The organism is Pseudomonas sp. GW821-FHT03A09 (assembly GCF_059421065.1).
On the sequence record NZ_JBWKUX010000011.1, the window covers coordinates 1 to 56,287 of the forward strand.

Consider the following 56,287-nt stretch of genomic DNA (forward strand, 5'->3'; position numbering starts at 1 on the left):
CGACGGCAGCCGCAGCGCCGGCACCGTCGAGGCGGTCCATGTTGGCTTCGGTGGCGTGGCCGGCGTTGGCGCCTTTGATCACCGCTGCACCGGTGTCTTCGTTATCGACTTCATCCCAACTCAGCATTGAAATACTCCTTCCTGGTACTCGAAAAATAGGTGTCTTGCAGGCTTCAAGGCATTGAAATACTGCGCAGAGTGTGGTCGGTAAATACCGATGCTGCACACTATGTAGTGGTCATTCGTGTTTGTGGGCACACTATATGGTGTGTAACAAAGTAGGTCAACGCACAACATGTGCGGTCTTGAGTCGCTGGCGCAGCACTATTGAGCTATAAAGCCTGGGTTCATTGACTACCAGTGGAATTTCAAGGGAATGAAAAAACTACTGATCCGAGCCGCCCTGCTGGAAGACGCGCAAAGCATCTTCGAGGTGCATAAAAACTCCGTCGAAAGCCTCTGCGGTGGCGATTATGCCCCCGATCAGATTGCCATGTGGCTCGACGGTCGCTCGCCCTCGACCTATCGCGAGGCCATTGCCGCTGGCAACCTGTGGTTGGCGTACACCGACACCTTGCAGGGTTTCGTCGAGATCGACGGCCATGAAGTCAGCAAATTGTTTATCCGCGGTGATGCGGCCGGGCAGGGCATTGGTGCGCGCCTGTTGAATGAAGCCTTGCAGCGGATAAAAATCGCCGGCCATCCCAGTGCGTACCTGGAAGCCACCCTCACAGCTGAAAAGTTCTATGCCGCCTTCGGCTTTCGCAAGGTCGGCGTGGGTACGTTCAGCCGTGGCAACAGCCCGGTTTCCATCGAAATTATCAAGATGGAACTCGATCTGTAGGGGCCATGAGGAAAACTCACACCCCTATGACTTTTAATGGTTACAGCCGCCTCAAAGGCTAGTGCTAAAAATTCGCCAACCAGCTCTCCATAACAACAACGAGCGTTTGCGAAAATGAAAGCACTTGATCTGTATATCGGCGAAGGCTTCGAAGGCCCGGGCGTCAATGCTGCCCACATCAACATCCTCATCGGCCCACGCAACGGGCCGGCCGGACAAGCCTTTGCCAATAGCCTGGCGTCCCCAAGCCAAGGCCATTGCCCGTTCATGGTGATTGCCCAGCCGAACATTCCGGTCAAACCCATGACCCTCTACGTCAACAAGGCTGCCATCGGCAGCGACCTGCATGGCAATGCCACCTGGGGCGCGTCCCAGGCCGGGATCGCCAAGGCCGTCCTGGAAGCCCTGCTCGACGGCACCTTGCCGCCTGAAGCTGAAGACGAGTGGGCCATCGTCACCGCCAACTGGGTCAACCCGGGCTGCGATGATCTGGACGCCGTCTACCTCAACAACTACAACGCCTGCCGCACTGCGATCCGCGCCGCCCTGAACGGCACGCCGTACACCGCGCAACTGGCCGATGTGGTCAACCACATCAGCAACCCTTTCTACACGCCAAAAGCCTGAGGAGCCTGCCATGCAATACACACGATTGGGCAACTCCGGCCTGCAAGTCTCGCGCCTGTGCCTGGGCACCATGAACATGGGAACCCCGGACTGGAAGCCGTGGATCTTCGACGAAAAACAAAGCGAGCCCATCGTCGCCCATGCCCTGGCCAATGGCGTCAACTTCATCGACCTGGCCGACTTCTATTCAGCCGGTGTCGGCGAAGAAGTGGTGGGGCGCATCCTCAAGCGCGTCGCCCGGCGTGACGACATCGTGGTCACCACCAAGGTCGGCTACGGCACCCGCAGCGGCATCAACGCCAGCGGCCACTCGCGCAAGCACATCATGGACAGCATCGACGCGTCCCTGAGTCGCTTGGGGATGGATTACGTCGACGTGTTCATGCTGCATTACTTCGACGTGAACACCCCGGTCGAAGAAACGATGTGCGCCCTTAACGACATCGTGCGCTCCGGCAAGGCCCGCTACATTGGCGTATCGACCATGCTCACGGGGCAGCTTGCAAAAATACTGATGGCCTGCGAGCGCAATGGCTGGGTCAAACCGATCAACATGCAACTGCAACTGAACTGCGCCTACCGCGAAGAAGAGCGCGAGATGATCCCGTTCTGCCGCGACCAGGGCCTGGGCGTCTCGGTGTTCAGCCCGCTGGCCCGTGGTTTGCTCACCGGTGAAGTGCAGTCGACACGTAACCAGACCGACTTCTTCACCCAGCAGATGTACAGCGACCAGGCGTCGTTCGACATTGCCCACTCGGTACAACGTGTGGCCCGTGCCCGTGGTGTGTCCAACGCACAGATCGCCCAGGCGTGGGTCGCCAACCATCCGGGCGTCGACGTGATGCTGGTCGGCGCGGACACCACCGCGCAATTCGACAGTGCGCTGGCCGCCCTCGACACCCAACTGGATGCCGAAGAACTGCACGAACTGGAACGCAACTACACCCCGTGCGACGTGATCAACGACTACACCGCCGGCAAGCGCATCCTGCGTGAGGCCCGCCCGGGCCTGGACCGTTTCAACCTGACCGAGGCCGTGGCATGAACCCGCTGATCCGTACTGGCAACTACATTGATGGCCAATGGTCCAGCGGTGGCGCGACCTACCCGGTGCTCAACCCGGCCAATGGTGCGTTGATCGTCGATGTGCAGCGTGCCGCCGCCGAAGAAACCCACCTCGCCATCGACGCTGCCAACCGTGCCTTGCCGGGCTGGCGCAAGCTCACCGCCAAGGAGCGCAGCCAGCGCCTCAAGCGTTGGAGCGAGCTGATGCTGAGCAACCAGAAAGACCTCGCCCATCTGCTCAGCCTGGAACAGGGCAAGCCCCTGGCCGAAGCCATGGGCGAAGTGGTCTACGCCGCGAGCTTCCTGGAATGGTTCGCGGAAGAAGCCAAGCGCGCCTATGGTGACGTGATCCCTACGCACAAGGCCGATGCACGCATCATCGTGACCAAGGAAGCGATTGGCGTGGTGGCCGCGATCACGCCGTGGAACTTCCCCTTGGCGATGGTCACGCGCAAGGTCGGGCCAGCCCTGGCAGCCGGTTGCACGATGATCCTCAAACCGTCGGAAGAGACGCCTTTGTCGGCGTTCGCCCTGGCGGTACTGGCTGAACAGGCCGGTATTCCGTCCGGTGTATTCAACATTGTGTCCGGCGATGCCGTGGCGATTGGCGGTGCGCTGCAGGCTTCCAGCGTCGTGCGCAAACTGTCGTTCACCGGCTCCACCCGTACCGGCAAACTGTTGATGCGCCAGGCCGCCGATACCCTGAAGAAAGTCTCGTTGGAGCTGGGTGGCAACGCGCCCTTTATCGTGTTCGACGATGCTGACCTGGACGCCGCCGTCAAAGGCGCCATGGCCTCCAAGTTCCGCAACACCGGGCAGACCTGCGTGTGCGTCAACCGCTTCTTTATCCAGAACGGCGTGTACGACGCGTTCACTCGAAAACTGGCTGAAGCGGTCAGCGTCATGCGCGTCGGCAGTGCGTTGGAAGGCGAAACCGAGCAAGGCCCGCTGATCAATTCTGCGGCACTGGCCAAGGTTGAAGCGCATGTCGGCGATGCGCTGGAGAAGGGCGCCAAGCTGCTATGCGGCGGCCGTCGCCATGCACTGGGCGGCACCTTCTTCGAACCGACCATTCTTACCGAAGCCAGCGGCGACATGCTGATCGCCCAGGAAGAAACCTTCGGTCCGGTGGCCGCGTGCTTCCGCTTCAAGGATGAGGCCGAGGTGCTGGAACGCGCCAATGACACGCCATTTGGGTTGTCGGCCTATTTCTACAGCCGCGACATCGGCCGCGTGTGGCGCATGGCCGAAGGGCTGGAAGCGGGCATGGTCGGTATCAACGAAGGGATCATCTCCACCGAAGTCGCGCCGTTCGGCGGTATCAAGGAATCGGGCCTGGGCCGCGAGGGCTCCAAATACGGGCTGGAGGATTACCTGGAGATCAAATACCTGTTGATGGGCGGTTTGTAAAACGCCGCAGGACAACATGTGGGAGCTGGCTTGCCTGCGATAGCGGTCTGCCAGCTACCCAGTTTTACCTGACCCACCGCTATCGCAGGCAAGCCAGCTCCCACCCAGAGCAAATACAAAGCGCAAGCCCGCTGTTACTCCGTCAAGAACAACAATATGGAGAACACCATGACCCCTCAACCCGTCAAGATCGACGACCTGCCGATCGGCCGCTTTCATCTGAAAATCGCCGGCCTGACCTTCGGTGCGCATTTCACCGATGGTTATATCCTTGGCCTGATCGGTATCGCGTTCACGCTTCTCAGCCCTCAGATGCAGCTCGATGCCTTCTGGCAAGGCTTGATCGGTGCTTCGGCCCTGATTGGCCTGTTCCTGGGCAGCCTGTTTTTCGGTTGGATCTCCGACACCCTTGGCCGGCAGAAAATCTTCCTGGTCAGTTTTGTACTGATCACCGTCGCCTCGGTGATGCAGTTCTACGCTGAAACGGCCATGGGCCTGTTGCTGTGCCGCATCCTCATCGGCATTGGCCTGGGCGGAGATTTCAGCGTGGGACACGCCATGCTCGCCGAGTTCTCGCCGAAGAAACATCGCGGTGTGCTGCTCGGCTCGTTCAGCGTGATCTGGACCTTCGGCTACGTGGCCGCCACTTTTGTCGGCACCGCCATGCTCAGCTTGGGCGACGACGCCTGGCGCTGGATGCTGGCGTCTTCGGCGATCCCTGCCGGGCTGATCCTGATCGCCCGCATCGGCACCCCGGAATCGCCGCGCTGGCTGGTCAATCGTGGGCGCATCGCCGAGGCCCGCGCCATCGTCAAAAAGCACTTGGGTGAGCATGTCGTGCTGGATGAGGAGCCGTCGGCGCAAACCCGCTCCGGCTACGGCGTGCTGTTCAGCCGTGAATATCGCAAGCGCACGGCGTTCAACTGCCTGTTCTTTGTGTGCATCGTGATGCCGTATTTTGCGATCTACACGTTTTTGCCGTCGATCCTGCAGAAGATGGGCTTGTCCCAGGGGTTTGGCACGGAACTGCTGCTCAACCTGCTGCTGATTGTCGGTGCGTTGATGGGGATTTGGTGCACCGTGAAGTTTTCGCGTCGAGGGTTCCTGATCAATGCGTTCATCATCCTTGCGGCGGCGTTGTTCCTGCTGGCGGTGTTGCCGGGGAGCATGGCGTGGTTGATGGTGTTGACCTTTGGTGTGTTCACGCTGGTGCTGTCGGCGGTGAGTAATCTGGTTGGGGTATTTCCGGCAGAAAGCTTTCCCACTGAAGTACGCGCCAGTGGCATTGGTTTGGCGACGGCGGTGAGTCGCTTGGGTTCGGCGATCAGTACCTTCCTGTTGCCGGTCAGCGTGGCCGGGATCGGCTTGAGCCCGACCATGGGCATCCTGGCGGCGATTCTGGTGTTCGGTGCAATCATCTCGTGGGCCTGGGCGCCGGAAACCAAGGCGCTGACCTTGAGTCAGGCGTGCAAAGCCGAGGCGCTACCGGTGTCAGGGATTGCTGACCTGGCCCAACCACTGCGTAAACAACCGAACCTTGGATAACCCCTGTTTGTCCGTCGCCACATCCAGCCAATAGCCATACGGCCCGATCACCTCCACCGGGGTGATCGGCAACAGACTGCCATTGGCCAATTCGCGCTCGATCATCTGCCGGTCGATGACCGCCAGCCCGCCACCAGCCAGGGCGGTGTGGATCACTTGGTCCAGGGTGCTGAATTCCAGGCCTTGGTCTGCATCGATATCGTCTCGGCCCATGGCCGCGAGCCAGTTTTCCCATACCTTCAAGCGTTTGCCGTCGTGCAGGATATGCAGCAACGGGAAACGCCGCAGGTCGGGTGGTTGCCCGTCGACGAACAGCTCCGGGCTGGCCACGGCGATATGGCGTTCCATCACCAATAACTCACTGCTGCAATGAGTGTCGGCTTCGAGTCCGAAGCGAATCCGGCAGTCGATTTCGGTGAGGCTGTCGTGGTGGCTTTGGTGGGTGACGCTGAGGTTGATGTCCGGGTAGCGCTCACAGAAACGCCGCAAGTGCGCGGACAGCCAGCGTGTGGCCCAGGTCGGCGGGGCAACGATACGCAGGCGCTGGCGCAGGTTGGGCACGCGCACGGCTTGCAGGGCGCGTTCGATATGGTCGAAGGCATCGCTCAGGTGTGGCGACAAGGCGAAGCCGGCCTCGGTCAAGGACAGGCCCTGGGGCGTGCGGATGAACAGGGCTACGCCCAGGTAGTCTTCCAGCTGCTTGATCTGGCGGCTGACTGCGCCTTGGGTGACATTAAGGCCCACGGCGGCCTGGCTGAAGCTTCGGTGGCGAGCGACTTCTTCGAAGACGCGGAGCATGTTGAGGGCAGGGAGGTGGCGCATGGTTCGGGTTCCACACATTGTTTTTATAGTGTTTTCACTGGCCTCATCGCAGGCAAGCCAGCTCCCACATTTTTGACCGCGCCGCCGATCAAATGTGGGAGGGGGCTTGCCCCCGATGGCGTCAGTGCTGACGCCGCCTATTAGAAGTAGTAACCGATGTTCATGTACAGCTGGTTCTCCCACTGATTACTACCCCCAGCCCCCAAACTCTGGGTATAGCTGCTGCCGCCGATGTACGGGTCGTTCTTGCCGATCAACCATTCCGTGGCAATCCACAATTTGCTGAACGAGAACGACGTACCGAGGATCACCCGCTGTGAAGTCTTGAATTCATTGTCGGATTTGTCGAACGAGCTGTAGTTGGCATACAGCTTCACTCCGCTGATCTGATCGAACAGGTACTTGCCACCCACGTCGTAGCTCAAGTCCGCGACATACAAGTTGCCACGGCTGGCGACGTTGAAGGTGCCGTCGTAGCCACCCAGCGTCACCACACCATTGGTGCCTTCGTTGCGCGGCGACATCTGTTGGCGCGCCGCCTGTAGTTGCAGGCCCCATGGGCCGTTCTTGCCCAGGTAGTGGATGGCCACGGCGTTACGTCGGCCGTCATTGCCGGTGTCTTTGTTTTCCAGTGTGGAGGTCAGGCCAGACAGGCCGACTTCGGATTTCCAGGCGCCCAGGTCCATGGCCTTGGCCACGCGCACCACCACGGTGTTGCGTTCCTGGTTATTGCTGCCGTCGGCCACGTAGCTGTCGGCTTCGGAGATCACACTGGAATAGGTCACGCCCTTGCTGGTCCCTTTACCTTGCCAGGCAGGACGCAAGTAGTAACCGGCCTGGATGTTCCAGTCGCCGCTTTGCTGGATGTACTTGGTGCCGACCTGTTGCACGTCTTCCAGGCCGATCACGTTGCCCAGGGTTTCATAGAAGGTGCTGCCGAAATACGGTTGCAGGCCGAACGGCACGGTGTTCAGGCCCACTTGCACTTGTTGGTTCGGGTTGAACTTGTAGCCCACCCAGGCGAACTTGGCGAACTGGATGTCGCCGTAGTTCTTGGTGTACTGGTAAGGGTATGAACGCCCATAGAAACGGTACTGCGCCTCACCGATCCAGGTATCGGAGTTGTATTTGGCGCTGAGGAAGGCGGTGTCGAGGCCGAACTTCTGGATGTCGCGGTCCGGGTCATAGTCCCAGCGTGCACGCACGGCGCCGCCGAGGTCGAGGTTGTCGGTGACCTGATAGGCCATGGCCGGTGCCGCGAGGGCACCGAGCACGGGAGCCAGGGCGATGTAGCGTAAGGTTGGTCGCATGGTTTTACTCTCGTTATTCGTTATTTTGGGCGACAGCAGCCCGTTGCCGCAGCGGTCGCTGCGACGCCGGGAAAGGGTTGGAACTCAGTGCGCGGAGGGGCGGATCAGTCGCAGCGGCGGCCCAGCTGCCGGTAGCTGGCTAGCCCCCGGAGCCGCGGCGAGTAGAGCCTGGGTGTAGCTGTTTTGTGGTCTGAGCAGGACCTGTTCGGCCGTGCCGTATTCGACCACTTCGCCTTGGCGCATCACCGCGATGTGGTCGCTGATCTGCGCCGCCACGCGCAAGTCATGGGTGATAAACAGGATGCTCAGGTTCAACTGCTTCTGCAGGTCCGCCAGCAGTTCCAGCACCTGTTTTTGCACCGACACGTCCAGCGCCGACACGCTTTCATCGGCGATCAGCACTTCCGGGCGCATGGCCAAGGCACGGGCAATGCCGATGCGTTGGCGCTGACCACCGGAAAACTGCCGGGGCTTGCGCTTGAGGGCGTCGCGCTTGAGACCTACCTGTTCGAGCAAATCACCGGCCTCGGCCCAGGCGTCCTTGGCGGATAACCCACGCAGTTGCGCGGCACGGGCAATGATGTCGCCGACGCGGTGGCGTGGGTTGAGCGAGCCATACGGGTCTTGGAAGATCATTTGGATACGCCGCCGGTTGGCCGCCAGGGCCGAGCCGTGCAAGGCCAGGAAGTCGGTATCGCCGACCCACACATGACCGCTGTCGCTGTCGACCAAGCGAATCGCGGCCTTGACCAGGGTGCTTTTGCCCGAGCCGGACTCACCGACAATCGCCAGCGTCTTGCCCCGTGGCAGGTTCAGCGACACATTGCGTAGCGCCGCCACGGCACTGCCGCCGACGTTGTAGGTTTTGGTCAGATGCTCGATGCGCAACGCCATTTCGCCATCGGCGCAAGGCGCATGCAGTTCGGGATGCAGCGCCGGCACCGCCGCAATCAGCTTGCGTGTATAGGCATGGGCCGGAGCATTCAAGACCTGATGGCGTTCGCCGATTTCCACCAGGCAGCCGCCTTCCATCACCGCAATGCGGTCGGCAATCTGTGCCACCACGCCAAAGTCGTGGGTGATAAACAGAATGCCATGCTGGCCGCGCCCACGCAGGTCGCGCACCAGCTTCAGTACTTGGGCTTGAGTGGTCACGTCGAGGGCGGTGGTCGGTTCGTCGGCGATCAACAAATCCGGGTTCATCGCCAAAGCCATGGCGATAACCACGCGCTGGCATTGGCCGCCCGACAGTTGGTGGGGAAAACTGTTGGCGATGCGCGGCGGGTCGGGCAACTGGGTGGATTCAAGTAGCACGAGCGTGCGTTCGCGGCGTTCGTGCCGGGGCATCTGCGGCGCATGGATAGCGAAGATTTCCTCGACCTGCTTGCCGATGCGAATCGCCGGGTTCAACGCCGCCATCGGCTCCTGGAAAATCATTGCGATACGGTTGCCGCGCAGTTGGCGCAGGCGTGCCTCGTCCAGGGTACAGATGTCGTCGCCGAGGAAGTCGATGACCCCACCGGCATGGCGCAGGCCCTTGGCGTAATCGCCCATGATCGCCGCCGACAGCACCGATTTACCCGAGCCGGACTCGCCGATCACGCACAGGATTTCGCCCTTGCGCACGTCCAGGCTGATGCCGTGCACGGCGTGGCTGCGGTCGGCGCCAGGGGGCAGTTCAATCGACAGGTCTTGCACACGCAAAACGGGTTCTGGGTTCATGCTCAATTCCTTGCGCCTTGCTGGGCGTTTTCATCCAGGCCATCTGCCAGCAGGCTCAAGCCCAGCATCAGGGTAGAGATCGCGATGCACGGGAAGATCACCAGGTGCGGGAACGCGATGGCCATGGCACGGCCGTCGTTGATCATGCCGCCCCAGTCAGGCGTGGGCGGCGGCAGGCCGAGGCCGAGGAAGCCCAAGGCGCCGATCATGATCGCGGTGTAGCCGATGCGCAGGCAGAAATCGACGATCAACGGCCCACCGCAGTTGGGCAGGATCTCCACCAGCATGATGCGCAACGAACCTTCACCCTGGGTGATGGCGCTGAGCACGTAGTCGCGGGAGCGGATGTCGATGGTCAGCGCCCGCATGATGCGGAAGATCGCCGGCGCACTGGTAAAGGTCACCGCAATCAGAATGTTCAGGGCCGAGGCGCCGAGGGCAATGATGATCACGATGTACAACACCAGTACCGGGAACGACAGCACGGTGTCGGCCACATACGACAGCAGCGCGTCGACCCAGCCATTGAAGTAACCGGCGCACAGGCCCATGGCGATGCCCACGGCAAACGCGGTGAGCGTGGCGAGGATCGACCAGAACAACACCGTGCGCGTTCCCCAGATCAACCGCGAGAGAATGTCGCGGCCGATCATGTCGGTGCCCAGCAGGAAGCTCTGGCCGTTGTCTCCAGCGGTCATCGGTGTGAGCAGTGGGGTGAAGCTTTCCAACGGATCATGGGGTGCCAGCCACGGGGCCAGCAGCGCAATCACCGCCCAGCCTCCCACCAGCAGCAAGCCGAGCAAGGCCAATGGATGTTTGAAGGCGTGCAGACGGCTCATTGGGCACCTCCGCCGAGACTGCGCAGGGTGATGCGCGGGTTGAGCCAGGTATAGGCCAGGTCCGAGAAGATCTTGGTGATGCCGACGACGACCGCACTGACCATGGCGCAGGCTTCGATCAGGTACACGTCATGGTTCAGCGACGCGGTGTACAGCAGCGAGCCGAAGCCCTTGTAGGCAAAGAACACCTCGACCACGATCACGTTGGACAGCAACCACGGGATGTACAGCATGATCACCGTGATAGGGGCGATCAGCACATTGCGCAGGGCGTGGCGCACCACGATGCGCGTGGTGGAGGCGCCTTTGAGCCGTGCCGTGCGGATGTAGGGCGACTGCATCACTTCGACCATCGACGCTCGAGTGATGCGCGCCAGGTAGCCGATGCCGAACAGGCACAGCACCATCAACGGCAGCACCAATTGCACGGCGCTGAAACCGTCACTCATGCTGCTCACGCCCGGCAGCCAGTTGAGCCAGAACACGAAGATCGCCGAGACGAACACCGCGCTGGCGAAGTCGGGAATCGAGGTCGTGACGATCGACAAGCACGACACCAGTCGGTCGAGCAGCGAGCCTTGGCGGATGCCGGCGAGAATCCCCAGGGTCAACGCCACGGGAACCATCACCAGCAACGCCAGCCCGGCGAGGGTCAGGGTTTGTATCAGGTTCGGCAGCAACAACTTGAGCACCGATTCACGGAAGTACACCGAGGTACCCCAGTCGCCGCTGACAAAGTCCTTGAGCCACACCAGGTAGCGCCACACAAAGGGTTGGTTGTAGCCATGCTCCACCAGCCACGCGGCGCGCTGGTCGGCGGCCGAGTAGGGGCCAAGGACGTTGATGGCGACGTCATCGATGTTCAGTTCCAGGGCCAGGAACACGATCAATGACACCGACAACAGAGTCGCCAACAGCATCAGCAGTTTGCGCAATAGAAAATGAGCCATCAGGTGCATGCTCCGACAGAAGATGGGAAGGAGGGTTACGCCTTTGAATCAGGCGCTCAGCCACACATTGCCCATGGGGTAGAAGTCGGAAGGGTGTACCTCAAAGCCCTGCACCTTTTTGCTCACGGCAGTGAACTTGTCGCCCCAGAACGGCTGCACGATCACGCACGCGTCCTGCAGGATCTGCTCGACGCTTTGCATGGCCACGGCGCGTTGCTTGGGATCGATGATGCCCATGGCCTTGTCCAGCGCGGCGTCGAAGTCGGGGTCGCTGTAGTGGCTTTCGTTCCAGGCGCCGCCGCCGCGATAGGCCAGCTCCAGGGACATCACCCCGAGCGGGCGATGGGCCCAGTAAGTGAGGCTGAACGCGGCCTTGTCCCAGATCGGCCAGTACTGTGCGGCAGGCACCACTTTGAGGTTGATGCGAATCCCGGCTTCCAGGCAGTTCTGTTGCAGGATCTGCGCGCAGTCCTGCTCATAGCGGCCCTGGGTGTTGCCCACGATCAGGTCGATGTCCAGGCCATTGGGGAAGCCGGCCTCGGCCAGCAGTTTTTTCGCCGCCGCCACGTCGCGGTTGCGCTTGGGCAGTGGGAAATATTCAGGGTGGGAGGGAGCCACATGGTGGTCTTCACCCAGGGTGCCCATGCCGCGATAGGCGATCTTGAGCATCTGCGCATTGTCGGCACACAACACCACGGCTTTGCGGATGCGCAGGTCGGTGAACGGCTTCTGGTCGCAGGCCATGCGCATCACCACGGTCTGTGCGGATTTGCAACTGAGCAACTGCGCGCCGGGCAGGCGCTTGGCCAGGTCCAGCTCGGCCACGGTCACCCGGTACAGCACGTCGACTTGACCGGCCTGCAGGGCGGCGAGGTGGGTGGACACGTCGGTGCCCATGTCGATGTAGCGCAGTTCGTCGAGGTTGGCGGGCTTGCCCCAGTAATCGGCACGCTTGGCGAAGGTCGCCTGCTTGTTCACTGCGAATGACACCAGCTTGAATGGCCCGGTGGCCAATGGGTTTTTCGCCCAATCGTCACCGGCCTTGAAACTGCGGTGCACGATGGCGCAGGTGAAGGCGTTGAGCATCTCCGGGATCGCCAGCATCGGCCGCTTGAGTTGCAGGCGGAATTGGTAATCGCTGACTTTTTCGAAGGCCTTGATGTCCTGGAACGCCGTGCGGTTGACCGACTTGGAATCGGCGGCGATCCAGCGTTCGATGTTGTGTTGCACATCGTCGACGTTGAAGCGGTCGCCGTTACTCCACTGCACGTCCTGGCGCAGGTTGAAGGTCCAGGTGGTGAGGTCGTCGGACGGGCTCCAGCTTTCGGCGAGGTAAGGGTGCGTGATGTTGTCGGCGTCAACCCAGGTCAGGTATTCCAAGGCATTGCGCAACAGGTTCGACGCTTCGATCCAGGTGATCAGCATCGGGTCCTGGATTTCCTGGATCGCACAGGCAAAGCGCAGGCTGCCGCCTTGGCGTGCGGGCGTGGCCTCGGCAGCCCGGGCGTCGTTGCCGAGCAGGGCCGAGCCGATGAAGCTTGAGGCGCTGGCGAGGGTGATGCCGAGGAGGGTGGCGGTGCGCAGGAACTGGCGGCGATTGATCTCACCGCTCTGCACCTGATTGCACAGGGCTTCGATGGCAGGGTGCGGCGTGGTGCCGGCCAGGGTCGCTAATTCTTTGGAATCGGACATGGGGCTGCTCTCATGTTGTTTTTATTAGAGATGCCCGCAGTTTTGTCATCAGTGCTGCGATCGACAAACGATTAAATCGGCGGCCAAACGTTCGTTAAATGCATGTTAGTCGGCTAGACGAAGGCAAATCGTTGAGATAGACGGGCCGGTAGATACAAAAAATCATGTTGGCTAGGAGGTTTCCTACATGGCGTGGGATGCTTGGCACCTCGTCAGCCGTTTTCGAGTGCCCTTCATGAAACGCAAAATGCCCGGTCTCAATGCCCTCAAAGCCTTCGAAGTCGCCGGCAGTACTGGCAGCTTTACCCGGGCTGCGGAGCTGTTGAACGTGACCCAGAGTGCGGTCAGTCGCCAAGTACGCCAGCTTGAAGAACAGTTGGGGGAGAACCTGCTGGAGCGGCGCCATCACCACCTCGAACTCACCAGCGCCGGGCGCGTTTTGCTGCGGGCGTTGAACCAGTCCTTCGACAAGATCGAACTGACGGTGCGCAGCATCCAGCAGAAAACCCACTCCAACCGCCTGCACGTCAACGCACCGCCGACCTTCACCAGCCGCTGGTTGATGCCGCGTTTGGGGCGTTTGCGTGAGGCCCATCCGGAATTGGAATTGAGCATCACCACGTGCCTGCAAGACAGCCTGGCGCAGACCAGCACGCTTGATTGCGCCATTCGTTTCGGCAATGGCGAGTGGGATGGCCTGGACAGTTCCTTGCTGATCCAGGAGCGGCACATCGCGGTGTGCGCGCCGTCGCTGTATGCCCGGGAATGCAGTGATGGCGTGGACCTGAATCGGATGACTTTGTTGCATGTGTTGGCCAGTGAGGATCAGCGTTACCTGACGTGGAAGCACTGGCTGGACGCGGCACGGATTCATGGGGTGGATACGCAGGGCGGCTATGAATTCGACCTGCTGGACCTGGCGATTCGGGCGGCGACGGATGGGTTGGGGATTACCATTGCGGATTGGCATATGGTCGCAGCGGAACTGGCCAGCGGGCAGTTGACGCAGGTATTGAATGTGCACGTGGAGGGGCATCAGTCCTATTGGCTGGTGACCCGGCCGGAGCAGACGGATTCGCCGCAGTTACAGGTGTTCGGGCGATGGTTGCAGGAGGAAATCTGGTTGGCGCAGCGGCAGTTGGAGCCGTCTACGGCGGCGGGTTGATTGGGTTTTTGATAGGGGGTATATCCGTTATTTAGGTAACGGCGGCTTAGGGTTCCGCTCTTACAGCGGGTCACTTTTGGAAAGGCCCAAAAGTAACTAAAAGGCCTTCGCCCCAACACTCGGCACCTCGCCTAGGCTCGGTGTGCCCTCACTCCGGCTTTGGAGCGTGGGCCGCCGCAATGGGCCATCCCTGGCCCAGTGCGGCTAACCCGGCGTCCTGCCGGGTTACCCACGCTCCAAAGCCTGCGTTCGGCCAGCGTGTTTAACGGGGCGCCTCAGATCAAAAGCAAGATCAAGAGCTACTCGCTTCGCATTGTGGAATGGATGGGTGTTCACGTCACTTTGCTGTGGGAGCTGGCTTGCCTGCGATGGCATCGACTGGGTGTGCCTGATTTACCGAGTTGCCTGCATCGCAGGCAAGCCAGCTCCCACATGTTGACCCCATTCGGCTTTATAGATCAGGCCGCCTTGTTTTGCTTTTGATTGTGATCTGAAGCGCCCCGTCAAACACGCTGGCCGGAATTCGGCATGGATTTGGGGGGGGTAAACCGGCAGGGATGCCGGTTTAGCCGCCCCGCGCCATGGATGGCGCGTGGCGGCGGCCCCCCAAATCCATGTCGGATTCCGGGCACACCGAGCATGAGCGAGGTGCCGAGTGTTGGGGCAAGAGCCCTTTTGGTTACTTTTGGGGCTCTTTTCCAAAAGTGACCCGCTGTAAGAGCGGAACCCTAAGTGGCCGTCGCCTAAATAATGGATATGTACTCCGCTCCAATCTCACCTAACCTTCATTTTTCTCACGTTACCCCACCCAATAAGTCGTTTGCCCGCCCCCCTAACAACGACAAAACTGCATGTCACTCGCAAAACAACAACGTTGGGCAAACCACATGCAATTCGAGCGCAATTTCTACAACGGCCAGTTCGTGGAACCGGCCAGCGATGCCCTGATCGCCGTCTACAACCCTGCCGATGAAACCCTCGTAGGCCACGTCAGTGCGGCCACCGCCGATGAAGCCATCGCCGCCGTCGACGCTGCCGCCATCGCCCAGAAAACCTGGGGCAAGCTCACCAGCATTGAGCGTGCCGAGCACCTTCGCGCGTTTGCCGATGCCCTGGACAGCTGCGCCGTAGCCATCGGCATGGCCCTGGCGAGCGAGTCCGGCAAGAGTGTCAGTGATGCCAGCAACGAAGCCCGTTATGCCGCGCAGATCACCCGTTACCACGCCGAATGGGCACGCCGTATCGAAGGCGAGATCATCCCCAGCGACACCCCGGACGAGAACCTGTTCCTGCAACGCGAGCCGATTGGTGTGGTGGCTTGCCTGATTCCGTTCAACTACCCGGTGTACACCTTGCTGCGCAAGATCGCCCCGGCGCTGATTGCCGGTAACACCGTGGTGGTGCGGCCGAGCAACAACACGCCGCTGTCGGCGTTTGAAATCGCCAAGGCGGTAGTCGCCGCGGGGATTCCCGCCGGTGTGATCAATATCCTGACCATGGACCATGCGACCGCCGCCAGTGTCTGCACCCACAAGGCCGTCGGCCTGATCACACTCACCGGCAGCGTGAACGCCGGGCGTATCGTGCTGGATTACTGCAAGGCCAACATCGCCAAGCCGTCCCTGGAACTGGGCGGCAAGACGCCAGCGATCATCGAGGCCGATGCCGACCTGGAAAAAGCCGCCAGCGCCATCGTCGCGTCCAAGACCACGCACTGCGGCCAGCTGTGCACGGCGGTGGAGCGCGTATATGTGCATGAAAGCGTGTACGACACGTTCCTCGCACTGCTGAAAACCAAGATCAGCGCCGTGAAGTTCGGCGACCGCGCCAAGGATGAAAGCCTGATGGGGCCGCTGGTCAACGCCAGTTCCCGGAAGAACATCCACGCCATGGTCGAGCGTGCCATCGCCGACGGTGCTGTACTGGAAACAGGCGGCGTGCTGCCCGAGGGGCCGGGGCATTTCTACCCGCCGACCTTGCTCAGCAACTGCCGGCAGGGCATGGAAATCATCCAGGAAGAAATCTTCGGCCCGGTACTGCCAGTGCTCAAGTACCGCGACATCGACGAAGCGCTGAGCATGGCCAACGACCATCAGTTCGGCCTGTCCTCGGTGCTGTACACCGAGAACTACCGCACGGCGATGAAAGTGGCGAATGCCATCGAGGCCGGCGAGTTGTACGTCAATCGCACCCCGGCCGACCCGTATCAGGGGTTCCACGCCGGTTGGAAACGCTCAGGGCTGGGCGGCGATGACGGTAAGCACGGGATGCTTGAGTTCACCCAGACCCGCTTGGTGGTCATGAAGTACTGATCCACACACACACCTGCTGCACCTTTAATAAAAACAATTATCAGGGCACCCGCACATCGGGTGCCTGAGGTCCACACGATGTCCAAGCCTGCACCCGTTGCCCAGGTTTCCGTTGCCGTGTCCGCGGCGAACAGCGACAAAGCCAGTCGCTACTTCCAATTGCTGTTGCTGGTATTGGCCGCTGGGGCGATCTACCCGATCCTCTACCTGCGCCAGGTCTACCAGACCACCATGCTCGACGTGTTTCACATCAACCACAGCGAGCTGGGTTACCTGTACTCCATGCTCGGCACGATCTTTTTGCTCAGCTACCTGCCCAGCGGCTGGCTGGCGGACCGTTTGCCGCCGCGCTTCTTGATTTTCTTCTCACTGGTCGCCACCGGCGCGTTGGGAATTTGGTACTCGACGGTGCCGTCGATGACCGGCCTGATGATCATCTTCGGCTGCTGGGGCCTGACCACCGGCCTGACCTTCTGGGCCTCGGTGCTCAAGCGCGTGAAGATGATTGCCCACCAAAGCGAGCAGGGCCGTTTCTTTGGCATCCTCGACGGCGGTCGCGGCCTGGTTGAAGCGCTGTTGGCCACCGTGGCCCTCGGCATGTTTGCCTACGCCACTGAAACCCGTAGCCAGACAGCGGCCGAAGGCTTCAAGCACGTGGTCTACCTGTATTCCTTCGTGTGCATCGCTATCGGCTGCGTGCTGGTACTGCTCAAAGACCCCAAGTCTCTGGCAGAAACCGCAGCGGTGGAGAAGGGCAAGTTCAACCTGATCGCCGACCTGACCACCCTGGTGAAAATCCCCGAGCTGTGGCTGGTGACCGCTATCGTGTTCTGCGGTTATCACATGTTCTGGGCCACCTACAGCTTCTCCGACTACCTGCAAGGCAGCGGTATGACCGCCGTGATGGCCGGCACTATCACCACCATCAAGCTGTGGATGCGTCCCATCGGCGGCATCGGTGGCGGTTGGCTGGGGGACAAGTTCTCGAACATCTCGGTACTGATCGTCGCACTGGCACTGGTGACCCTGGCGATGGTCGGGCTGATCCTGTTCCCGGCGTTCAACAGCCTGGGCCTGCTGATCGGCACGGTGATCTTCATCGGCCTGATGACCTACGCGATCCGTGGCCTGTACTGGGCGATCCTCGACAGCTGCGACATCCCGCTGCGCATCACCGGCCTGGCCATCGGCATTGTCTCGGTGGTGGGCTACTTGCCGGACACGTTTATCCCGCTGATCAATGGCTACCTGACGGAAACCTACCCAGGCAAGGCCGGCTACAACCTGTATTTCGGCTACATCGCCTTCATCGGCGTGCTTGGCACCCTCGCGGCCTTGACCCTGCGCGCCCGAATCAACCGTAAAAAATTCAACCAGACAGGTGCCTGAGATGAAAATCGTCGCCCTTGAAACCCATATCGTTGCTGTTCCACCGCCGCATATCGGCGGCATGTACTGGCTGTTCGTCAAACTCAAGACCGACTGCGGCATCGAAGGCGTCGGCGAGATCTACGCCGCTACGTTCGGCCCCAAGGCCATGCTACCGATCATCGAGGATGTGTTTGAGCGCTACCTGCTCAACCACGACCCGCACCATATCGAGCGCTTCTTCCGCCAGGCCTATTCCAGCGGTTTCACCCAGCGCCCGGACCTGACCATGATGGGCGTGGTCAGTGGCCTGGAAATGGCCTGCTGGGACATCATCGGCAAGGCGGCCAACAAGCCGGTCTACGAGTTGCTCGGCGGCAAGGTCAACGAGCGCCTGCGTTCCTACACCTACTTGTACCCGGTCAACAGCAAGGGCGAGTACGACTACGACGACCCGGACCTGGCCGCCGAGTGCGCCATCGAGAACATGAAAAAGGGCTTCACGGCGGTGAAATTCGACCCGGCCGGGCCGTACACCGCGTACTCCGGCCACCAGATCTCCCTGGAAGTGTTGGAACGCTGCGAGACGTTCTGCCGCAAGATCCGCGAAGCGGTGGGCGACAAGTGTGACCTGCTGTTCGGCACTCACGGGCAGATGGTGCCTTCGTCAGCGATCCGCCTGGCCAAGCGCCTGGAGAAATACGACCCACTGTGGTTCGAAGAGCCGGTGCCGCCAGGCCAGGAAGAGGCCATGGCCCAGGTCGCGGCCAAGACCAGCATCCCGATTGCTACCGGTGAGCGGCTGACCACCAAGTACGAATTCTTCAAGCTGCTGCAAGCTGGCGGTGCGTCGATCCTGCAGATGAATGTGGCGCGCTGCGGCGGGCTGCTGGAGGCCAAGAAGATCGCGAGCATGGCCGAAGCCTACTACGCACAGATCGCCCCGCACCTGTACAACGGGCCGATTGGCGCGGCGGCGAGCTTCCAGTTGGCGACTTGCACGCCGAACTTCCTGATCCAGGAAAGCATCATGACCTGGGGCGGTTTCCACGCCGAAGTGCTGACCAAGCCACTGCAATGGGAGGACGGCTACATCATCCCGTCCACCGAGCCAGGGCTGGGTGTGGAGCTGAATATGGACGTGGTGCGCAAGCACACGCCGTATACCGGCGAACGCCTGCATTTGCAGATGGCGCCGACCCCGGCTGACGTCAAAGACACTTCGCCCGCCAAGGGCTAAAAAACGACTTACGCGGTAACTGTGAATGACATATGACTACATCATCGCCGGGGCTGGCGCCGCAGGCTGCGTCCTGGCCAACCGGTTGTCTGCCTCGGGCCAATACTCCGTGTTGCTGCTGGAAGCTGGCGGCAAGGACAGTTCCTGGTGGTTCAAGATCCCGGTCGGTTTCGCCAAGATGTATTACAACCCGACCTTCAACTGGATGTACTACAGCCAGCCGCAAAAGCAACTGGCCGGGCGTGAAATCTACGCGCCACGGGGCAAGGTGCAGGGCGGCTCGGGCTCGATCAACGCGATGATCTACGTGCGCGGCCAGGCCCATGATTTCAATGATTGGGCGGCCAACGGCAACGATGGCTGGGGCTTCAACGACGTGCTGCCGTATTTCCGCAAACTGGAAAATCACCCGTTGGGTGACACCGAATACCACGGCGGCAGCGGCCCCATCAGCATCACGCCGATGAAGGGCCAGACACATCCCATCTGCGATGTGTTTCTCAAGGGCTGCGAACAGCTCGGCTATGACCTGAGTGATGACTTCAACGGGCCGAATTTCGAAGGCGCGGGCCTGTATGACGTCAATACGCGCAATGGCGAACGCTGCTCCAGCAGCTTTGCGCATCTGCATCCGGCTCTCAGTCGTCCGAACCTGACCGTAGAGCTGCATGCGCTGGTCGACCGTGTGTTGTTCGACGACCAGCAGCGCGCCACCGGCATTGCCGTCACCCAGCACGGCGTGGCACGTACCTTTACGGCTCGCAAGGAAGTGATCCTGTGTGCCGGCGCGGTAGACACGCCGAAGATCCTGCAATTGTCCGGCGTGGCTGACCAGCAGTTGCTGGCCGAGCACAACATCCCGCTGGTCAAGCACCTGCCGGCCGTAGGGCAGAACCTGCAGGACCACCTGTGTGCCAGCTACTACTACAAGGCCAATATCCCGACCCTGAACGATGAACTCAGCTCACTGTTCGGCCAACTGAAACTGGGCCTCAAGTACCTGTTTACTCGCAAGGGTGCGCTGGCCATGAGCGTCAACCAGGCCGGTGGTTTTTTTCGCGGCAACGACGAGCAGAGTGATCCGAACCTGCAGCTGTACTTCAACCCGCTGTCGTACCAGATCCCGAAAAACAACAAGGCCAGCCTCAAGCCCGAGCCGTATTCCGGTTTCCTGCTGTGCTTCAACCCGTGCCGGCCGACCAGCCGCGGCACCATCCGCATTGCTTCGAAAAACCCACGGGACGCGGCGCTGATCGACCCCAACTACCTGAGCACCCAAAAGGACATTGATGAGGTGATCCAGGGCAGTCGGTTGATGCGCAAGATCATGCAGGCCCCTGCGCTCAAGGGCATCACCGTGGCCGAGGTTTTGCCGGGGGCGGCGGTGCAGACCGACGAGCAGATGCTGCAATATTTTCGCGAAAATAGCGGCTCTATCTACCACCTGTGCGGCTCCTGCGCCATGGGCTCGGACACGCAGGTGTCGGTGGTGGACAAGCGCTTGAAGGTGCATGGGCTGGACGGGTTGCGCATTGTCGATGCGTCGATCTTCCCGAACGTGACCTCGGGCAACACCCATGCGGCGGTGTTGATGGTGGCGGAGAAGGGCGCGGATCTGATTTTGCAGGATGCTTGAGGGCTTTCTGACAGCGATGGGCCCAGGTCGACGTGTGACGATCTGGGTGTTAGCGTCTGGGCTTCTCTGAACGGGTGAGGGCTTGATAGTGATCCGACTCGCTGATTTCATCGCCGGTCTCCCTTTGTCGCCATTGGCACCTTGGGCTGAATTAGCACCCTGGGCACTGGTTACCCAGGCGCCAGCCATCGTTCGCCAGCTATTGGCCGAACTGCCGGCCACCGAATACGCCATCGACAATGAAGTAGCCATCCACCGCACTGCCATCGTCGAGCCCGGCGCCTTGCTCAAGCCGCCTTTGATCATCGGTGCGCATTGCTTTATCGCCAGTGGTGCGCTGCTGCGCGGTGGTTGCTGGGTGGATGCGCAGTGCATCGTCGGGCCTGGCGCTGAATTGAAAACTTCGTTTGTCTTCAGTGGCAGCAAACTGGCGCACTTCAACTTTGTCGGCGATTCGGTGTTGGGGCATGGGATTAACCTGGAGGCTGGGAGCATCGTCGCCAATTACCGCAATGAGCGGGACGACAAGGAAATCCAGGTGCGCGTAGAGGGGGTGTTGCAGCGCACCGGCTGCGACAAGTTCGGCGCATTGCTGGGTGACCAGTGCCGGATCGGCGCCAATGCGGTATTGGCACCGGGTGCGGTGTTCAAGCCTAACAGTGTGGTTGGACGTGGGGAGGTGTACGACGCTGAGGCATCCCAGTAAGCGCAGCGTTGAAAAGATCAAGGTGTACCGATACTGCATTGGGTTCCAGGGCTTGATCAGTGACTTCCTGATCATGCGTATTAACCTGTAAACCATGTCCCCGGTTTGTACCGGGACAAGCTCTAATCCCAGTCAGTTAAACGGTGGGGTGACGAGCGCAGCCTCTGTAGTGAGCGGGCTTGCCCCGCGCTGGGCGGCGAAGCCGTCCCAAACCCAGGCACTTTGGTCTTTCTGAAACACCGCGGCGTCCTTGTTAGGGCGGCTTTGCCGCCCAGCGCGGGGCAAGCCCGCTCACTACAAGAGTTTGGTCGCGGCAGATTTTCTTAACTGACTGGCATTAGGGCAAGCCCGCCCATTACTGGATCAGATCACGTGCGCTCGCTGCAATTCTGTCAGGGACAACGCTTTCAGCTGCGCCAGCAGTGGATCACGGCGGTCCCTCGGGTGCGGCAGGTCCACCGCCAATGCCTGGCGAATGCTGCTGGGTCGGTTGCCCATCACCAGCACCCGATCACTCAAGTACAGCGCCTCGTCCACATCGTGGGTCACCAACAGCAACGCGATGGCGTGATGCTCGGCCAATTGCAGCAGCAAGTCCTGCAGCTTCATGCGGGTAAATGCATCCACTGCGCTGAACGGCTCATCCAACAGCAAGACCTGCGGTCGCGAATACAGGCCACGGGCGATGGCCACCCGTTGCGCCATGCCCCCGGACAATGCCTTGGGCAGCGCCTGGGCAAAGCCCTTGAGGCCGACTTCCTCGATCAATTGCGTGACCCAGGCCTTATCGTAGTGGTTGTCGTCGCTGAAACCGATGTTCTGCTCCACCGTAAGCCAGGGCATCAGACGGGGTTCCTGGAACACAAATGCGACTTCGCCATCCGGGCTGTGCAGTTCACCCTGATAGTCCTTTTCCAGCCCGGCGACGATACGCAACAGCGTACTTTTGCCACAGCCGCTTGGCCCCAACAGACTCACGGTTTCGCGAGGTTGCAAGGCCAGTCTCACGTCTTTCAACACTAAGGTGTCGGTGAAGCGCTTTCGCTCCACTCGAATATCCAATAACGGCGATGTAGTCACTGCTCCGCCCCTTGACCGTTGAAGGTATCGCGCCACGCCAGGCAGCGTTTTTCCAGTGCCGCGAGCAGGCCATCGCTGACCTTCCCCAACAGCGCCAATACGATGATCGCCGCCAGCACGATGTCCGGCCGTGAGGTTTCGCGCCCATCGCTGAGCAGGTAGCCCAAACCCTTGGTGGCTGCAATCAGCTCAGCCGCTACCAAGAACATCCACGCCAGGCTCAAGCCGCTGCGCAATCCGGTAAACAAACCGGGGAGGGCGGCGGGCAGGAGAATGCGGTGTACCAATCGGCGTCGACTAAAGCCATACATTTGCCCGACTTCCACCAGCTTGCGATCGATATCACGGATGGCCGCGACGCCATTGAGGTACACCGGGAAGAACGCGCCAATCGCGATCAGTACGATCTTCGAGGTTTCATCGATCCCGAGCCACAACAGCAACAGCGGTACCCAAGCCAAGCTCGGGATCGAACGCAACCCGGCGAACGTCGGCTCCAGGTAAGCCTCGGCCTCACGGCTCAACCCTACCCAGGCGGCAAATACCAGGGCCAGGCTGGCGCCGATGGCAAAGCCCAGCAGCACCCGGCCGAGGCTGGCACTGATGTGCTTCCATAGCGCGCCCTCAGCCAGTTGCGTCAGGGTCACGGCAATTTCGCTGGGCGCCGGCATCTGGTATGACGGCAACCAACCCACCCGCACCACCCCTTCCAGGATCAGCAGGATCAGCACCGGCAACACCAGGCCCTTGAGCCTGCGTGGCCAGGCGCTGCGGTTGATCACCTGCGGCGCCGCCAGGGGCAAAGCTTGGGTTTTACTGGTCATCACGCGCCCCTTATTGACTGAACGAGGTGTCGATCAACTGGTCGATCACCTGGTCCACATTCACCCCGCGACGCACCAGTTCCTCAGATACCAGGATCGGCGCCGCGGCCTTGGACGACACGACATCCTTGCGGCTCAAGAACGGTGTGCTCAAGTCGGTGCGCGACAGTTGCAGCTTGGCCACTTCCAACGGCAGGCCCGACTCGTCGGCCAGCAGCTTGGCGAACTCATCCGGGTGCTTCACCGCCCAGTCACGGGCTTTTTCGTAGGCGCCGAGCACTTTGGTGATGGTCTGTGGATGCTCCTTGGCGAACTTCTCGGTGACGCTGACCACGCCATAACTGTTGAAGTCCTTGTTGCGATAGAGCAAGCGCGAACCGGCCTGGATTTCACTGGCGGCCATATGCGGATCGAGACCGGCCCAGGCGTCTACATCGCCTTTCTCCAGGGCGATGCGGCCATCCGGGTGTTGCAGGTGCACCAATTCCACATCGTCCTTTTTCAGCCCGGCCTTTTGCAGGCTGCGCAGGGTGAACAGGTACGGGTCGGTACCTTTGGTGGCGGCGATTTTCTTGCCCTTGAGGTCGGTGAGACTTTTGAGCGGCGAGTCCTTGCGCACCACCAGGGCAGTCCACTCGGCGCGACTGTATACGTACACCGATTTGATCGGGCTGCCATTGGCGCGGCTCAATACCGCAGACAGGCTGGCGGAAGACGCGAAGTCGACGCCGCCGCTATTGAGGTACTCCAGAGACCGGCTGCTGCCCTGGCTCAAGACCCAGCCGATCTTGGCGTTTGGCAAGGCCTGCTCCAGCCAGCCGAAGTGCTTGAGCACCAGGCTTACGGGCGAATAGTAGGCGTAGTCGAGGTTGACTTGGGCGGGATCTGTCTCGGCGGCAAAGGCCTGCGGTTGCAGGCACAGGGCGAGGGCGAAGACACCCAGTAAGCGTTGGGTAATGGGTTTCATGGAGCAGCTCCGGAAGGCGTTGAGAGGAGGCTTTTCTTATATTCAGAAAATTAGTCGGCATGTTCCATCATGCCTTTCAGGAATATGCAGTCTCTGTGCCAGCTGGTTCGGAGGCGTATTTGCGGGGTTTGGCAGGATTAGCGCTGTGGCGGGAGGGGCAGATTGTTGAACCGCTGTTGTCGGGACAACAGCAGGTATATAGCTTTATCGTATAGTTAAAGACTTATATATTCCTTTTATGTTTTTCTCTGCTGCTGCATCTTGAGGGCCTGCGCATTCGTGCGGATTGACCCAACAGCCAAAAGGAAAGCCGACATGACCATCAAAGCGATCAACGTGCGCAACCAGTTCAAGGGCGTGATCAAGGAAATACTGCTGGGGGAAGTGGTGTCTGAAATCGACGTGCAGACCGCGTCTGGCATTGTCACTTCGGTGATTACCACCCGTTCAGTGCGCGACCTGGAGTTGAAAGTGGGCAGTGAAGTGATTGCCTTTGTGAAATCGACTGAAGTGTCGATTGCAAAGTTGTGAGTCCAAGCCAACACGGGAGGGAACAAGCACCCTCCCGTATTTCAGATCCTGCTGCCTGGTGGGTGCGTCTCAGCGGTGACGCAGGGCGCGCTCCATGCGCTGCACGCCTTCTTCCAGCATCGCCCGTGGGCAGCCGAAGTTCAGGCGTACGAACTGTTGGCTGTCATCACCGAATTCAATGCCCGCACTCAGGCCGACCTTGGCCTGTTCCAGGAAAAATTGCTGTGGGTCATCCAGGCCAAGGGCACTGCAATCGAGCCAGGCCAGGAACGTGCCTTGCGGAGCGTGCATCACCACGCCGGGCAGGCGGGTTTGCACGGCATTGAGCAAGTAGTCACGGTTGGCTTGCAGGTACTTGACCAGCGCCTTGAGCCATTCGCCGCATTGGCTGTAGGCGGCGCGGGTGGCTTCCAGCCCCAGGGGGCTGACACTGTCGACCATGCCGCAGCGGGCGTTATTGAAGCGCTCGCGAATCTCGGCGTTTTGCACCACGGCAAAGCAGGTCTTCAGGCCGGCCACGTTGTAGGCTTTGCTCGCCGACATCAAGGTAATGGTGCGTTGGGCAATCTCGGGGCTGAGGCTGGCGGTGGGGATGTGGCGGCGGCCGTCGAAGCACAATTCAGCGTGGATTTCATCGCTGATGATCAGCGCACCGTTTTCCAAGCAGGCATTGGCCACGGCCAGCAACTCTTCGCGGGGGAACACCTTGCCGATGGGGTTATGCGGGTTGCTCAACAACAGCGCGCCGGCGCCGGTCAGTGCTTGTTGCATGGCTGTCAGCGGCGTGACGTACTCACCTCCAACCCATTCAAACGGCACTTCGATGCGCGGCAGGTTCCAGTGGCCGGGCGCCAGGCGAATCGGGCGATAGTTCGGGGTTTGCAGCACCACCGGCTGGCCCGGTTGCACAAAGGCGTGCAGCGCCATGTTGAAGCCGGGCTCGACGCCGGGCAGGAACAGCAACTCTTCGGGCTGTACACGCCAGGCGTACTTGGCCCACAGGTCGGCCACGATGGCTTCGCGCACCTCCGGGCCGGCCACGCTATAGCCGAGAATCTGCTGCTCCAGACGCTGGTGCAGGGCTTGCAGCACCGCGGGCGGGGCGGCGATGTCCATATCGGCGATCCACATCGGCAACACGTCTTGCGGGTAGCGGCTCCACTTGGTGCTGCCGGTGCCGAGGCGTGGGTGGATCGTGTCGAAATCAAAGCTCATGGGCGACTCGTATCAGGGAGGCGGGCAAAGAATGGCGCCGATTCTAGCGCCATTAATTTTATAGGCCAGTGCTGATTGCCGCAGACAGTTGTTGGTGGGCCTGTTCCAGCGCGCGATTGACCGCTTCTTCCCCGCGTACCATGGCCGGCAGGTAGGCAAACTCCACTGAGCGAATCCCGACAGTCGCCAGAATCACCGTCAGATAAGGCGTGAGAAAGTCCGGCTCGTGGCCCTTGCGCGCATTGCCGGAACTGACGAGTACAAAGGTGCGCCGGTCTTGCAGCAGGCCGACCTTTTCGAACTGCGGGTTGACCGTGAAGCTGCGATGGATACGCACCACATGGTCGATCCAGGCCTTGAGTGTCGCGGGCACGGTGAAATTGTGTACCGGGGTGCACAGGATCAGCAGGTCGCAGGCTTCCAGTTCCACGATCAACTGCTCTGACAGCGCCGTTGCGCTGCCACTCAGGCCGCCCGGTGTGGTCAAGGCGTTGGCATATTCCCGGGTCAACGGCGGGAGCGCCTGGCCGCCGTAGTCGCGTTCGATGATGTCGGCGTCCGGCACCAGGTCGCGCAGCAGTGCACGGGCCAGCTTGAAGGTTTGTGCGGCTTTGCCATGGGGGCTGAAACTGAGCAACAGGGCACGGGTCATGGGTTCAAATCCTGGGAAAAGTGCATGCCAAGTGGCAACAGCCCTTGGCGGAAATAGAAGCGTTGGGCCAGGGCCATGTGCATGCCGGTGTCCAACACCAGGTAACGATAGCCACGGGCCCGGGTTTCTTCGCGCACGCGCTCAAGCAACTGCTCGCCCAGGCGGCGACGCTGCAAGGCGGCATCCACTACCAGGTCATCGACGTAGATGAAGCGGCCATACAGGGTATTTTCCGTCAGCCGATAACCGACCAGGCCGATCACTTTGCCCTGTTCACGGGCGGCCAGCAGTTGGTAGCCGTTCTGCCGCTGGCGTTGGACTTGCTCGGCGAAGGCAACGGCATCGGTCAAGTGCGGGCGCAGTTGCTGCATCACCGCAAAGCTGGCGATGCAATCGGCTTCAGTGTATATCGGCGCAAATTCGACGTGCTCATTCATGGTCTTGATTCACCAAGTGGGCTTTGACGGCGGCTGGCACTTTGCGAAAGCTGATGGCGACGCGGTTCAGGGCGTTCATCAGGGCAATCGCCAGGGTCAAGTCGGCCACTTGTTTTTCATTGAACAGGGCCGTGATCTTGGCGTATTCGGCGTCCGGTACTTGAGTCTGGGCTACCTGGGTGACCACCTCGGCCCAGGCCAGGGCGGCGGATTCGCGCGGCGTGAACAGCGGCAGTGCTTCGTGCCAGGCGGCGACCAACATCAGTTTTTCCAGGCTGACGCCTTGCTTGAGCAGGTCACGGGAGTGGGAGTCCAGGCAGTAGGCACAGCCATTGAGCTGGGAAACCCGCAGGTACACCAGGTCGATCAATTCTTTCTCCAGGCCGCAGCCGTGGATATAGCTGTGCACTGAACCCAGGGCGCTGTAGCCCGCCGGGGCGGCTTGGGCGTAATCGAGGCGGTGTTTCATGGTTGGTCCTTACATGCGTTAAGCGATGCGCCATTTTCGGTGGCACAAGGGTCGCTCGACAGGGGCATGATTGGACAAGTGGGTTGGGACATGATCAGACTTCGGCCTGTTTCCCTGTCGAGCCCATCCGTGATGCCAGCACTGCCCAAGTACCAGGAAATTTATCGGCGCTTTCGCCTGGCCATTGACCAGGGCCAATTGGCCCCCGGTGATCGCGTGCCGTCCGTGCGCAGCCTGGCGTTGGAACTCAAGGTGGCGCGGGGCACGGTGGAGGCTGCGTATCAATTGCTGGTCAGCGAAGGCTTTTTTGAGGCGCGTGGCCAGGCCGGGACAGTGATTGCGCCGTCGCTGCCGCAGGTGTCCGTCAAGCCGTTGCCGATGGTTGAGCCTGCCGCACGTGGCCCCTTGGCGCTGCAAATGGGCTTGCCGGCCCTGGATGCATTCCCACGCAAGCTATGGTCGCGCTTGGTGACTCAGCAAGTCCGCCGCACTGACGCCGACAGCCTGGCGATGGGCGACGTACGCGGCGCCCAGGCCCTGCGTGTGGCAATCGCCAGCTACCTGGCGCTGTACCGCGGCGTGGAGTGCACGCCACAACAGGTCTTCGTGTGTGCGGGCTATGCCGGGTGCCTGACGCTGCTGTGCGATGCGCTGCAGATGGCAGGGCAACGTTGCTGGTTTGAAGACCCCGGGTATTTGTACGGTCGCCAGTTGTTGAGCCACCACGGCGTGGAGCTGGTGCCGGTGCCCGTGGACCGTGACGGGCTGGACGTGGCGCAAGGTATTCGACTCGGCGCGCAGGCGCGGTTGGCAGTGGTGACACCGGCACATCAAAGCCCGCTGGGCGTAGCCTTGAGCCGGGAGCGGCGGCTGGCCTTGTTGACGTGGGCCCGGGAGCAGGGCGGTTGGGTGGTCGAGGATGATTACGACAGTGAGTTCCGCTACCGGGGCCAGCCCCTGGCGGCGCTCAAAAGCCAGGATGGCGATGACCGGGTGATCCATGCCGGGAGCTTCAGCAAGATGTTGTTTCCGGGGTTGCGCCTGGGCTACCTGGTGGTGCCCACGTCGCTGGTGGCGGCCTTTGAACGCAGTGCCGAGGCATTGCAGCAACGCAGTCCGCAACTGCTGCAACTGACCACTGTGGATTTTCTGGAGCAGGGGCACTTCACCCGGCATCTGAAGAAGATGCGCCAGCTGTATGCGCAGCGCCATGGATGGCTGGTCAACGCGTTGGGAACACATTGCGCGGGTTTTTTGCGGGTGGATGAGCAAGCGGGGGGGATTAATCTGCTGGCGCGGCTAGAGGTGGCGGTATCGGACCACGCTGTGGCCGAAGCGGCGAACGCGGCGGGTTTGGCGATACAGGCGCTGTCAGGGTGGACGATGGGGGCTCATCGGGAGCAGGGCTTGTTGATGGGGTTTACCAACGTCGCCACGCAACAGCACGCCGCTGAGCTGGCTGTGCGGCTACGCCGTGTGATTGAGGCGTTATCGTTCTGTGACCGACAAGTTCTGTAATAAAAACGCCATTGCACTGGGGATTAAAACAGGGAGGGGCTATTTTGGTGCGTCTCAATAACTAGAGTAGCCATGGATGAAATACCAACCCTTCAGCCGTACTTTGATTGCCACTGCGCTGGTGTTGACGGTCAGCGGTGTGCAGGCCGCTTCACAGGCTCCGGTGGCCGGTGAAAATGGCATGGTGGTGACCGCCCAGCATTTGGCCACTCATGTGGGTGTGGATGTACTCAAGGCTGGCGGCAATGCGGTGGATGCGGCCGTTGCGGTCGGCTATGCGCTGGCGGTGGTGTACCCGGCCGCCGGTAACCTGGGCGGTGGCGGGTTCATGACCGTACAACTGGCCGACGGGCGCAAGACCTTCCTCGACTTCCGTGAAAAAGCCCCGCTGGCGGCCACCGCCGACATGTATCTGGACAAAGACGGCAAGGTCATCGACGGCCTCAGCGCCAAGGGCCACCTGGCGGTCGGTGTGCCCGGCACCGTGTCCGGCATGGAACTGGCGTTGAGCAAATACGGCACCCTCAAGCGCGACCAGGTGATTGCTCCGGCGATCAAGCTGGCGGAAAACGGCTTCGAACTGGAGCAAGGCGATATTGATCTGCTGCACACCGCCACCGGTGAGTTCGAAAAAGATAAGGATATGCGCGGGATTTTCCTGCACAACGGCCAACCGATGCAGGTCGGCCAGAAGCTGGTGCAGAAAGACCTGGCCAAGACCCTCAAGGAAATTTCCGCCAAGGGCACCGACGGTTTCTATAAAGGTTGGGTCGCCAAGGCCCTGGTGGACTCCAGCCAGGCCGGCAAGGGCATCATCACCCAGGCTGACCTAGACAAGTACAAGACCCGCGAGCTGGCGCCCATCGAGTGCGATTACCGGGGCTATCACGTGGTCTCGGCGCCGCCTCCTAGCTCAGGTGGTGTGGTGATCTGCCAGATCATGAACATCCTCGAAGGCTACCCGATGGCCGACCTCGGCTATCACTCGGCCCAGGGCCTGCACTACCAGATCGAAGCGATGCGCCACGCCTACGTGGACCGTAACAGCTACCTTGGCGACCCGGATTTCGTGAAGAACCCGATCGCTCATCTGCTGGACAAGGACTACGCCGCCAAGCTGCGTGCCGCCATCGAACCGCAGAAAGCCGGCGACTCCCAGGCGATCAAGCCGGGCGTGTCGCCTCATGAAGGCAATAACACCACGCACTATTCCATCGTCGACAAGTGGGGCAACGCCGTCTCGGTGACCTACACCCTCAACGACTGGTTCGGTGCCGGGGTGATGGCGAGCAAGACAGGAGTGATCCTCAACGACGAAATGGACGACTTCACCGTCAAGGTCGGTGTGCCGAACATGTACGGCCTGGTCCAGGGTGAAGCCAACGCCATCGCGCCGGGCAAGGCGCCGCTGTCATCGATGAGCCCGACCATCGTGACCAAGGATGGCAAGGCGGTGATGGTGGTGGGGACACCCGGTGGCAGTCGCATCATCACGGCCACCTTGCTGACCATCCTCAATGTCATCGACTACAAGATGAACATCCAGGAAGCCGTGGACGCGCCGCGTTTCCACCAGCAGTGGATGCCTGAGACCACTAACCTTGAGACCTTCGCGGTGAGCCCGGATACCCAGAAAATCCTGGAAAGCTGGGGCCATAAGTTTGCCGGTCCCCAGGACGCCAACCACTTGGCCGCGATCCTGGTAGGCGCACCATCCCTGGGTGGCAAGCCGGTCGGCAACAACCGCTTCTATGGCGCGAATGATCCGCGTCGCAATACCGGTCTGTCGCTGGGCTACTAAAGCCTGGCGCGCTCAAAAATGTGGGAGCGGGCTTGCCCGCGAAGACGGTGTATCAGCACCCTATTAGTTGGCTGACATACTGCCATCGCGGGCAAGCCCGCTCCCACAAGGAGTGACGGGTTACGGCAGAAGCAGCTGTTCCACTGCTGTAAACGCTGCCCGCCTGCGCTCGTCCCAACCCCCTCGAATCACCACCACCGGCTGCCGATGCTGCTGCATCCACTCCAGGCTGTCCTGGAAAAACGCCTGACGATCCGCCAGCTCCGGTTGGCAACGCTGACCGTCGGCAGTCCACTCCACATCTTCCGGCGACAACAGCAGGTGCAGGTCGTAGTGACGGGCCAGCAGTTCGCTGTCGAGCCACGCCGGGTAGTCGCCAAAGAGGGTCTGACTCCACAGCTTGTTGGTCAGCAGGTGGGTGTCGAGGATCAACAGGTTGGGCTGTTCTGCGCGGGCGGCGTCCTCCCAGGCCAGTTGGCCACGGGCGATAGCCGGAATGTCGGCCAGGGTGGTGTCGCGTTGGTGGTGGTCGATGAAATAGCGCACGTATTCGCCGACCATCAGCCCGCCGAAGTGCGTTTGCAATTCTGTGGCCAGCCAGCTTTTGCCGCTGGACTCCGGGCCTGCCAGTACCACCACCTTCATGCGTGCAACGCCGGGTCGGCGCGCCATTCACGCCAGCCTTGCACGGCGATCACGGTGAACAGCGCATAGAGCGCGGCGGTCAGGTACAACCCTTTGTAGAGGAACAGCCCGACGAAGATCACGTCCACGGCGATCCACAACGGCCAGCACTGCACGCGCTTTTGCGCCATCCACATTTGTGCCACCAGGCTGAAACCGGTGAGGGCAGCGTCGAGCCAGGGTTGGGCGGCGTCGGTCCAATGGGCCATGGCGGCGCCGAGCAACAGGCTGAATACCGCGCCGACGGCCAGGCTGGTCATGATCGCAGGCCAGCCCAGGCTGGTGACCCTACGGCCTTGCTTGACCTCGCCGGCGCGGGTCCACTGCCACCAACCGTAGAGCTGCAGGCCGGCGTAGACCACCTGCAGCAGCATGTCGGAATAGAGCTTTACGTCGAAGAACACCCAGGTGTAGAGCAACACCATCACCAGGCCGATGGGCCAGCACCAGGGGTTTTGTTTGACCGTCAGCCAGACAGCGATCACCCCCAGGGCGGCGGCGAACAGTTCAAGTCCGGACATGGCGGTTCCTTGGGAGAGTCGAAAAGGGCGGTGATTGTAACTTCAAAATGTGGAAGGACCAATGTGGGAGGGGGCAGCCCCCTCCCACAGGCTGAAACGAGCTAGACCTTGAATTGGCGCAGGAGCCCGTCGAGTTGTTCGCTCAGACCGCGCAAATGCGCGCTGGCCACGCTGGATTGTTCTGCCGCCAGCGCTGTGCTGTGGGACAACCCGGCCGCTTGGGTGACGTTCTGGTTGATGTCTTCCACCACATGGGCCTGTTGCAAGGTGGCGCTGGCAATCGAGGCGTTTAGCCCGTTGAGGTTGCGTAGCGCCTGGCCGATGGCATTCAGGCTCGCACCGGCCTGGCCGGCTTGTTCTATGGTCAGTTGTGAGGCGCTGTGGCTGTCGCTGATGACTTTGACCGCCGCTTCGGAGTGGCCTTGCAGGCGCTCGATCATCACCTGGATTTCCGCGGTGGATTTTTGCGTGCGCTGGGCCAGCAGGCGCACCTCATCGGCCACTACGGCAAAACCACGACCTTGCTCACCGGCACGTGCGGCTTCAATCGCAGCGTTGAGGGCCAGCAGGTTGGTCTGGTCGGCGATGGAGCGGATCACTTCGAGCACGCTACCGATCTGGGTGCTTTCGCTGGACAGGATGCGGATCACCTCAACGGCCTGGTTGATGGTGCCGGAGAGCTGGTCAATCTGTTGCAAGCTGCCGTCGATATTCACCTGGCCCTGTTGTGCCTGGGCCTGGGCGTCGCGCATCTCGCTCGCGGCGTGCTCGGCGTTTTTCGCCACGTCCTGCACGCCATAGGTGACTTCATTGATGGCGGTGGCGACCAACTCCATTTGCTGCGACTGCTGCTGGCTGCGGTCATAGGCCTGGCTGGCGTTGGTGCCCAGCTCCGTGGACGACTGGCCCAGGGCATTGGCGCATGTCTGCAACTGGCTGACTACTTGGCGCAGCTTGGTGGTGAAGGCGTTGAAGTGCTGGGACAGTTGGGTGACTTCGTCGCGCCCGTGGGTGTCGAGGCTGCGGGTCAGGTCGCTTTCGCCACTGGCGATATTGGCCATGGCATTCACGGCCTGTTGCAATGGGTGCACGATGCTGCGGGCAATCAGCACCACCAACAGCGCCATCAGCACGGCAATGGTCAAGCCGATGAACGAGGCTTTCCACACCTGCACCTTGAATTCGGCTTGGACATCATCCACGTACACGCCGGAGCCGATGATCCAGCCCCATGGCTCGAACAGTTGGATATACGAGGTTTTTTCCACGGGTGCTTCGGCCCCTGGTTTCGGCCAGCGATAGTTGACGATGCCGGCGCCTTTGGCCTTGGCCAGGATCACGAATTCATTGAACACCGCAAACCCGTCCGGGTCGCGAATCGCCGAAAGGTTCTGGCCGTCCAGCTTGGGATTGGCGGCGTGCATGATCATCACGGGCGTGAGGTCGTTGATCCAGAAATAATCATCGTGGTCATAGCGTAACCCGCGCACCGCGCTCAAGGCCTGCTGTTGGGCCGCTTCCCGGGTCAGCACGCCGGTTTTCTCGAGGTTCTGGTAATAAGCCAGCACGCCGCTGGCGGTCTGGACCACATGTTGGGTCTGTTGGCGCTTGGCCTGGTAGAGATCGCCATGGATCTGCTTGAGCATCAGTAAGCCCAACGTCAGCAGCATCAACACGGCGACTATCAGGATCAGCCAGAGACGGCGGCTGATCGACATGCTGCGCAAACTGTTCATCGTCCTGTCACTCCATGCTTTTTATAGTTGTGGTGCTGCTTCGACATTTCCGGCGTGTCTGATAGGCTTTCGGCCTGTAATCGTAAAACCTGAGTACTGCCTGATTTTTCACGGAATTTTTGCAGTCCGGCGTGGATGATCCAACGCCTGGCCTTCAGCGCACTCATCATCAGTGAACCACTAGAAAAGACTAACGGGGCGTGCCTCGGGCATGACCTTTGGGGGAAATATGGATTTTTGGACCGCCATACAGGCATTGATACTTGGCGTGGTGGAGGGCTTGACGGAGTTCCTGCCGATCTCCAGCACCGGTCACCAGATCATCGTGGCCGACCTGATCGGTTTCGGCGGCGAGCGTTTTGAAGCGTTCAATATCATCATTCAGTTGGGTGCGATCCTGGCGGTGGTGTGGGAATTCCGGCGAAAGATCCTCGACGTTGTGATCGGTTTGCCGACACAACGCAATGCCCAGCGCTTTACCGTCAACCTGATCATCGCGGTGCTGCCGGCCGTGGTGTTGGGGGTGATTTTCGCCGACCTGATCAAGCACTACCTGTTCAACCCGATCACCGTGGCGACTGCGCTGGTGATCGGCGGTGTGATCATGTTGTGGGCCGAGCGCCGCCAGCATGCCGTGCACGCGCACACCGTGGATGACATCACTTGGAAAGAAGCGCTCAAGGTCGGCCTGGCCCAGTGCCTGGCGATGATTCCCGGCACTTCGCGTTCCGGCGCGACCATCATCGGCGGCCTGTTGTTCGGCCTGTCGCGTAAAACCGCCACCGAGTTCTCGTTCTTCCTGGCCATGCCAACCATGGTCGGTGCGGCAGTGTATTCGGGCTACAAATACCGTCACCTGTTCCAGCCGGACGACCTGCCGGTGTTCGCCATTGGTTTCGTTACCTCGTTCATCTTCGCGATGATCGCGGTCAAGGCGTTGCTCAAGTTCATCGCCAGCCATAGCTATGCGGCGTTTGCCTGGTATCGGATCGCGTTCGGCCTGGTGATCCTGGCGACGTGGCAGTTCGGTTGGATCGACTGGTCTGCGGTCAAGCCATGAGCATCCAGCACCCACGCTTGAAAGCGGCGATCTTTGTATTGCTGTGCGCCGCGCCGCTGATCGGGTCGGCGTTATTGTGGTATCGCGGCGAGACGCTGATCCCCCTGGTGGCCTATGGCGTGGTCAGCGTGGTGGCGTTTTTCCTGTACTGGAGCGACAAGCGCAAGGCGCAGACGGACGACCGCCGTATCCCGGAGAACATCCTGCACGCTGTCGAGCTGGCAGGCGGTTGGCCGGGGGCGTTGATCGCCCAGCAGGTGTTTCGCCACAAGACACGCAAGGTGTCGTATCAGGTGCTGTTCTGGCTGATCGTGTTGCTGCACCAGGTGTTCTGGCTGGATCAGCTGTTTCTGGGCGGTACCCTGTTGTCAGTCCTCTAGCAGCAGCCCGACCTGCGTGCGCTTGGGCAGTTTGCTGACCACCAACTGGTGGGAACGCTGCAACAAGCCACGCAGTTCATCAGCGCCCAGCGGGTAGGGCGTATTCATGATGATCCACTGCGCCCGCGCCAGGTACGGCGCCGGATGGATACCTGGGCGATCCACGTGGCCCAGGAACAACTCCTTGTCGACCTTGAAGGCCAACGAGTCACCGCGCAAATTCTGCACGGCGAACATCTTGTTGCCGGCAATCGAGAACACCCGGACGCCGCCCCATTTGTAGTCCTCCCGTGCCCCGGGCAGGCCCAGGCAAAACGCGGCGACTTGTGCTTCGGTCATCTTCATAACTGGCGGTCTCCGCATCCTTTGAAACCTTCTTCAATGTAGTCGATCCAGGCTCGAATGGCGGGCAGCACGCCACGTCGATGTGGGTACACCGCCTGCAGCCAGCCTCCCGGCAGCGACCACTCAGGCAACAGTCGCACCAGGCGACCGCTGGCCAATTCCTCTTCGCAATACATCATCGGCAGCACGGTAAAACCCAGGCCCATGATTGCACTGGCCTTGCGCACGATGAAATCGTCAATGCCCAGGCGGGCCTCCATCACCAGTTCGTGGGGGTGGCCCTGGGGGTCGAGAATGCGTTGATGCACCATGCGATCCGCCTCCAGTGCGCCCAGAATCGGCAGCTGCTTGAGGTCTTCGAGGGTGTTGATCTGCTTGCCGTGCACGAAGGCGGGGCTGGCCACCAGTGCCGTCTGGGCCTGGCGCAGGCGCTTGGTGACCAGCAGCGGGTCTTCGTCGCCATGCTCGCGCACGCGCAGGGCGACGTCGATGCCTTCGGCCACCAGGTCTACACGGCGGTTGACCAGGGTCATTTCCAGTTGTACCTGGGGATAGGCCGCGAGGAATCCAGCGACCATATCCGGCAGCATGTACTGGGCCATGCCCACCGGGCAACTGACCCGCAGGCGTCCACGGGGTTCGCTGGACATACTGGCCACGGCCTCATCGGCCATTTCCGCTTCCAGCAGCATTGCCTGGCAATGGCGCAAGTAGCGCTCGCCGACGGCGGTGAGGGTCAGTTGTCGAGTAGTGCGCTGCAGCAGGCGAGCGCCCAGGCGTTCTTCCAGTTCGGCAATGCGGCGCGACAAGCGCGACTTGGGAATACCGAGCAGCCGTCCAGCCGCTGCAAAGCCGCCGGCTTCGACGACTTTGGCGAAATAGTAGAGGTCGTTGAGGTCTTGCATGGGGAAGCCTATTGTCCTGTCAGTAGGACAAACTATCGCATTTTAAGCGGCTTATCGACTATTCGTTTCATGGGTAGCATGACCACCATCAGATCGCTATTGTCGATCCCACATCGGAGATCCACCATGAAACTGTTGCACATCGATTCCAGCATCCTCGGCGACAACTCGGCTTCCCGTCAGCTCAGCGCAGGTGTTGTCAAAGCCTGGCAAGCGGCCGAGCCAGGTGTGGTAGTGACCTACCGCGATCTGGCCAGCGAAGGCATCAACCACTTTTCCGGCGCCACGCTGGGCGCACTGGGCACGCCTGCCGAGTCGCGTGATGCGGCACAGAAGCAAGAAGCTGAACTGAGCGCCAACACCCTGGCCGAATTCCTGGCGGCGGATGCCATCGTCCTGGCGGCGCCGATGTACAACTTCACCATTCCGACCCAGTTGAAAGCCTGGATCGACCGCATCGCGGTGGCCGGCCAAACTTTCCGCTACACCGAAGCCGGCCCGGAAGGCCTGTGCGGCAACAAGAAAGTCATCATCGTGTCCACCTCGGGTGGCCTGCATGTTGGCCAAGCCACTGGCGTTGCTCACGAAGACTATCTGAAAGTGCTGCTGGGCTTCCTGGGCATCACCGACATCGAATTCGTCCGTGCCCACGGCCTGGCCTACGGTGACGAGGTCCGCACCAAGTCCCTGAGCGACGCTAACGTACTCATCAACGAACAGTTGTTCGCCGCTGCGTAAGACTTGTGTAAATTTCGCCCTTCCTCGGTTTCATTCTGAACCCGGGCGCCTAAACTCTGTACTCTGATCGCCTTACAACGATCAGGGCACGGAGTTTTCTCGTTTTGCCGCTGTCTTCAATGTGGCCCAGGTTATGCAAGCATGGGTTTATCACCTGGACTTTCAATTCGACATGTCGGTTATCACGCAGCAAAGGTGGACATCCCCATGATGCGTCTTTGTGCTGTTTTGGTTCTTTCCCTGCTTGGCGGCCTGGTTTCAGTGCACGCCGCGCCTGCACCGCACCCGCATTGGAGTGTGGGCTTCCATCGCATGACTTTTCTCGACCCGCTGGATTCGCAGCCGATGAAGGCTATCGCGTTCTATCCGTCCACCGGCCCCTCTATCGGTCTTGAGCACGCTACCCAGCTAGGCCCTTATCACGTCGCTGCCACCGAAGACTCCAGGGTCGCCATTGGCCGCTTCCCCATGTTGATGTTGTCCCATGGCAATACCGGTACGCCGCTGGCCCTGCACGACCTTGCCACCTCCCTGGCCCGCAAAGGCTTTGTGGTGGTGGCGGTGCTGCATCCCGGCGACAACTATAAGGATCACAGCCGCCTGGGCACCGTGAGTAATTTGTATGGTCGGCCGATCCAGATTTCTGCGGCGATCACGGCCACGCTGAGTGACCCGATGCTTTCACCGTACGTTAACGTCGATCAGGTGGGGGTCATTGGTTATTCGGCGGGTGGCGAGACCGCGTTGATCCTGGCCGGTGCCAAGCCCGACTTCGACCGTCTGCGCCGCTACTGCCAGGAGCGCCCGGAAGACCATGATGCCTGCACCACCAAAGGTGAACTGGTGGTGGACCGTGAGGACCTGCAACCCCAGGCCGACCCGCGTATTCACGCATTAATGCTGATGGCGCCGCTGAGTCTGATGTTTGGCCGCCACACCCTGTCGGATGTGCATGTACCGGTGCTGCTCTACAGCGGCGATGGTGACAAGCTGGTGGCCGTGGACAAGAACGCCGCCGCCCTGGCGCGCAAACTGCCGGAACCTCCGAATTTCAAACTGCTGGCCGGGGCAGGGCACTTCGTGTTCATGGCACCGTGCGACAGTGATCAACTGATGGCCATGCCAGCAATCTGCACCGATGCGGATGGTGTTGACCGTGAAGGTATTCACCGCGATCTGATTTCCGAGGCCGGGCGCTTTTTTACTCGTACCCTTGGCCAGTCAAGCCGCGCCGGTTTGCAAACCGCTGATCAGTAAGCGCGGCGCTTGAGTTGCAAGGTCAAGCCCAATGCCGTGACCGACAGCAACGCCGCGCAAAAGAAGATCCAGCCATAGCCGAGATTCAGTGCCACGGCCCCCATCAATGGACCGGCAATCGCCAGGGCCAGGTCAAAAAACACGGCATACGCACTCAAGCCAGCACCTCGGCTGCTGTTGGGCACTTGCTTGATCGCTTCCACGCCCAGCGCCGGGTACACCAACGACAAACCAAAACCGGTCAGTCCCGCACCGATCAAGGCGATAGCGGTGGAGGGCGCCAGCCACAGCAGTGTCAGCCCCAGGGTCTCGATGGTCATGCAGGCAATCGCCGCCCGAAAACCGCCGAAGCGGCTGATGGCGGAGATAAACACCAAGCGCGACAGGATAAAACACACACCAAATACCGTGAGGCAGTAGGCCGCGCCAGCCCAGCCGCGATTAAGGTAATACAGGGTGATAAAGGTGGTGAGCGTGCCGTAGCCAATGGACGCCAGGCACAAACTGGCGCCAAACGGTGCGATGCGCCCGAACGCCGCCCAAAACGGCAAGCGCTCGCCACGCACGACGGGTACTGACGGTTTATTGCGAATCAGCAATAGGCCAAGGGCAGCCAACACCGACAAGGCGATGCCCAGGCTGGTATAGCCATAATCGGCGACCATCACTACGCCCAACGGCGCACCAATGGCAATCGCACCGTAGGAAGCAATGCCGTTCCAGGAGATCGAGCGTGCCGTATGCTCAGCACCGACTGCGCCCATGCACCAACTGATGGTGCCCACGCCGATCAGGCCCTGAGCGACGCCGAGCAACAGTCGACCGGTGATCAAAATGCCCAGGCTCAAGGCCGGCATGCTCTCCACCAACGTCGCGAAAAACGTCAATACGCCACTGATGAAGATGCCGGCCAGGCCCAGCACTATCGCGCGCTTGGTGCCGACGTTGTCCGACATGCGCCCGGCCATGGGGCGGCTGAGCAGGGTGGCCAGGTATTGTGAGCCGATGGTGATGCCAGCGACGACCGCGCTAAAACCCAGCTGTTCATGCACATAGCCTGGAATTACCGCAATCGGCAGGCCGATGCAGATAAACGCGATAAAGGTGTAGAAAACGATGGAGACGATCTGCAGGGTGATCGACAGTGAGCTGGGGGTGGTGGCAGGCATGATGACTCGTTCGCGGGCGGGCGGTGACGGCATCATGGCAAGGGCTTGATGGAAAAGAAAGCAGGCTATCTATTTTCGGTTTGTAATGAGCGGGCTTGCCCCGCGTTGGGCGACTTCGCCACCCAATGCAGGGCAAGCCCGCTCACTACAACTTAGAACACGACGCCTTGGCTGCGCAGGTAGTCGTCATAGGTGCCGCTGAAGTCGATCACGCCGGTGGCGCTCAACTCGATGATGCGGGTGGCCAGAGACGATACGAATTCACGGTCGTGGCTGACGAAGATCAAGGTGCCCGGGTAGTTCTCCAGCGCCAGGTTCAGCGCTTCGATGGATTCCATGTCCAAGTGGTTGGTCGGTTCGTCCATGATCAGCACGTTCGGCTTTTGCAGGATCAGTTTGCCGAACAGCATGCGGCCTTGCTCACCACCGGAAATCACCTTGACCGATTTCTGGATTTCGTCGTTGGAGAACAGCATGCGACCCAGGGTGCCACGGATCATTTGCTCGCCTTGAGTCCACTGGCCCATCCAGTCGAACAGCGTGACGTCGTCTTCAAAGTCATGGGCGTGGTCCTGGGCGTAGTAGCCCAGTTCCGCCGCGTCGGTCCACTTGATGCTGCCGGCGTCCGGGGTCAGTTCGTTGACCAGGGTGCGCAGCAGGGTGGTCTTGCCGATACCGTTCGGGCCGATGATCGCTACGCGCTCGCCGGCTTCAACCTGGAAGCTGAAGTCCTTGAACAGCGGCTTGCCGTCGAAACCTTTGGCCATACGCTCGACGATGACCGCCTGGCGGTGCAGTTTTTTGTTCTGCTCGAAACGGATGAACGGGCTCACACGGCTCGAAGGCTTGACCTCGGCCAGTTGGATCTTGTCGATCGCCTTGGCGCGGGAAGTGGCCTGCTTGGCTTTCGAGGCGTTGGCCGAGAAGCGGCTGACGAAGGATTGCAGTTCGGAAATCTGCGCCTTCTTCTTGGCGTTGTCCGACAGCAGTTGCTCGCGGGACTGGGTCGCCACGGTCATGTACTCGTCGTAGTTGCCCGGGAACAGGCGCAGCTCGCCGTAGTCCAGGTCAGCCATGTGGGTGCACACGCTGTTCAGGAAGTGACGGTCGTGAGAGATGATGATCATCAGGCTCGAACGCTGGGTCAGGATGTTTTCCAGCCAGCGGATGGTGTTGATGTCCAAGTGGTTGGTCGGTTCGTCGAGCAACAGCACTTCAGGATCGGAGAACAATGCCTGGGCCAGCAAGACACGCAGTTTCCATCCTGGGGACACTTCGCTCATCGGGCCGAAATGCTGCTCCAGGGGAATACCCAGGCCCAGCAGCAATTCACCGGCACGGGATTCGGCGGTGTAGCCGTCCATCTCGGCGAACTCGGTTTCCAGCTCGGCCACGGCCATGCCGTCTTCTTCGCTCATTTCCGGCAGCGAGTAGATGCGGTCGCGCTCGGCCTTGACCTTCCACAGTTCCTCGTGACCCATGATCACGGTGTCGAGCACGGTGAATTCTTCGTAGGCGAACTGGTCCTGGCGCAGTTTGCCCAGGCGCACGTTCGGCTCCAGCATGACCTGGCCACCGGATGGATCGAGGTCGCCACCCAGGATTTTCATGAAGGTCGACTTGCCGCAACCGTTGGCACCGATCAAACCATAACGGTTGCCGGCGCCGAATTTGACCGAGACGTTCTCGAAGAGCGGCTTGGCGCCGAACTGCATGGTGATGTTAGCTGTGGAGATCAATTACTTTACCTATCAATAGCTTAGGGTGCGCTTATTTGAACTGGGACCAATTTGGGACCAATCTGGAGCTTTTCCATTTCGCTCCAGTCCGAGCTTGAGTTGATCCAACGCGCATAAGTCGAGAGCAGCATCTGCACGCTATGGCCGAGCTGCTGGGAGATGAAGGCGGGGTTCATGCCAGACATAATGCATATTGTCGCATAGGTGTGACGACAGTTGTATGGCGGCCGACGACGGATGTTCAATGCCTTCAACGTCGGAATCCACTGCTTGTGCAGATCGGAAGTCTGTTTCACGTACTCTGAGTTCTTCGACGGCGGGAAAATGAAGGGCGTTTCCAGCACCTTCCCCTTGCCCGTTTTCGTGCGCTCCACCACTTCCCCCAAGGCGATCCCGCGACAGACGTGGGCCTCTTCGTCAACCGCATCCCACCGTAAGGCCAGGGCTTCGGACAGACGCAAACCTGTAAAAAACACAAACTCAAAAAATGCTGCATAGATCGTACTAGGCCAGTGACCGTGCTCGTACATCTTGGCGATGATTTGGTTCGCCTCATCCAGAGTGAGCGGGTCAATTTCCTTTTTGCAGCATTTCGGCAGCTCAAGGATCGCCGCCGGGTTCTTCGGGATCAGCTCCTCTGAAACCGCCGAGTTCAGGATCGTCGATAGCTTCGAGATCGCGTTGCGTTTAACCCCAGGCGACTTCCATTCGCTGGCAGCCATGACTCGGCGGAGCAGGGTGGTGGTGATGAGGCCTATCCTCACCAGGCCCGGCATCCAGTACCTGTTCAGTGCCCCTTATAGTTTGCCTTCGTACCGCCCACTACTTCCCGGCTATCCAGCCAGAGCTGGGCATATTCTCCGAAGTTGATCTTGCCGCCAGCGACGTTGTTGGAACTGGGGAACAGTTCGGCATCCCGCAAGGCACAACCGTAGAGGGATCTGCATCTGCGATACGGCTTACTGCATGGCAGGGAGTAAGACTTAAGTACGTAGAAACCAGCACCTTCACTGGCTGGATTAGGGATTAACTGGGAGGGGCGTGCATCGCACGCCCCTTTCATTACAGGGTTTTTAGGGGGTTTCCTTTGAGCTTTATGTACTCATCACCAAGGGCTGCGGCGCCAGGCGCGTTTAGGTGAGAACCATCAAGCCTAAATATTATTTTCCCGTCCACCACTGAGGTGCACGTCTCGTTGCAAATCACGTCATTGGGATCAATTAGCACAACTTGCGGGTAAGCCTCTTTTATTTTGTATTCAATACGATCTGCATTTTTTTCTACTGGCGGCAGTGTTACCTCTGATGCGTCTGCGTGCCTCAACTTCATACCGCGTAATTTGCTGACTGTGGTTCTGCCAATTTCAGCAAATGGCTGAACGATCACCACCACCTTTACACCCGCATCAAGATACGCTTTGACTGTTTGCATTTGCAGGCTGTCGGCTTCGTTCGTGACGTCTTCCATTTTCTCATTGTGGATTCTGAACCTGACTTGCCAGCTTGCATAGTTGTTCCAGAAGTTGGAAAGGATCACAATTTTTTGCTTTTTCGCCAGCTCAAATCGTGCGGTGTTGTAGTTGGCAATCTTCATTGCTTCTTCGGTAGACGGCTTGTTTTGCATGTCCATCATGAAAACGCCGGGTATGGCGGGGGTCGATCCTGCCGTAGTGTCGTGGATCATCAAGCCGGCATCTTTGGCCAGCTCACCAACGAACGGGGCGTAGGCGTTAGCAAAGGAGTCACCCACCAACATGCCATCCATTGAGGGCTTATCAACACCAAGGTGGCAGTCCTCAACGTTGCCCACTAGCATCAAGCTGATGCACTGCGAGCGCTGTACGTGCGATGTGTTGGCTTCATCTAGTTCAGCTACCAATGCACCAGACTGGGCGCGATAGCCGTCGTTCTCGATGACCACATATGTGAAGACAGCAATAACGGCGAGCGGCGCCAGGTACATGCTGGCGAAGATAGGAGCAAAACGCTTTTGCCGAACATTGCGAAACGGAGTTTCCACGAGGTGGTAGCTGATCGCCGACGCAGCAAAGGCGAGAACCATCAAGATCGCAGCGTTAGCGTGGGTCAGTTCTATTCCGCGATACGCTGCCAACACCAGTACCGGCCAGTGCCACAGATAAAAGGAATAGGACACCTTGCCCACGTAGCGAACAGGGGCAAAGCCCAGTATCTTGGTTCCTATTCCGGACTGAGAACGGAAGCCTGCGGCGATTACCAGGGCTGTGCCTAGGCAGACCGGCAGTGCATTCAGGCCGGGGAAGGCAAACGATTCATCGAGCAACAAGGCGCTGCCGATGATGAGCGCGATACCCGTCACGGACATGGTGCCTGGCAACTTGACGTGTCGGGTGATGCGATGCTGGTACAGAGCCAGGATGCAGCCAATCATTAGCTCGAAGAACCGGAACGGCAGCAGCAGGTAAGCAGCGTTTTTATGGTTTACCGCGTAATACTCGGATGCAACCAGCGACACAACGAACAGGCCCGCGATGACGTAGCGAGCTATTTTGTTGTTGCTGATCCAGGCCAGGCCCAGCAAGACAATCGGCCAAACAATATAGAATTGTTCCTCGACTGCAATTGACCAGGTATGCAGCAAAGGTTCGGTGCTGGCCGACCCAAAGTAGCCTGTCCCTGAAAAGAAATAGATGTTGCTGACGGCGACTAGCGAGTAAACGGCGCTTTTTGCAAACGATATCAAATCGTCCGGCATGAGGTAGTTGTAGCAGTAGATAGCCAGGCAGAACATCATGAACGCATAGGCTGGCAACAAGCGCTTGATACGGCGGACATAAAACGACTTGAACGAAAATTTATCAGCCAGTATTTCCCGGCGCAGAATCGACGTAATCAGGTAGCCGGAAATGACAAAGAACACGTCCACGCCGACGAAACCGCCTAGTACGGGAAACTTTGCATGGTAGAGGACGACCAGCAGCACAGCGATGGCGCGAAGGCCGTCAATGTCTGGCCTGTAGGCTTGAATTTTAACTTGCATGACTTCCCTTTCTCCGGGTGACCGGGGGCAAATTGATAACGGGGCGGATTCTACAAGCGAACGCCAGTCTGTGTCAGTGACGATACTAAAAAGCAATTTCTCACCCGGCCAATGAGCCGGTTTTTTCGCCTGGAAAAAAGTATGCCGATCACAGAGCAGCAGTTGCTGCAGATCCTACCGAACGCCGGCCGCCAAGCCGGCGTTTTTGTTCCTGTGTTGAATACCGCCATGGGCAAGTACGGGATCGTGAACCGCTTGCGGATAGCTGCGTTCATTGCCCAGGTAGGGCACGAGTCTGGCCAACTGTGTTACGTGCGCGAGATTTGGGGGGGCGACGGCGGCGCAGGCCCGCTACGAGGGGCGCGCTGATCTGGGTAACACCGCCGCGGGCGACGGTTCCAGGTACCGTGGTCGTGGACTGATCCAGATCACCGGCCGGGCGAACTACAAGGCGTGCGGTGATGTTCTGGGCTTGGACTTGATCAATCAACCCACGCTGCTGGAGCAGCCGCAGTATGCCGCGATGTCGGCGGCGTGGTTCTGGTTTACGAAAGGCCTTAACACGCTGGCGGATCAGGGTGATTTCGTGAAGATCACCCGTCGCATCAATGGTGGGCTCAATGGGCAGGATGACCGCCAGTCGTTGTACGACAGGGCGCTGAAGGTGTTTCCATGACCATGGTGCAAAAGCTGTTCCTCCTGGTACTACTTGCAATCCCTTTGCTCTTGCTGGGTGCTGGTGGCGGAGTTTGGCTGGCAGCCCGGCATTATCGTCCGCTGCTCGATGCTGCGAACACCGACCTGGCCAACGCGAAGTCGGCGCAAAACAACCTGGAGGCACTGGCTGGCGAGCAGGGCAGGAAGCTCGGTGAGTTGGTACAAGCTGGTGAGCTGCGGGAGCGGAATGCCGCTCTGGCACAGGAGAAAGCCGCCCTGGAGGCCCAGCCAGATTACGCTGCAGCCAATCGGCTATTGCGGGAGCGAACCGGCGGCGACCCTGCCCAGGCTGCCGCGTCGATCATCGATCAGGAGTTGGGGTTATGAGATTTCTGGTGGTGACGCTGGCCCTGGTGCTGGTCGGATGCGCGGGGAGGGCGCACGAGGTGCGAACAGTGCGGGTAGAAGTGCCGGTACTGGTTCCGTGCAAGATACAGGCAGTGGCTGCCCCGCCATGGGCTGCTGTCGGGCTTAAAAAAACTGATAGCTTAGAGATAAAAGTACGAGCACTTTTGGCAGAGCGACGGCAGCGAATCGCATATGAGCGTGTATTGCTGTCAGCCACTAGTGAGTGTTACTAATCGCGTTGTGCTCGCCAAAATCTGGTTAGATGAAGTGCCCGTCCAGCACCGTAGTTAATAAGTCACAAAAACAAACTTGCAGAATAGTGCCGAATCTATGCAGCATCAGGAGATGCTCATTGATGATGACTATCTAGTTCAGCGCCAATAGCAATCGTTCATGAAAGCCGTGGCAATATTTATTCGTAGGATAAGGTAACTGTCACTCCTGCATTCACCTTTCCTGGTGTAAGAGTGCCCCCGGTGCGAACATAGCGCACACTCAGCGTCTTGTTAAGGACACCTCCTGCAGCCGGCATATTACCGATTAAGCCTTTTCCGGGATCGTACGTGATACCGAATTTTATTGGGTCCCCATTATCCAGCACTTGTAAAGAAATACCAGACGCCTGTTCCGGTGACTTGGATATTTGCAAGCTACTTGAGGTGTTGCTCAAGTCATTAACATCGATCATGCTATAGCGAATGTTGTACGCCGAATAAGCCTTGTTGCAAGAAACCCCCATTTGAAGGGAGGCCCCTTCAACTGTTGCGCCCGCAGAAGACAAAAGTGCCAGATTAACAGACCTCAACTTCACCTGCCCTGGCGCAACAAGCTTGCATGAAATGCCATTTACATTAAACGAAAATGCATTTATATTAATATTTTCGAGAGGTGCGCTGCATTCGCGACGGCACACAACATTATATATCTGCATATTAATGCGCTGACTTAATTGTACCCGTGGGAATGTTCTGATTCCGGGGGCCATAGTCGAACTCCTAGAGAAATACCTGACACGCACACCGATAGTCCCCTTCATATTGCCGTCACTCCCCGCGACATAGCCATAAAGTTCAGTTCGAATATACCGTACAGGATTAAAGCGTCCACTTGGCCCAGCTAAGGAAACTATCATGAATACATCGGCAACGTTGGTAGGAAAAAGCCCATATGTTTCTCCCTCAAAAATCACTGTATCTACAGGGTTATACCAGAGGTCGAAAAGAGTCCAAAATTGGCCGGTTGTCATGTTTTTACAGGAAAACAGCTTCGAAGTTTCGTGCCACGCGCTTGATAGCATCCCACCTTTTTTTGCAGCTGTCGCTGCGCCCTGTAGTTGATTGATCGTCGGCGAAATATATGTTGTATCCGTATTGCAATCAGCAAAACTCAATGGGGCATATACCGCCGGCGCTATCATCAGAATTGTGAGGCGAATACTGTTATGCCAAATGCGCAATAAAAAACCATGAAATGCTATCATCAAAACTACCAATCTCAGTATTTATTTGGAACCTAAAACAACGACCACGTCACCCGCCTTGGCGCAAAAGGACAGACCATCCACTGCAGTTCTGCCGGAGAAAATTTGGTCAATTTGCTGAGATCAATCATGGAGCCCAGATTCGGTTTGAGAGCATCACAACAAAACACACTTGTACCTTGCTCGAGATAAATCTTAATCCGGTCTTCCAACCGATAAAATGGCGAAGGGGCCGATTCGGATTGGTCTTATATCTGTGTAGGATTTATCAATCAGATATTGAGCTTGATCCTACAAAGTCTGGGAGGATGCTTGACTACCCTTGTCCTGCATGCAAACTGGATCCGGGAGTAAATCAGGGTTATGAATTTTCGAACCATTACGCTCAGTAACCGCGACAACGCGTAGCTAAACGCGGCCTTTCGGCTGCTAAAGCGGATAAGGCCACAGGGGATAACGCAGTGATTGCGCTGCGGGCGTGCCAGGCGTATGTCCGGGCTGTGGTGCACTGACCTACATTTACGGCCGAAAAAATTAACATGGCCTAACATGTAGAAAATGAATTGAGACTTGGCTGGAAAGGGAGATTCTGCAGTTTCACGGTGACCTCTCGATCATAGCCTCGCGGCCCGGCGATATCATTCGCCATACATGTGAGGAAAAACAATGAATCGCTTGAAAACCCTCGGTTGTGCAACTTCTTTCGCTGCGTGCTTTGTCGCCGCTTCGATGGCCGGCGCAGCGTCGATCAGCCCGGAAGGTCCCTTCACCACTGACCCTGGCTATATTATCGTTAAATCACCTTCCTCCTTCGGTGCTGCGGTGACTTGCGGTTTTACCTTCACTGGCAAAGTTGTCGGTGGCGTGGCCACGATCTATTACGCAAACGCTACCGGGAGCGGCCTTTGCTCCTTGCAGCCCATCGTTATTTTCCCGCCATGGGTGCTGAGTGCTACTAGTGGCGTCACAGGGCTCACTATGACCAATGTCACCTACAAGATCACATCGATGATCCCGACCACTAGCTGCGGTCCAACCTCCATCCTAGTTAACTGGGATCCTGCTACCAAAGCCCTCAGCAGTGCGAACCAGTCGCTGAGCGGCAACTGCACCGTGGTCTCCCTGAGAGTGGGTGCTCCGTCGCTGTCCGTTAATCCTTAACTGTAGACTCCGGAAAAGGGTTGATTGCCTGTTGCATGCGGGCGTCTCGCAAGAGGCGTCTGCCCTACCTGATCGAATACCTTCTTGCGCCATATCCAAAGCCATAAGCGTTACGAAATAGGCTACGCGCTCGGGCCGGGCACCGCTATCTGGACTACGCACCGAGAACTCCCATCATGGCAAGTCAAAGGTTTCGTCAGCCATGACTTCATGGCTGGTTGGCTGAGAGGTCAACCAATCTGCTGCTGCGTAGGGCTGTACAAAGCGGTAGATGCAGAGTGATACGGGCCAGCCTTTGAGCTGGCCTTTTTATTGGGGGATTGTGTTCGTTCGGCAGGACGCCCGGGGAGGGTGTTATGCGGTTTCGGCATGGGTTGGAATTTCCCCGTTGGGACAAAATCTGGGACCAACGGGTGCATTTCGGTGCGTTACGGGTGCTTACTCATGACGATTTGGCCCAATAAACACTGATCACAGCTAATCACATGACGGCATTCCATGCCGCATGGTGATGTTAGCTGTGGAGATCAATTACTTTACCTATCAATAGATTTCGAGCGTGGCGGCTGGAGCCTTCAGACATGCGTCAACAGCGACACCAAGGCGCGAAACCCGGTCGCTGAGCAAAAAATTGGGGATGTGTGTCGGAATTTGGCGCGCATTGTCGCATATGTCAGGCGACAGTTGTATTGCACGCGAAAACTGGCTTGTTTTCCGAGCCCCGCTGCACTGACTTTCTGGAGCCGCAATGGACATGCCCTCGGCCGAACAGGCCATTACCAGTAATAAGCACGCCTGGGATGAATCCGCCAGCCTGCACAAAGACACGGCCACTTGGAAGGCGACGCTGGAAGCCGTCGTTCACCCTGACTTTTCCTGCCTTGATCCGACGATTACCACGCTGCTGCAAGATGTCGGCGTCGCCGGCAAGGATGTTGTGCAACTGTGCTGCAACAATGGGCGCGAGAGCCTGTCCTTGTTCGGTTTGGGCGCGCGTTCCGTGGTGGGTGTCGATCAATCCCGGGCCTTTCTCCAGCAAGCCCGGGAACTCGGTGATGCTTCGCCCCATTGCCCACAGTTCATTGAGAGCGACATTCACCACCTGCCTGAGCATCTGATGGGGCAGTTTGATGTGGCCCTCGTGACCATTGGCGTATTGGGCTGGATGCCGGATGTGGCGCTGTTCATGCGTCATGTCGCCAGTACGCTAAAGCCCGGCGGTGTTCTGGTGATGTACGAAACCCATCCGTTCCTTGAAGTATTCGACCCCCTGGCAACCAACCCAATGCTGCCGGCCAGCTCGTACTTCCAGCGCGATCCCTTTGTGTTGCAAGAGTCCATTGTCTACGAGGGGCAGGGCACCGTTGACGGTCCGACCTCGTATTGGTTTGTGCATACGCTGGGGAGTGTGGTGAGCGGGGCGATTGCGGCGCAACTGCAGATTGGCCATTTGCAGGAGTACCCGCATTCCAATCGTGAAGAACTGTATGACCAGTACGAACACCAGCACGCGCAATTGCCACTGTGTTTCACCCTGACCGCGACCAAGCTTCCTGCCTGATCAGGTTTCCCGCGGGCAAAAAAAGCCCGCGAGAGGCGGGCTAAGGGATTCACTGGTGATTCACTGGAGTAGGTACGCTTTAACGTATCGCTCGGAAAGTGAAGGCCATGTGAAAACGCTGTCGAGTATTCGGATATGCACTCATTCAACGGCGCCGCACAAACGTGCGCATGGTTTGCCCCAGGCCGGTACTGAATACCGTAGGCCTGGGCATGCCCTCATCAGCAGCGATAAATACAAAATGATCCCCGTCGAGTTGGTAGCTGGCGGGTAGCTGCTTGCCCGCGTCATCGCCGATGGAATCGACCCAGGTAATGCTTTTGGGCGTGGTGTGCGTGTCCAGGGAAAACCGGCCAGCCAGCAAAATATTGCCATCGACCGTCGTCACTTCAAACCTGTCCCCGGCGATAGTGGTAATGGCGCCTGGCGCGCTGTGGGCGTCTGGCGGATTGAGGACGCCATTATCTTCAAGTGCGGTCTGCTCCCAAGCACCTTGGAGGGCGTGGTAGTCGGAAATTGATGACATGCAAAAATCCTTTTTCTGAATGTTGAAGGGGCTATTTGTATCGGGTGTGAAGATTAAATCGGACGGCGTGTGGGAATTTTTCTTTAAAAGACAGCGATTTGACAGCTTTTTCATGTTGTATTGACTACGCTGATAACTGCGTTATTCCTACAACACGTATAGCGCAGTTCGTTCTGCCTGAAATAGAGCTGAAACAATCGATCAGTGTGGGATTTTTTACCAAACTGAGTGGTCAGATTGCCACTGGTCAGTCGCATTCAGGGCGTTTTCCAGATTTTGAAGCTCCCTGGCTTCAAAGCTGATGGCCTTTTAGTATCGGATTAAGGTGTTTTAATTTTGAATCGAACTTCCCCGCTCGTGTCTTCTGCAACTTCCGATGAAATTGATCTGTTTGAGTTGTTTAATGCCATTTGGCGGCAAAAAAAGCTGATAGTCGGTTGTACTTTTCTGACGGGGATATTAGGTGCTGGCTATGCCTTCTTGGCGCCTAAGACGTATGAGGTAAGCAGCGTTCTACGGCCAGCGGCTATCAACGAACTGGATGCCCTGAATCGCTCCGAAGTCTATAAGCTGCCGCCTTCAGATGCATTGGCAAAGGTCGGTGCGCAATTGGAGTCCTATGACGCGCGCCTGGGCTTCTTCAAGGACCACGAGGAGTTGTTCAAGGCTTTTCAAAAGCCTGGGCAAAGCCTGGAGCAGAGTTTTGAAGAGTTCAATCGCAATGCCGTCAATCTGATCCTGCCAGACCCGAAGAAATCAGACTCGCTGAGCAATTACATCCGTCTGGAATTGCAATATCCGACGGACGTCAATGGTGTCGCCATCCTCAACGGCTTTGTCGATTACGCAATTACTGCCGAACGTGAGCAAGTCGGCGCGGACCTCAAAGTGATCGTCAATAACCGCCTGACAGAACTCAAAGGCAAGATTGACGCGGCCCGTGCCAATTACGAAACCGAAAAGGAATCAAAGATCGCCAAGCTGCTTGAGGCTGACAGGCTCAAGCGTGCCCAACTGCAGGATGAGCTTAGCGCGCTGCGCTTGCAGATGAAGATGGAGCGCACCAATCGTCTGGCAGAGCTTGCCGAAGCTATCTCTATTGCCAAGTCCATGGGTATCAAAACGCCTACTACCCCTTCCTCCATGGCGGACGCCACGCGTACAGGTTCCTCCCAAGTGATGCGCACCGAAGTCAACAATCAGAAGATTCCGCTGTACTTTATGGGTACTGAAGCCTTGGAGGCCGAGCGAATAGCGTTGCAACAACGCACCAGCGATGACTTTACCAATACCCGCGTTGCTGAAATTGGCAAGGAGCTCCAGTTACTTGAATCCAATCGCGAGGTTGAGATTCTGAAAAAACGTGGCAACGAAGATATTTTCCTGAAAGACGTCGATTCGCTTCGGGCTGAAGTCGCCAGGTTACGTGCGCTCAACATCGACATGAGCAGTCTCAAGTTGGTCACCATTGATCGTCGTGCCCAAGAGCCATTGGCGCCCATCAAACCCAAGAAATTGATGATCATCGCGATCAGCCTTGTTGTTGGCATGTTGCTGGGCTTAGTGGCGGCGTTGATCCGACACTTCGTACTCGCCCATCGTCGGGCCTTGTCTTATGCGCCGTTGGAAGACAGTAGGGTTTCCAGTCGGGAGCGTAAGGACGATCAGCAGTTGTAATTCGAGAGGGGGCTGGGGCCTATCAGCTTGGCCCCCAGCACATTCAGTGGACAGCTTTTCACAATTCTTAGTTAACCTTTGGTTACAAACTGTGGCTAAATGACGGTCGGTGTTCACACGCTGTAGGATTTTCCTTGTCGCGAGTGTCACCTGTTTGTGAATTGTGATTTCAGGTGCTGCATTCATCCTCGGCCGTTGTGGGCTGGCAGGAGCAGCCTGTTCTCTCCCTGACTTGTGACGAATCCCTTGAAACTCATCATTGTTGCTCTCTACGTTGCCTCCATTGCGTATGTCCACCTGCGTGGCCGGGTGCGGCACAAGCTGGGCCGCCAGCTTAGCGATCACTCGACGTTCCTGGCGCCGATCAACTGCTTTCTTTACTTGTTCTCCAAGCAGCCAAGCCGTCCTTTCCTTTCAGCCAGTGACTTTCCGGACCTGAGCCCGCTGCAGGAGCATTGGGAAGAAATCCGTCAGGAAGGCCAGAACCTGATGCAGGCCGGGGCAATCAAGCGTTCGGACCAATACAACGACGTGGGTTTCAACTCGTTCTTCAAGTCGGGCTGGAAGCGCTTCTATCTCAAGTGGTACGGCGATAGTCACCCATCGGCGATGAAGCTGTGCCCGCGTACTACCGAGTTGGTACAGAGCATCGGCTCCATCAAGGCGGCCATGTTCGCCGAGTTGCCACCGGGGTCCAAGCTGGTGCGCCACCGTGATCCGTACGCCGGTTCCTACCGTTACCATCTTGGCCTGGATACACCCAATGATCCGGGTTGCTACATCAACGTGGACGGCGAGAGCTATTACTGGCGTGACGGCGAGCCGGTGATGTTTGACGAGACCTATATCCACTACGCAGAAAATACCACCGAGCAGAACCGTATCATTCTGTTCTGTGATATCGAGCGCCCGATGAAGTATCGCTGGGCGGCAGCGTTCAACCGTTGGTTCAGCCGCAACGTGATGGCTGCTGCGGGCTCGCCTAACGATGATGGCGACAAGACCGGTGGCTTGAACCGAGCCTTTACCCGCCTGTACAAGATTCGCTTGCGTGGCAAGGAGCTTAAAAAACGCAACCGCGCACGTTACTACCTGGAAAAGTGGGCGATCTTTGCAGGTCTGGCGCTGATCTTCATTCTGATCTGAGTCCTGGCTGTGCCCGATATCGAACATTTTGCAGTGCCTGCACGGCTTTGACTTGGCTGTGCCGGTGCTCTGGTGGCCAGAGCACGACTGGAAAAATTTCGATGGGCATATGCGCGGACAGATCGTGTTACACCTGATGAGAAAGTATTTAGTTACGAATGCCGAACCCTGGGCGTAGCGTGTTATCGAAAGTACGCGTCTTCCGCTCCAGAGAGGCATCGTCATGAACCGTTGTGTACGTCATTTTGCAGCGCTGGCCGTGGGCCTGGCGCTGATCCCCTTGGCCCAGGCGCAAAATCTGCCTGGCAGCTTTGATACCAACAACAGCCCTATTCATCGAGCCAACCCCAACAGCATGCAGGGCACCACGCCCAATGCGCCAGCCGCTCGCGGCGTTCAGACCGGCCCGAGCCGCGCCGCGCCGACGGTGGAAAACGGCGGTATCGGCAATCGATATCCCCAGCGCGATACCGCCCCCAGCCGCCCCGCGACCGACACCAAAGCCCCCACCTATGATGCCAACGGCAATCGCCGGTAAGGACGACGCCTTATGTTTCTACGTAAAACCCTGCTGGCCGCTGTTTGCGCAACTTCGCTACTTCCACTGACGGCCGTGTTCGCGGCTGACGCCCAACAATTTCCCAGCGAGCAAGGCAGCATCACCGCCACGGCGATTGCCAAGGGGCTTGATCATCCTTGGGCAGTGGCATTTTTGCCGGATAAACAAGGTTTCCTGGTGACCGAGCGCCCCGGCCACCTGCGCTTCGTCAGCCCGGACGGCAAACTGTCGGCGCCGCTGACCGGCGTGCCCCAGGTGTGGGCCAAGGGGCAGGGCGGTTTGCTCGATGTGGTGCTGTCACCGGATTTCAAGCAGGACCGCATGGTGTACCTGTCATACGCAGAAGGCGGCGGTGAGGGGGGCAAGGCCGGGACTGCCGTGGGGCGTGGGCGTCTGGCCGACGACTTGAGCGGCTTGAAGGACTTCAAGGTGATCCTGCGCCAAGAGCCCAAGCTGTCGACCGGCAATCACTTCGGCTCGCGCCTGGCGTTTGACCGTGATGGCTACCTGTTCGTGACCTTGGGTGAAAACAACGACCGTCCGACCGCCCAGGACCTGGACAAGCTGCAAGGCAAGGTGGTGCGGATCTTCCCGGACGGCCGCGTGCCGGACGACAACCCCTTTGTCGGCCAGCAAGGCGTGCGCCCCGAAATCTGGTCCTACGGCCAGCGTAATCCGCAGGGGCTGGCCATGAACCCGTGGAGCGGCACGATCTGGGAAAACGAGCATGGGCCGCGCGGTGGTGATGAAATCAATATCATCGAACGTGGCAAGAACTACGGTTGGCCGCTGGCGACCCATGGCATCAACTATTCGCTGACACCGATTCCCGAGGCGAAGGGCAAGACGGTGGAAGGCACCGTGGCGCCCCATCATGTCTGGGAAAAATCACCGGCCATCAGTGGCATGGCGTTTTATGACGGCGATCGTTTCAAACCGTGGCAACACAACTTGTTCATCGGCGCCTTGGCCAGCCAGGAACTGATTCGCCTGCAGTTCGATGGCGACAAGGTGATCCATGAGGAGCGCTTGCTGGGTGGCTTGAAAGCACGCATCCGGGATGTACGGCAAGGGCCGGACGGCTATCTGTACGTGCTGACCGATGAGGATGATGGCGTGTTGTATCGAGTTGGCCTGAACCAGGACTGAGCGTGTGCCTCTGTAGTGAGCGGGACAAGCCCGCTCACTACAAGCGTTTTTCTGTGACAGGGTAAGTACAGTCGTTTACAGCCCCAGGTCTGAAAGCCCCGGATGATCATCCGGGCGTCGTCCCAGCGGCCAGTGGAACTTGCGCTCGCTTTCCTTGATCGGTAGATCATTGATGCAGGCAAAACGGTTGGCCATCAGGCCGTTTTCGTCGAACTCCCAGTTCTCGTTACCGTAGGAGCGGAACCAGTTACCGGAGTCGTCGTGCCATTCATAGGCGTACCGCACCGCGATTCGGTTGTCGGTAAATGCCCATAATTCCTTGATCAGCCTGTAGTCCAGCTCCTTGGCCCATTTGCGAGTCAGGAACCCCTTGGCCTCTTCACGGTTGTGGGCAAATTCGGCGCGGTTACGCCACTGCGTATCGAGGGTGTAGGCCAGGGAGACGCGTTGTGGATCGCGGGAGTTCCAGCCGTCTTCGGCCAGGCGTACTTTTTCGATGGCCGACTCGCGGGTAAAAGGGGGCAACGGTGGCCGTGTTTCAGAAGTAAGTGACATCGGGCAGCTCCTTGACACAATAAGGGTTGTTGAAAGTTGCCAGGTTTATGCGTTCTAAAGTCCCAATAACGTTCGCGCCATGCATTGCGCATTATCAGCGGCTGTTGAATCGCCCATGACCAGGGCAACGGTAATCGCACCATCAATCAGGATCAGCAGTTGCGCGGCCTGCTGTTTCGGATCGGGAGTGCCATGTGCTTCACACAGTTCAAGTGCGTACTCGAACAGTTTCTGTTTATGGGCTTTGGCCAGCAGCCGCACCGGGTCTTGTGCGTCGCCGGTTTCGCCGCTGGTGTTGATAAAGGCGCAGCCACGAAAGTCCGCCGAGGCAAACCAGACTTTCAGCGCACTGAACAGCGCCAACAGGCGCTCGCCGCTGTCTTGGCTGCGTTCCACTTCAGTGCGCAGCCAGTGAATCCAACGCTCATCGCGGCGCTGCAACGCCGCGATCACCAACTCGTCCTTGTTGGCGAAGTAGCGGTAGATGCTTTTTCTCGACACGCCGGCAGTCTTCACCAGGAAATCCATGCCGGTGGCGGCAATGCCGTGGCGGTAGATCAACTTTTCGGTGACGTCGAGAATAATGTCGCGGGTTTCGCTGGGAGTCATATCGTTCATACTGCTAACAGTAGAACGATCGTTCTTCTTGGTCAATTAACTTTTTTCCATGCGCGACAACGAGACCTGAGCACCCCCATGGTGTAAGCTCGGGGCCTCTTCGGATTCGACCCATTGCGAGCCTTATGCCGTCGTTCTTCAAACGCTCCTTGTTGCCCAAACTTCGCGGTTTTCCACTGACCCCTGACGCCATTGAAGTGCTGTCCGGCGCCGAGGCGTTCCGGCGTTGCCTGTTGGAAAAGATTCCCCAGGCCACTCGGCGTATCTACATCGTTGCGCTGTATTTGCAGCAGGACGAAGCTGGGCAGGAGATCTACGATGCGCTGCATGCCGCCAAGGCTGCGCGGCCGGCGTTGGATATTGTGGTGATGGTCGACTCGCTACGTGCGCAACGCGGCCTGATCGGCGCCGGCAAGCAACCCGGTAACAGCGCGTGGTACCAGGCCATGACCCAGAGCCACGCGAGCGAAGTGCCGGTGTATGGCGTGCCG

The 56,287-nt window shown here is 59.1% G+C and carries 52 protein-coding genes and 3 pseudogenes (1 of these 55 cut by a window edge); 28 read left to right on the top strand and 27 right to left on the bottom strand.

All coding sequences use genetic code 11. The features are described from left to right. A pseudogene (locus AC07V4_RS19740) lies at positions 1–127 on the bottom strand (ribonucleotide-diphosphate reductase subunit beta); the annotation flags it as partial. 249 nt (positions 128–376) lie between these two features. On the opposite strand from AC07V4_RS19740, the gene AC07V4_RS19745 reads away from it, so the two are divergent. From AC07V4_RS19745 to AC07V4_RS19765, 5 genes are all read left to right on the top strand, one after another. Further along, the gene (locus tag AC07V4_RS19745) at positions 377–844 is read left to right on the top strand and encodes a GNAT family N-acetyltransferase (RefSeq protein ID WP_492636597.1); all 468 of its coding nucleotides are present in this window, start codon (positions 377–379) and stop codon (positions 842–844) included. A gap of 114 nt (positions 845–958) precedes the next feature. Beyond that, complete coding sequence (gene fae / locus AC07V4_RS19750) at positions 959–1,471, top strand: formaldehyde-activating enzyme (RefSeq protein ID WP_017138437.1); 513 nt, start codon at positions 959–961, stop codon at positions 1,469–1,471. A 10-nt stretch (positions 1,472–1,481) separates the two neighbouring features. Continuing rightward, the gene (locus tag AC07V4_RS19755) at positions 1,482–2,516 is read left to right on the top strand and encodes an aldo/keto reductase (RefSeq protein WP_431752599.1); all 1,035 of its coding nucleotides are present in this window, start codon (positions 1,482–1,484) and stop codon (positions 2,514–2,516) included. Then, entirely contained in the window at positions 2,513–3,946 is a 1,434-nt protein-coding gene (locus AC07V4_RS19760; RefSeq protein WP_492636598.1) for an NAD-dependent succinate-semialdehyde dehydrogenase, read from the top strand. The genes AC07V4_RS19755 and AC07V4_RS19760 overlap by 4 nt, the downstream gene beginning before the upstream one ends. Before the next feature lie 168 nt (positions 3,947–4,114). Next, the gene (locus AC07V4_RS19765; protein WP_492636599.1) at positions 4,115–5,491 is read left to right on the top strand and encodes an MFS transporter; all 1,377 of its coding nucleotides are present in this window, start codon (positions 4,115–4,117) and stop codon (positions 5,489–5,491) included. On the opposite strand, the gene AC07V4_RS19770 is transcribed toward AC07V4_RS19765, so the two are convergent. From AC07V4_RS19770 to AC07V4_RS19795, 6 genes are all read right to left on the bottom strand, one after another. After that, the gene (locus tag AC07V4_RS19770; protein ID WP_492636600.1) at positions 5,438–6,313 is read right to left on the bottom strand and encodes a LysR substrate-binding domain-containing protein; all 876 of its coding nucleotides are present in this window, start codon (positions 6,311–6,313) and stop codon (positions 5,438–5,440) included. The genes AC07V4_RS19765 and AC07V4_RS19770 overlap by 54 nt on opposite strands. Positions 6,314–6,453: 140 nt before the next feature. Beyond that, positions 6,454–7,623, bottom strand: a complete 1,170-nt coding sequence (locus AC07V4_RS19775) for a hypothetical protein (protein ID WP_492636601.1) — start codon at positions 7,621–7,623, stop codon at positions 6,454–6,456. An 84-nt stretch (positions 7,624–7,707) separates the two neighbouring features. Further along, entirely contained in the window at positions 7,708–9,345 is a 1,638-nt protein-coding gene (locus AC07V4_RS19780) for a dipeptide ABC transporter ATP-binding protein (protein WP_492636602.1), read from the bottom strand. A 2-nt stretch (positions 9,346–9,347) separates the two neighbouring features. Continuing rightward, complete coding sequence (locus tag AC07V4_RS19785) at positions 9,348–10,184, bottom strand: ABC transporter permease (protein ID WP_492636603.1); 837 nt, start codon at positions 10,182–10,184, stop codon at positions 9,348–9,350. Next, complete coding sequence (locus tag AC07V4_RS19790; protein WP_492636604.1) at positions 10,181–11,134, bottom strand: ABC transporter permease; 954 nt, start codon at positions 11,132–11,134, stop codon at positions 10,181–10,183. Before AC07V4_RS19790 ends, AC07V4_RS19785 begins: the two co-directional genes overlap by 4 nt. A gap of 48 nt (positions 11,135–11,182) precedes the next feature. Continuing rightward, complete coding sequence (locus AC07V4_RS19795; RefSeq protein WP_492636605.1) at positions 11,183–12,826, bottom strand: ABC transporter substrate-binding protein; 1,644 nt, start codon at positions 12,824–12,826, stop codon at positions 11,183–11,185. Positions 12,827–13,061: 235 nt separating this feature from the next. Here AC07V4_RS19795 and AC07V4_RS19800 point away from each other — a divergent pair, with 235 nt between their 5' ends. The 6 genes from AC07V4_RS19800 to AC07V4_RS19825 all read left to right on the top strand — a co-directional run bounded on the left by AC07V4_RS19800 (position 13,062) and on the right by AC07V4_RS19825 (position 21,253). Beyond that, positions 13,062–13,991, top strand: coding sequence for a LysR substrate-binding domain-containing protein (locus AC07V4_RS19800; RefSeq protein ID WP_492636606.1), 930 nt, complete (start codon positions 13,062–13,064; stop codon positions 13,989–13,991). 887 nt (positions 13,992–14,878) lie between these two features. Beyond that, positions 14,879–16,303 carry an aldehyde dehydrogenase gene (gene aldA / locus AC07V4_RS19805; RefSeq protein ID WP_492636720.1) on the top strand — a complete coding sequence of 475 codons (1,425 nt, stop codon included), beginning with the start codon at positions 14,879–14,881 and terminating at the stop codon, positions 16,301–16,303. Between the two features lie 78 nt (positions 16,304–16,381). Continuing rightward, positions 16,382–17,692 (top strand): MFS transporter, encoded by a 1,311-nt coding sequence (locus AC07V4_RS19810; protein ID WP_492636607.1) that lies wholly within the window; start codon positions 16,382–16,384, stop codon positions 17,690–17,692. Between the two features lies 1 nt (position 17,693). Next, positions 17,694–18,911, top strand: coding sequence for a mandelate racemase/muconate lactonizing enzyme family protein (locus tag AC07V4_RS19815; RefSeq protein WP_431753372.1), 1,218 nt, complete (start codon positions 17,694–17,696; stop codon positions 18,909–18,911). Positions 18,912–18,936: 25 nt separating this feature from the next. Beyond that, entirely contained in the window at positions 18,937–20,547 is a 1,611-nt protein-coding gene (locus AC07V4_RS19820; protein WP_492636608.1) for a GMC family oxidoreductase, read from the top strand. An 88-nt stretch (positions 20,548–20,635) separates the two neighbouring features. Next, positions 20,636–21,253 carry an LbetaH domain-containing protein gene (locus tag AC07V4_RS19825; protein ID WP_492636609.1) on the top strand — a complete coding sequence of 206 codons (618 nt, stop codon included), beginning with the start codon at positions 20,636–20,638 and terminating at the stop codon, positions 21,251–21,253. Between the two features lie 363 nt (positions 21,254–21,616). On the opposite strand, the gene AC07V4_RS19830 is transcribed toward AC07V4_RS19825, so the two are convergent. The 3 genes from AC07V4_RS19830 to AC07V4_RS19840 are packed head-to-tail and all read right to left on the bottom strand — an operon-like array spanning position 21,617 to position 24,124. Beyond that, the gene (locus tag AC07V4_RS19830; RefSeq protein WP_492636610.1) at positions 21,617–22,333 is read right to left on the bottom strand and encodes an ABC transporter ATP-binding protein; all 717 of its coding nucleotides are present in this window, start codon (positions 22,331–22,333) and stop codon (positions 21,617–21,619) included. Further along, positions 22,330–23,157, bottom strand: a complete 828-nt coding sequence (locus tag AC07V4_RS19835; protein ID WP_492636611.1) for an ABC transporter permease — start codon at positions 23,155–23,157, stop codon at positions 22,330–22,332. Before AC07V4_RS19835 ends, AC07V4_RS19830 begins: the two co-directional genes overlap by 4 nt. Positions 23,158–23,167: 10 nt before the next feature. Continuing rightward, positions 23,168–24,124: an aliphatic sulfonate ABC transporter substrate-binding protein gene (locus tag AC07V4_RS19840; RefSeq protein ID WP_492636612.1), complete on the bottom strand. Its 957-nt coding sequence runs from the start codon at positions 24,122–24,124 to the stop codon at positions 23,168–23,170. Between the two features lie 315 nt (positions 24,125–24,439). Here AC07V4_RS19840 and AC07V4_RS19845 point away from each other — a divergent pair, with 315 nt between their 5' ends. Next, positions 24,440–24,655 carry a TOBE domain-containing protein gene (locus AC07V4_RS19845; RefSeq protein WP_003173733.1) on the top strand — a complete coding sequence of 72 codons (216 nt, stop codon included), beginning with the start codon at positions 24,440–24,442 and terminating at the stop codon, positions 24,653–24,655. 69 nt (positions 24,656–24,724) lie between these two features. On the opposite strand, the gene AC07V4_RS19850 is transcribed toward AC07V4_RS19845, so the two are convergent. From AC07V4_RS19850 to AC07V4_RS19865, 4 genes are read right to left on the bottom strand one after another with little or no spacing between them, the layout of a single operon-like run. Then, complete coding sequence (locus tag AC07V4_RS19850) at positions 24,725–25,870, bottom strand: MalY/PatB family protein (RefSeq protein ID WP_492636613.1); 1,146 nt, start codon at positions 25,868–25,870, stop codon at positions 24,725–24,727. A gap of 58 nt (positions 25,871–25,928) precedes the next feature. Beyond that, entirely contained in the window at positions 25,929–26,522 is a 594-nt protein-coding gene (locus AC07V4_RS19855; RefSeq protein WP_492636614.1) for an FMN-dependent NADH-azoreductase, read from the bottom strand. Then, positions 26,519–26,959, bottom strand: a complete 441-nt coding sequence (locus AC07V4_RS19860; protein WP_492636615.1) for a GNAT family N-acetyltransferase — start codon at positions 26,957–26,959, stop codon at positions 26,519–26,521. The genes AC07V4_RS19855 and AC07V4_RS19860 overlap by 4 nt, the downstream gene beginning before the upstream one ends. Next, entirely contained in the window at positions 26,952–27,428 is a 477-nt protein-coding gene (locus AC07V4_RS19865) for a carboxymuconolactone decarboxylase family protein (protein WP_492636616.1), read from the bottom strand. The genes AC07V4_RS19860 and AC07V4_RS19865 overlap by 8 nt, the downstream gene beginning before the upstream one ends. Positions 27,429–27,560: 132 nt before the next feature. Here AC07V4_RS19865 and pdxR point away from each other — a divergent pair, with 132 nt between their 5' ends. Continuing rightward, the gene (pdxR, locus tag AC07V4_RS19870; protein WP_492636721.1) at positions 27,561–28,946 is read left to right on the top strand and encodes a MocR-like pyridoxine biosynthesis transcription factor PdxR; all 1,386 of its coding nucleotides are present in this window, start codon (positions 27,561–27,563) and stop codon (positions 28,944–28,946) included. A 76-nt stretch (positions 28,947–29,022) separates the two neighbouring features. Next, positions 29,023–30,747, top strand: coding sequence for a gamma-glutamyltransferase (gene ggt, locus AC07V4_RS19875; RefSeq protein ID WP_492636617.1), 1,725 nt, complete (start codon positions 29,023–29,025; stop codon positions 30,745–30,747). A gap of 120 nt (positions 30,748–30,867) precedes the next feature. On the opposite strand, the gene AC07V4_RS19880 is transcribed toward ggt, so the two are convergent. From AC07V4_RS19880 to AC07V4_RS19890, 3 genes are all read right to left on the bottom strand, one after another. Further along, complete coding sequence (locus AC07V4_RS19880) at positions 30,868–31,392, bottom strand: AAA family ATPase (RefSeq protein ID WP_492636722.1); 525 nt, start codon at positions 31,390–31,392, stop codon at positions 30,868–30,870. Then, the gene (pnuC, locus tag AC07V4_RS19885; RefSeq protein ID WP_492636618.1) at positions 31,389–31,952 is read right to left on the bottom strand and encodes a nicotinamide riboside transporter PnuC; all 564 of its coding nucleotides are present in this window, start codon (positions 31,950–31,952) and stop codon (positions 31,389–31,391) included. Before pnuC ends, AC07V4_RS19880 begins: the two co-directional genes overlap by 4 nt. Before the next feature lie 101 nt (positions 31,953–32,053). After that, complete coding sequence (locus tag AC07V4_RS19890; protein ID WP_492636619.1) at positions 32,054–33,688, bottom strand: methyl-accepting chemotaxis protein; 1,635 nt, start codon at positions 33,686–33,688, stop codon at positions 32,054–32,056. Between the two features lie 229 nt (positions 33,689–33,917). Between AC07V4_RS19890 and AC07V4_RS19895 the strand changes: the two genes are divergently transcribed. Together AC07V4_RS19895 and AC07V4_RS19900 are read left to right on the top strand one after the other, a co-directional pair. Beyond that, positions 33,918–34,748, top strand: a complete 831-nt coding sequence (locus tag AC07V4_RS19895) for an undecaprenyl-diphosphate phosphatase (RefSeq protein ID WP_123716410.1) — start codon at positions 33,918–33,920, stop codon at positions 34,746–34,748. Next, complete coding sequence (locus tag AC07V4_RS19900) at positions 34,745–35,128, top strand: DUF1294 domain-containing protein (protein ID WP_492636620.1); 384 nt, start codon at positions 34,745–34,747, stop codon at positions 35,126–35,128. The genes AC07V4_RS19895 and AC07V4_RS19900 overlap by 4 nt, the downstream gene beginning before the upstream one ends. On the opposite strand, the gene AC07V4_RS19905 is transcribed toward AC07V4_RS19900, so the two are convergent. Further along, the gene (locus AC07V4_RS19905; protein WP_492636621.1) at positions 35,117–35,473 is read right to left on the bottom strand and encodes an MmcQ/YjbR family DNA-binding protein; all 357 of its coding nucleotides are present in this window, start codon (positions 35,471–35,473) and stop codon (positions 35,117–35,119) included. The genes AC07V4_RS19900 and AC07V4_RS19905 overlap by 12 nt on opposite strands. Continuing rightward, positions 35,470–36,378, bottom strand: a complete 909-nt coding sequence (locus AC07V4_RS19910; protein ID WP_492636622.1) for a LysR substrate-binding domain-containing protein — start codon at positions 36,376–36,378, stop codon at positions 35,470–35,472. The genes AC07V4_RS19905 and AC07V4_RS19910 overlap by 4 nt, the downstream gene beginning before the upstream one ends. A 126-nt stretch (positions 36,379–36,504) precedes the next feature. Here AC07V4_RS19910 and AC07V4_RS19915 point away from each other — a divergent pair, with 126 nt between their 5' ends. Together AC07V4_RS19915 and AC07V4_RS19920 are read left to right on the top strand one after the other, a co-directional pair. Continuing rightward, a complete protein-coding gene (locus AC07V4_RS19915; protein ID WP_492636623.1) occupies positions 36,505–37,116 on the top strand; it encodes an FMN-dependent NADH-azoreductase in 612 nt (203 codons plus the stop codon). A 207-nt stretch (positions 37,117–37,323) separates the two neighbouring features. Further along, positions 37,324–38,373 (top strand): alpha/beta hydrolase family protein, encoded by a 1,050-nt coding sequence (locus AC07V4_RS19920; protein WP_492636624.1) that lies wholly within the window; start codon positions 37,324–37,326, stop codon positions 38,371–38,373. Here AC07V4_RS19920 and AC07V4_RS19925 read toward each other — a convergent pair. The 4 genes and pseudogenes from AC07V4_RS19925 to AC07V4_RS19940 form a co-directional block, all read right to left on the bottom strand. Next, positions 38,367–39,542 carry an MFS transporter gene (locus AC07V4_RS19925; RefSeq protein ID WP_492636625.1) on the bottom strand — a complete coding sequence of 392 codons (1,176 nt, stop codon included), beginning with the start codon at positions 39,540–39,542 and terminating at the stop codon, positions 38,367–38,369. The genes AC07V4_RS19920 and AC07V4_RS19925 overlap by 7 nt on opposite strands. 152 nt (positions 39,543–39,694) lie before the next feature. Next, on the bottom strand, positions 39,695–41,281 hold the full coding sequence (locus tag AC07V4_RS19930; protein ID WP_010210624.1) for an ABC-F family ATPase: 1,587 nt from the start codon (positions 41,279–41,281) through the stop codon (positions 39,695–39,697). 20 nt (positions 41,282–41,301) lie between these two features. After that, positions 41,302–42,344 (bottom strand): annotated as a pseudogene (locus AC07V4_RS19935) (tyrosine-type recombinase/integrase). Then, a complete protein-coding gene (locus tag AC07V4_RS19940; protein WP_492636626.1) occupies positions 42,344–44,299 on the bottom strand; it encodes an acyltransferase family protein in 1,956 nt (651 codons plus the stop codon). Before AC07V4_RS19940 ends, AC07V4_RS19935 begins: the two are co-directional and overlap by 1 nt. A gap of 141 nt (positions 44,300–44,440) precedes the next feature. On the opposite strand from AC07V4_RS19940, the pseudogene AC07V4_RS19945 reads away from it, so the two are divergent. From AC07V4_RS19945 to AC07V4_RS19955, 3 genes and pseudogenes are all read left to right on the top strand, one after another. Then, a pseudogene (locus AC07V4_RS19945) lies at positions 44,441–44,975 on the top strand (glycoside hydrolase family 19 protein). Beyond that, positions 44,972–45,343, top strand: a complete 372-nt coding sequence (locus AC07V4_RS19950; protein WP_492636627.1) for a hypothetical protein — start codon at positions 44,972–44,974, stop codon at positions 45,341–45,343. Before AC07V4_RS19945 ends, AC07V4_RS19950 begins: the two are co-directional and overlap by 4 nt. Next, positions 45,340–45,597, top strand: coding sequence for a hypothetical protein (locus tag AC07V4_RS19955; protein WP_492636628.1), 258 nt, complete (start codon positions 45,340–45,342; stop codon positions 45,595–45,597). The genes AC07V4_RS19950 and AC07V4_RS19955 overlap by 4 nt, the downstream gene beginning before the upstream one ends. A 179-nt stretch (positions 45,598–45,776) precedes the next feature. On the opposite strand, the gene AC07V4_RS19960 is transcribed toward AC07V4_RS19955, so the two are convergent. Then, positions 45,777–46,844, bottom strand: coding sequence for a fimbrial protein (locus tag AC07V4_RS19960; RefSeq protein ID WP_492636629.1), 1,068 nt, complete (start codon positions 46,842–46,844; stop codon positions 45,777–45,779). 666 nt (positions 46,845–47,510) lie between these two features. On the opposite strand from AC07V4_RS19960, the gene praB reads away from it, so the two are divergent. After that, positions 47,511–48,005: an alkane oxidation protein activator PraB gene (praB, locus tag AC07V4_RS19965; protein ID WP_492636630.1), complete on the top strand. Its 495-nt coding sequence runs from the start codon at positions 47,511–47,513 to the stop codon at positions 48,003–48,005. A 748-nt stretch (positions 48,006–48,753) separates the two neighbouring features. Next, positions 48,754–49,566 carry a class I SAM-dependent methyltransferase gene (locus AC07V4_RS19970; protein ID WP_492636631.1) on the top strand — a complete coding sequence of 271 codons (813 nt, stop codon included), beginning with the start codon at positions 48,754–48,756 and terminating at the stop codon, positions 49,564–49,566. Positions 49,567–49,711: 145 nt separating this feature from the next. Here the strand turns inward: AC07V4_RS19970 and AC07V4_RS19975 are convergent, their stop codons facing one another. Next, positions 49,712–50,092, bottom strand: a complete 381-nt coding sequence (locus AC07V4_RS19975; RefSeq protein WP_492636632.1) for a TIGR03067 domain-containing protein — start codon at positions 50,090–50,092, stop codon at positions 49,712–49,714. 336 nt (positions 50,093–50,428) lie between these two features. Here AC07V4_RS19975 and AC07V4_RS19980 point away from each other — a divergent pair, with 336 nt between their 5' ends. From AC07V4_RS19980 to AC07V4_RS19995, 4 genes are all read left to right on the top strand, one after another. Next, positions 50,429–51,769 carry an LPS O-antigen chain length determinant protein WzzB gene (locus AC07V4_RS19980; protein WP_492636633.1) on the top strand — a complete coding sequence of 447 codons (1,341 nt, stop codon included), beginning with the start codon at positions 50,429–50,431 and terminating at the stop codon, positions 51,767–51,769. A 246-nt stretch (positions 51,770–52,015) separates the two neighbouring features. After that, on the top strand, positions 52,016–52,915 hold the full coding sequence (lpxO, locus tag AC07V4_RS19985; RefSeq protein ID WP_492636634.1) for a lipid A hydroxylase LpxO: 900 nt from the start codon (positions 52,016–52,018) through the stop codon (positions 52,913–52,915). 223 nt (positions 52,916–53,138) lie between these two features. After that, entirely contained in the window at positions 53,139–53,453 is a 315-nt protein-coding gene (locus AC07V4_RS19990) for a hypothetical protein (RefSeq protein WP_492636635.1), read from the top strand. Positions 53,454–53,465: 12 nt separating this feature from the next. Beyond that, on the top strand, positions 53,466–54,623 hold the full coding sequence (locus AC07V4_RS19995; RefSeq protein WP_492636636.1) for a PQQ-dependent sugar dehydrogenase: 1,158 nt from the start codon (positions 53,466–53,468) through the stop codon (positions 54,621–54,623). 75 nt (positions 54,624–54,698) lie between these two features. On the opposite strand, the gene AC07V4_RS20000 is transcribed toward AC07V4_RS19995, so the two are convergent. Together AC07V4_RS20000 and AC07V4_RS20005 are read right to left on the bottom strand one after the other, a co-directional pair. Continuing rightward, the gene (locus AC07V4_RS20000; RefSeq protein ID WP_431749309.1) at positions 54,699–55,178 is read right to left on the bottom strand and encodes a nuclear transport factor 2 family protein; all 480 of its coding nucleotides are present in this window, start codon (positions 55,176–55,178) and stop codon (positions 54,699–54,701) included. A 54-nt stretch (positions 55,179–55,232) separates the two neighbouring features. After that, a complete protein-coding gene (locus AC07V4_RS20005) occupies positions 55,233–55,796 on the bottom strand; it encodes a TetR/AcrR family transcriptional regulator (protein ID WP_492636637.1) in 564 nt (187 codons plus the stop codon). Between the two features lie 125 nt (positions 55,797–55,921). Here AC07V4_RS20005 and pssA point away from each other — a divergent pair, with 125 nt between their 5' ends. After that, positions 55,922–56,287 carry the 5' portion of a CDP-diacylglycerol--serine O-phosphatidyltransferase gene (pssA, locus tag AC07V4_RS20010; RefSeq protein ID WP_492636638.1) on the top strand. Its footprint extends 978 nt past the window's final position, so only the first 366 of its 1,344 coding nucleotides appear in the window; its start codon is at positions 55,922–55,924; its stop codon lies off the right edge, out of view.

What these genes read in the sequence shown, in the direction of transcription:
- fae (WP_017138437.1), top strand. Translation starts at nt 959, where the DNA reads ATGAAAGCACTTGATCTGTATATCGGCGAAGGCTTCGAAGGCCCGGGC.
- ggt (WP_492636617.1), top strand. Translation starts at nt 29,023, where the DNA reads ATGAAATACCAACCCTTCAGCCGTACTTTGATTGCCACTGCGCTGGTG.
- AC07V4_RS19860 (WP_492636615.1), bottom strand. Translation starts at nt 26,959, where the DNA reads ATGAATGAGCACGTCGAATTTGCGCCGATATACACTGAAGCCGATTGC.
- AC07V4_RS19905 (WP_492636621.1), bottom strand. Translation starts at nt 35,473, where the DNA reads ATGAAGATGACCGAAGCACAAGTCGCCGCGTTTTGCCTGGGCCTGCCC.
- AC07V4_RS19925 (WP_492636625.1), bottom strand. Translation starts at nt 39,542, where the DNA reads ATGCCTGCCACCACCCCCAGCTCACTGTCGATCACCCTGCAGATCGTC.
- AC07V4_RS19900 (WP_492636620.1), top strand. Translation starts at nt 34,745, where the DNA reads ATGAGCATCCAGCACCCACGCTTGAAAGCGGCGATCTTTGTATTGCTG.
- AC07V4_RS20005 (WP_492636637.1), bottom strand. Translation starts at nt 55,796, where the DNA reads ATGAACGATATGACTCCCAGCGAAACCCGCGACATTATTCTCGACGTC.
- AC07V4_RS19820 (WP_492636608.1), top strand. Translation starts at nt 18,937, where the DNA reads ATGACATATGACTACATCATCGCCGGGGCTGGCGCCGCAGGCTGCGTC.
- AC07V4_RS19775 (WP_492636601.1), bottom strand. Translation starts at nt 7,623, where the DNA reads ATGCGACCAACCTTACGCTACATCGCCCTGGCTCCCGTGCTCGGTGCC.
- AC07V4_RS19815 (WP_431753372.1), top strand. Translation starts at nt 17,694, where the DNA reads ATGAAAATCGTCGCCCTTGAAACCCATATCGTTGCTGTTCCACCGCCG.
- AC07V4_RS19955 (WP_492636628.1), top strand. Translation starts at nt 45,340, where the DNA reads ATGAGATTTCTGGTGGTGACGCTGGCCCTGGTGCTGGTCGGATGCGCG.
- AC07V4_RS19795 (WP_492636605.1), bottom strand. Translation starts at nt 12,826, where the DNA reads ATGTCCGATTCCAAAGAATTAGCGACCCTGGCCGGCACCACGCCGCAC.
- AC07V4_RS19970 (WP_492636631.1), top strand. Translation starts at nt 48,754, where the DNA reads ATGGACATGCCCTCGGCCGAACAGGCCATTACCAGTAATAAGCACGCC.
- AC07V4_RS19785 (WP_492636603.1), bottom strand. Translation starts at nt 10,184, where the DNA reads ATGAGCCGTCTGCACGCCTTCAAACATCCATTGGCCTTGCTCGGCTTG.
- pdxR (WP_492636721.1), top strand. Translation starts at nt 27,561, where the DNA reads ATGCCAGCACTGCCCAAGTACCAGGAAATTTATCGGCGCTTTCGCCTG.
- AC07V4_RS19975 (WP_492636632.1), bottom strand. Translation starts at nt 50,092, where the DNA reads ATGTCATCAATTTCCGACTACCACGCCCTCCAAGGTGCTTGGGAGCAG.
- AC07V4_RS19840 (WP_492636612.1), bottom strand. Translation starts at nt 24,124, where the DNA reads ATGAAACCCATTACCCAACGCTTACTGGGTGTCTTCGCCCTCGCCCTG.
- AC07V4_RS19865 (WP_492636616.1), bottom strand. Translation starts at nt 27,428, where the DNA reads ATGAAACACCGCCTCGATTACGCCCAAGCCGCCCCGGCGGGCTACAGC.
- praB (WP_492636630.1), top strand. Translation starts at nt 47,511, where the DNA reads ATGAATCGCTTGAAAACCCTCGGTTGTGCAACTTCTTTCGCTGCGTGC.
- AC07V4_RS19895 (WP_123716410.1), top strand. Translation starts at nt 33,918, where the DNA reads ATGGATTTTTGGACCGCCATACAGGCATTGATACTTGGCGTGGTGGAG.
- AC07V4_RS19780 (WP_492636602.1), bottom strand. Translation starts at nt 9,345, where the DNA reads ATGAACCCAGAACCCGTTTTGCGTGTGCAAGACCTGTCGATTGAACTG.
- AC07V4_RS19855 (WP_492636614.1), bottom strand. Translation starts at nt 26,522, where the DNA reads ATGACCCGTGCCCTGTTGCTCAGTTTCAGCCCCCATGGCAAAGCCGCA.
- AC07V4_RS20000 (WP_431749309.1), bottom strand. Translation starts at nt 55,178, where the DNA reads ATGTCACTTACTTCTGAAACACGGCCACCGTTGCCCCCTTTTACCCGC.
- AC07V4_RS19800 (WP_492636606.1), top strand. Translation starts at nt 13,062, where the DNA reads ATGAAACGCAAAATGCCCGGTCTCAATGCCCTCAAAGCCTTCGAAGTC.
- aldA (WP_492636720.1), top strand. Translation starts at nt 14,879, where the DNA reads ATGCAATTCGAGCGCAATTTCTACAACGGCCAGTTCGTGGAACCGGCC.
- AC07V4_RS19760 (WP_492636598.1), top strand. Translation starts at nt 2,513, where the DNA reads ATGAACCCGCTGATCCGTACTGGCAACTACATTGATGGCCAATGGTCC.
- AC07V4_RS19920 (WP_492636624.1), top strand. Translation starts at nt 37,324, where the DNA reads ATGATGCGTCTTTGTGCTGTTTTGGTTCTTTCCCTGCTTGGCGGCCTG.
- pnuC (WP_492636618.1), bottom strand. Translation starts at nt 31,952, where the DNA reads ATGTCCGGACTTGAACTGTTCGCCGCCGCCCTGGGGGTGATCGCTGTC.
- AC07V4_RS19950 (WP_492636627.1), top strand. Translation starts at nt 44,972, where the DNA reads ATGACCATGGTGCAAAAGCTGTTCCTCCTGGTACTACTTGCAATCCCT.
- AC07V4_RS19770 (WP_492636600.1), bottom strand. Translation starts at nt 6,313, where the DNA reads ATGCGCCACCTCCCTGCCCTCAACATGCTCCGCGTCTTCGAAGAAGTC.
- AC07V4_RS19850 (WP_492636613.1), bottom strand. Translation starts at nt 25,870, where the DNA reads ATGAGCTTTGATTTCGACACGATCCACCCACGCCTCGGCACCGGCAGC.
- AC07V4_RS19990 (WP_492636635.1), top strand. Translation starts at nt 53,139, where the DNA reads ATGAACCGTTGTGTACGTCATTTTGCAGCGCTGGCCGTGGGCCTGGCG.
- AC07V4_RS19890 (WP_492636619.1), bottom strand. Translation starts at nt 33,688, where the DNA reads ATGAACAGTTTGCGCAGCATGTCGATCAGCCGCCGTCTCTGGCTGATC.
- AC07V4_RS19745 (WP_492636597.1), top strand. Translation starts at nt 377, where the DNA reads ATGAAAAAACTACTGATCCGAGCCGCCCTGCTGGAAGACGCGCAAAGC.
- AC07V4_RS19910 (WP_492636622.1), bottom strand. Translation starts at nt 36,378, where the DNA reads ATGCAAGACCTCAACGACCTCTACTATTTCGCCAAAGTCGTCGAAGCC.
- AC07V4_RS19765 (WP_492636599.1), top strand. Translation starts at nt 4,115, where the DNA reads ATGACCCCTCAACCCGTCAAGATCGACGACCTGCCGATCGGCCGCTTT.
- AC07V4_RS19960 (WP_492636629.1), bottom strand. Translation starts at nt 46,844, where the DNA reads ATGATAGCATTTCATGGTTTTTTATTGCGCATTTGGCATAACAGTATT.
- AC07V4_RS19940 (WP_492636626.1), bottom strand. Translation starts at nt 44,299, where the DNA reads ATGCAAGTTAAAATTCAAGCCTACAGGCCAGACATTGACGGCCTTCGC.
- AC07V4_RS19755 (WP_431752599.1), top strand. Translation starts at nt 1,482, where the DNA reads ATGCAATACACACGATTGGGCAACTCCGGCCTGCAAGTCTCGCGCCTG.
- AC07V4_RS19995 (WP_492636636.1), top strand. Translation starts at nt 53,466, where the DNA reads ATGTTTCTACGTAAAACCCTGCTGGCCGCTGTTTGCGCAACTTCGCTA.
- AC07V4_RS19790 (WP_492636604.1), bottom strand. Translation starts at nt 11,134, where the DNA reads ATGGCTCATTTTCTATTGCGCAAACTGCTGATGCTGTTGGCGACTCTG.
- AC07V4_RS19845 (WP_003173733.1), top strand. Translation starts at nt 24,440, where the DNA reads ATGACCATCAAAGCGATCAACGTGCGCAACCAGTTCAAGGGCGTGATC.
- AC07V4_RS19835 (WP_492636611.1), bottom strand. Translation starts at nt 23,157, where the DNA reads ATGACCAGTAAAACCCAAGCTTTGCCCCTGGCGGCGCCGCAGGTGATC.
- AC07V4_RS19810 (WP_492636607.1), top strand. Translation starts at nt 16,382, where the DNA reads ATGTCCAAGCCTGCACCCGTTGCCCAGGTTTCCGTTGCCGTGTCCGCG.
- AC07V4_RS19915 (WP_492636623.1), top strand. Translation starts at nt 36,505, where the DNA reads ATGAAACTGTTGCACATCGATTCCAGCATCCTCGGCGACAACTCGGCT.
- AC07V4_RS19880 (WP_492636722.1), bottom strand. Translation starts at nt 31,392, where the DNA reads ATGAAGGTGGTGGTACTGGCAGGCCCGGAGTCCAGCGGCAAAAGCTGG.